This is a genomic window from Nonomuraea sp. NPDC051941 (genome assembly GCF_044593615.1).
Map to the genome: position 1 here is coordinate 171,522 of NZ_JBIUCF010000007.1, position 56,747 is coordinate 228,268.

A 56,747-nucleotide genomic window follows, 5' to 3' on the forward strand; every position below is an offset into this window, starting at 1 on the left:
CTTCCTGATCATCGAGCGGGACAACAACCAGGGCGACGCGGCCGCGCTCAAGCGCGTCTACCTGGCCGACAGCCGCGACCGCGACCACGACGGCGCCATGGACAAGACCCTGGCCGCCGACCTGCTGGACCTGGCCAACCCCAAGGGGCTCGGCGGGTTCGGCGAGACATTCCGCTTCCCGTTCCAGACCATCGAGGACGTCGTCATCCTGGACGACCGCACGCTCGGGATCCTCAACGACAACAACTTCCCGTTCTCGTCGGGACGCACGCCGGGCCAGCCGGACAACGACGAATTCATCACCGTCCGCCTGCCCTGGCGCCTGCACGCCCGCTGACGGGCGAGGGTCTTCCCGGCGGCCCGCCGGGAAGACCTTCAGGCCGAGGTCATGTGGTTTGACTGGCGGGCGAGCCAGGTGGTCGGATGCCGGCGGATCTGGTCGATGGAGGTCAGCGCGGCGCCGATGACGGCGGCGTCGGGGCCCAGCAGGGCGGGCCGGAGCGTGATGGGCGCCCAGGCGGCGGTCAGCACGCGCCGGTCGATCTCGGCTCTGGCGTTCGCGGTGAGCCAGGACGCCAGCAGGGAAAAGCTGCCGCCCAGCAGCACGGTGTCGATGTCGAGGATGTTGAGCATGTCGGCCAGCGCGATGCCCAGCGCGGTGCCGGCCGCGTCGAGGGCGGCGATGGTGGCGGGGTGGCCCGCCTCGGCCCGGCCGGTGGCGGCGGCGTCGGGGGTGGTGCCGGCCGGCGCGGGCTCGTCGCCGAGGACGGCGGACAGGCTGGCGTACGTCTGCAGGCAGCCGCGCGAGCCGCACGGGCAGGCGTTGCCGTCGGGGTAGACCGTCACGTGCCCGAGCTCGCCGCTCCAGCCCCGGGCGCCGCGCATGAGCTGCCCGTCCAGGACGATGCCGGCGCCGATGCCGAGCCCGCCGGAGACGTACACGAAGCTGTCGAGGGTGTTGTCGCTGGCGTAGAGCTCGCCGAGGGCCGCCAGATTGGCCTCGTTGTCCACAGTGATCGGCAGGTCGAGGGGATGGAGGGCGTCGCGCAGCAACGCCTGGGCGTCGACGTCGCGCCAGCCGAGCTCGGGCGCGGACTGCACGGTGCCCGCCTGCACGGGGCCGGGGACGGCGAGCGTGGCGGTCAGGACGGTCAGGTCTTCGGCGGAAGTGGCGTCGATGGCCGCCCGGGCCATGTGAGCCAGCCGCCCGAGCACGTCGGGAGCGCTCCAGCCGGAGTACGTCGCGGGGGTGAAGGCCAGGTGGCGGACGGTGCCGGTGAGGTCGACCACGCAGGCCGCCAGGCCGTCCGCGCGGATGTCGAGCCCGAGCCCGGCCGGCCCCTTCTCGGACAGCGTCAGGCCGACGCGGGGCCGACCCGCGCGTCCGTTGTGCGACAGGCCGGCCTCGGTGATGAGCTTGCCGGCCAGGAGCTCTTCGGCGATGCGGGTGATGGTGGGGCGGGTCAGCCCGGTGACCGAGGCGAGCTCGGTGCGGGAGATGGGGCCGTCGGCGGCGAGGATGTGGCGGAAGACCAGCTCGAGGTTGAGTGTGCGCAGGTTTTCCTGCCGTACGGGTTCTTCGGACTGGCGGGGCCTGCTCGGCCGGACGCGCGCGGTCATGCGGCCGACCGGGCGGTGCCGGCGAGCTCGGCGGCCGTGGCGGCGGTGACGGCACCGTCGATCACCACGGTGACGACGTGCCGGTCGATGCTCTCGCCGGGCGCCAGCACGAGCGGTTCGTCCCAGGCCGGAGACGAGCACACCCCGAGGTAGTCGCGGGCGCGGACGAACCACCTGTCCCGCGCGCCGGCCTCGTCGGCGTGGGTGAAGAGCGTCGTCCAGGGGCGGCCGTCGCGGTCGCGGCCGGTGACGGCGACCCAGTCGGCGTCCTGCCCGTGGACGCGCCGGACGTCGGCGCCGTCCGGGCTGAGCACCTGCGCGGCGCCGTCGAAGGCGGGGCCGCGCCAGAAGACGCCGCCGTAGCCGGCGCCGACCCGGCCCAGCGCCGCCGGGGTGCGCCACGGCAGCGGCCGGTCGGTGGCGTTGGTGAGCCGGGTGTGCACGCTCAGGGACCAGGCGGTCTCGTCCACCGGCCGGCAGGCGATCGAGCGCTGCTCCCGCAGCAGCGTCGCCTGGCGCGGGTCGGCCCATTCGAGGGTGTGGTGCAGCTCGGTGTTCGTGCGGCGCAGCCAGCGCTGGTGGCGCTGGGTGCCGTGGTTGTCCAGCCAGGCCGGGCCGTGACCGGCGACGAAGGTGCGCCCGCCCCAGAAGTTGCACCCGTCGAGGTCGGGGGCGGCCACGCTGATGCCGAACTGGTGGGGGTGCGAGTCGGGCGCCGCGTCGGTGACGGTGACGCCGGCGAGCGTGCGCACGGGATGGAGGTAGGGGCGCGGGGACGCCGACAGCGGCAGGTCGGGCTCCCAGACGTACTCGGCGACGTCCTGCCCGCGCAGCCTCAGCACGGCGACTCCGCGCGGCCGGTCGGTGCGCGCGGGAGGTACGCCGGGAGCGTGCATGGTCGTATCGCCGCCTCTCTGGGCCTCGACGAGGCCGAGGGTCTTTCCCCAGGGTTGAGCGTACGACACTTCCCGGTTCCCCCAGTTTCGAGATCGACGGTGTGCAGGGCGTGCCCCGGTGGGGTCACGCGGGACGGGACGCGGAGGTCAGCGGCAGCCCGAGGTCGTCGAGGCGGACGGCCTTCCCGGTGCGTAACGACTCGTTGCCCGCGACCCCGGTCAGGACGCTCGCGGCGCCGTCGAGGAACCCGGCCTGCCGGCGCAGCGGGTCGCCGGAGGCGCCGCGGAACACCTCGTCGAGCAGCATCGTGTCGCCGCCACCATGCCCGCCACTGGGCCCGCCACTGGGCCCGCCGCCGCCCTCGGGGATCGGCACCTGACGGGCGGGCTCCCAGTGCCGCTGCAGGAGGAGCCGCGCGCCCCGGCGGCGCGGCTGCTCCGGCTCGCCGTCCTGGCCGCCGTCCGCGACGCGGGCGTCCACGGCGGTGGCGGCGGCGATGGCCGCGCTGGTGGCGACGGGCTCGACGTGGGTGCGCTCGACGACGTCGAGCTCGATGCGCCCGCCGGTGCCGTTGATCGCCACGCGATATCCCTCCCAGGGACAGTGCGCGTGCAGCGTGTACGACATCGACGCGCCGCGGCGGTAGCCGACGACGACATTGAGGTTGTCCTCGATCGTGATGCCGTCGGAGAACACGTCGCGGTCGCGGATGTAGCCGTCCAGATGCTCGCCGTCCTGGTAGAGCAGCCGCAGCCGGTCGTCGGCGGCGATGTCGAGCGCGAAGGGGTCGCCCGGCCCGGCGGCGTCCCTGCTGCGCTCGGGGCGCGGCCCGAGCCCCCGCCTGCGGGCGTTGTCCGAGCCGTAGAACCGCAGGCCGCCGCGGGCGTACACGGTCTCCGGCAGGTCGGCGAGCCACCAGTTGACCAGGTCGAAGTGGTGGCTCGCCTTGTGCACCAGCAGGCCGCCGGAGACGGCCTTGTCGCGGTGCCAGCGGCGGAAGTAGTCGGCGCCGTGCACGGTGTCCAGGCACCACTCGAACGTCAGGGAGGTGATCTCGCCGATGGAGCCCTCGGCGATGAGCCGGCGCACCAGCGCGTTCCGGGGCGAGTACCGGTAGTTGTGGGTGAGGATCAGGCCCGCGGCGCCGGCGGCGAGCGCGTCGCGGATCTGCCGCAGACCGGCGACGTCCACGGTCAGCGGCTTCTCCGACACCACGTCCACGCCCTCGCGCAGCGCCTGGCCGATGTAGGCCGCGTGGGTGGCGTCGGGCGAGGTGACGACCACGACGTCCGGCCGCTCCCGGTCGAGCAGGCGGCCGAAGTCGCCGGGGTCGTAGTGCGCCATCCGCAGGTCGGGCCGGGTCTCGCCGACGAGACGGTCGTAGTACGCCATGCGCACCTCGTTGGTGTCGCAGAACGCCACCGGGTGACCGACGTCGGCGTACGGGCCGAGCAGCGCCCCCAGGTACATGCGGGCACGTGAACCGGTGCCGACGAAGGCGTAGCGGCGAGGTCGGGCCATGCGTTTCATCCCCTATTTCAGGCCCCTATTTCAGGCCGGTGGTGGCGATGCCCTTGACCAGGTACTTCTGGCCTGCGATGAAGAACCCGATCACGGGCGCGAGCGACAGGAACGACATGGCGAACATCTGCCCCCACTGCGACTGCCCCTCGGAGTCGATGAACTGCCGCAGGGCCAGCGGCACGGTGTACAGCTCGGAGTCGGTCAGGTAGATCAGCGGGCCGAAGAACTCGTTCCACACCGAGATGAACGTGAAGATCGCCGTGGTGGCGAACGCCGGCATGCACAGCGGCATGATCACCTTCCAGAAGGTGCGGAACGGCCCGCAGCCGTCGATGCGGGCGGCGTCATCGAGCTCCTTGGGCAGCGCGCGCATGAACTGCACCATCAGGAAGATGTAGAACGCGTTGGTGGCCAGGAAGTTGGGCACGAGCAGCGGGTAATAGGTGTTGAGCCAGCCCAGCTTGGCGAAGACGATGTACTGCGGCACCAGGAGCACATGGCCGGGCAGCATCATGGTGCCGAGCATCAGCGTGAAGAACAGCTTGCGGCCGGTGAACTTCAGCCGGGCGAAGCCGTACGCCGCCAGCGAGCAGGACACCAGGTTGCCGACGATGCTCAGCACGACGATCACGAACGAGTTGGCGAGGTAGACGCTGAACGGCTGCTCCAGCGCGGTCCACCCGTCCAGATAGTTGGCCGGGTTCCACTCGGAGGGCCACAGCGACAGGTCGGTGAAGATCAGCCGGTCCGGTTTGAGCGAGCTGGAGATCAGCCACGCCAGCGGGTACATCATGACCGCGCCCACCACGCAGAGCAGCACGTGCTTGGCGTACCGGGAACGGCGGGTCCGGCCCACGCGCTCGACGAAACTTTCCTCAGTTGTCATAGAAGACCCAATACTTCGCGGCCAGGAAGTTGACCGCGGTGAACGCGGCGATGATCACCAGCAGCATCCAGGCCATGGCCGAGGCGTAGCCCATGTTGAACTGCGAGAAGCCCTGCTGGTACAGGTACAGGTTGTAGAAGAGCGTGGAGTTGGCCGGCCCGCCGGTGCCGCCGCTCATGACGAATCCCTGGGTGAAGGTCTGGAACGACGAGATCAGGGACTGGATCAGGTTGAAGAAGATGATCGGGCTCAGCAGCGGCAGCGTGATCGAGCGGAACTGCCGCCACCGCGAGGCCCCGTCGATGGCGGCGGCCTCGTAGTACATGCCCGGGATCTGCCGCAGCCCGGCCAGGAAGATCACCATGGGGGAGCCGAACGTCCAGATGTGCAGGACGATGAGCGTGGTGAGAGCGTAGTCGGGGTCGGTCGTCCAGCCCGGCCCGTCGATGCCGAACCAGCCGAGGAACGCGTTCACGATGCCGTCGAGGCCGAAGATGTAGCGCCACAGCAGGACGATCGCGACGCTCCCGCCGAGCAGGGAGGGCAGGTAGAAGACCGCCCGGTAGACGGACAGGCCCCGGACGCCGCGGTTGAGCAGCATGGCCACGCCCAGCGCCGCCGCCAGCGACAGCGGCACCGACACGAACGTGTAGACGAAGGTGACCTTCAGCGACTGGTGCAGCACGGGGTCGCGGAGCATCTCCGCGAAGTTGTCCAGCCCGATCCACTTCGGCGCGTTGAGCAGGTTGTAGTCGGTGAACGCCAGATACAGCGAGGCGAAGAACGGGATGACCGTGAAGAGCATCCCGATGAACCACGGCAGCAGGAAGAGGTACCCGGCCCGGTCCTGGGGCGGCTTGGCGGGGCGCCCGCGCCGCGGCCCGGCGGACGCCTCCGCTCCGGTGACGGGCCGGTCCAGCACCGGCGCGGCCTTCGACCTGCTCACCCGCCGAGCGCCTTCCTGCCCGCGTCGAGGAACGCCGCGGCGCCCTGCTGCGGCGTCTGCCGCTTGAACTCCACTTCGGCGGCGATCGACTGCAGGCTGGAGGCGATGCTGCTCGACCCCGGCGGGTACGTGTAGGAGCGCGGCAGCTCCTCCTTCTGCAGCCCGATCAGGTAGTCGGTGGCGACCTGGTCGTCCGCCGCCAGGCTCGGCCTGACCTCGGTGGCCACCTTGGTGTTGGCGGGCACGCCGCGGGTCGTGCCGGTCGCTCTGGAGGCGTCCGGGTCGTTGATGAGGAAGTTGAGCAGCTTCAGCGCCTCGGCCGGGTGCTTGGACTTCGCGGCGACCGACCACAGGGCCGGGGTGTCGATCGACTGGCCGCGCCGCTTCTCGGTGGTCTCGCCGGGCATGCGGAGCAGGACGAGGTTGCCTCCGGCGGCGGCGTTGTAGCCCAGGAAGTTGTTGGTGGGGATGATCTGCGACGCGATCGCGCCCTTGGCCAGGTACGACTGCTCGGCGCCGCCTCCCACGTTCTCGAAGAACCCGGCCGGCGGGAACCCGCCGTCGGCCCGCATGGACTGGAACATCTCGAACCAGGCGACGAGGGTGGCCTCGCTGATGCCGAGCTTGCCGTCGGCGGAGTAGAAGTCCTCGCCGCGCTGGCGGGTGAACACGATGAGGTTGGCCAGCGTGTACGCCTCGAAGCCGGTGCCGTACACCTTCTTGCCGCTGGCCTTGCTGATCTCGCGGGCGAAGGTGGCCAGGTCCTGCCAGCTCCAGGTGTTCCCGTCCGGGATCTTCACGCCGTACTTCTCGGTCAGCGTCCTGTTGACGACGAAACCGATGCTGTTCAGGCCGGAGGCGACGCCGAAGTTCTTGTCGCCGACGGCCGCGAGCGCCCGTACGCTCTCGCTCAGCCCGGACAGGTCGACCGCGCCGGCGTGCTGGTTGAGGTCGAGCAGCGCGCCCCGGTCGGCGTACTCGCGCAGGCTGTCCATGCGCATCATCATCAGGTCCGGCGGGTTTCCGGCGGCGAAGCGCGTGGCCAGCTTGTCCTTGTACGGGCCGCTGTCCTGATACTCGGTCTTCACCGTGACGCCGGGATTCTTCTTCTTGAACACCTCCAGCGCGGCCTGCGTCTTCTGCGCCCGGGAGGCGTCGCCCCACCAGACCATGTTCAGCTGGACGCCGCCGCCGCCGGATCCGTCGCCGCCTCCGCCGAAGCCCCGGCCGCACGCCGTCAGGCCGAGACCGAGGCCGGACAGACCGGCCAACTTCACCAGATTCCTTCGGCTTAACGACATCGGGGCCATTCGAGCGGATCGAGGGGTCATCTGGGCGCGGTCCCTTCGAGAGGGCGCCGGCGAGCCGGCGACGAGACGTCCTGGGGGGTAGGGGGAAGGTCACGTTACGTCGGCATTTCGGGTTACGTCAACCCATGAAACAAATAGAGGCAACCGTTTGCACCGTCGTGAAACGACAACGGGGCGGCGGGTTGACCCCGCCGCCCCGTTGCTCGCAGGCCGTTACTTGTTGACGTGTCCGTACAGGAACACGGCGGCCTTCTTCAGCTGGGCGGCGCTCGCCCGGCCGGTGCGGTGCCGCTCCGCGGCGGCGATCGCCTGCTTCAGCGTCGTCTTCCCGGACACCTTGGCCGAGCCGTTGTAGACGCCGTGCGCGTAGTTCAGCCACGCGGCCAGCAGCTCACGGTCCAGCAGCGCCTTGGCGGCCTTGCTCTTGGTGGCCAGGGCCTTGTACGCGGTGGACAGCGTGGTGGCGTCGGTCAGCTCGGGGAAGACCTTGCTGCCGTTCTGCGCGATCGCGAGGTAGCACGACAGCGTCTGGTCGCTCAGCGAGCCCTTCCCGCGCAGCATTTCCTTGGCCCACGCCTTGGCGCTCAGCGGCTTGGTGCCCTTGCCCCGCGTGCAGTCGTCGGGGGTGGGCACCGGCACCGGCTCGGCGTCCGTGCCGGGGTCGGTCGGGCGGTTCGACGGGGTCGGCGCCGCGGTCGGGCTCGGCGACTTCGTCGCGGTGGGAGTCCCCGTGGGCGTCACGGTGGGAGTCACAGTGGGAGTCGCGGTCGGGGTCGGCGTGGGGGTCGGGGTGGCGTCCGGGGTCCACGGCATCGCCCTGGCGACGTCGATCCGCTTGGTGGTGACCGAGGTGCCGCCGCTGGTGTAGGTGATGTTCTTGCCGGTGGCCTTCAGCTTGTCGAGGAGCTGGTCCATGGACAGGTTCGGGTACGCCTGGCGCATCACGGCCAGCGCCCCGGCGACGTGCGGGGCCGCCATCGAGGTGCCGTTCATGGAGCCGTACCCGTTGCCGGGCACCGAGGAGTTGATGCCCATGCCGGGCGCGAAGAAGTCCAGCAGCGGGCCGCGGTTGCCGAACGAGGCCACCGCGTCGTTGTCGTCGGTGGCGCCGACCGCGACCGCCCGGGAGATGCAGGCCGGGCTGGAGACGCCGTCGGTGAAGCCGTTGTTGCCGGAGGCGACGACCGTGGCCACGCCGAACTGCTGCAGCCAGACGATCTCGTCCCGCAGGCCGCCGAAGTCGGGGTCGTCGTCGCAGGGCTTGGTCTGCTTCGGGCCGCCGCCCAGGCTCAGGTTGGCCGCCACGACCTTGTAGGCGGCGTGGACGCTGTCCACGTACTGCAGGGCCAGCTTCTGGTCGGAGGTGTAGCTGAGGAAGCACGGGGCGCTGGTGCCCAGCTCACGGCAGATGGGGCCGTTGAAGCGGGTGAAGACCTGGACGGGCAGGATGCCCGCTTCGGGGGCGACGCCGTCGGATGGAGCGTTCCCGGCCTTCTTGCCCGCCGCGATGCCGGCCACGTGGGTGCCGTGGGCGCACTTGTTCACCCCCTGGACCAGGCACTTGGGGGTCTTGGCGTCGGCGGAGCCGGGGCCGGTCTGGACCGGCAGGCCGTTCGGGCACAGCGACTCGGCCTGGATGGCGGGGTCGTTGTCGACGGTGGAGAAGCAGGCCTCGTTCACGATCCGCCCGGCGAAGAACGGGTGGTCGCGGTCGATGCCGGTGTCGACGATGGCGACGGTGGAGCCCTTGCCGGTCCAGCCCGTCTTGTTGGCCCAGGCGGAGCCGATCAGCTTGGTGCTGACGTCGAGCGAGGGCGCGCTCAGCTCGTCCTCGTAGATGGACTTGATCCGGTCATCGGTCTTGAGTTCGTTGAGCGTGGCCTGGTCCAGGGAGGCGACCAGGAACTCCTTGGAGCTCGTCCGGTCGATGACCTTGGTCTCTTTCGAGGCCTCCTCCGTCTTGTCGGCCACGGCCGCCAGGCTCTCGCCGCCCTTGATCTCGATGATCGCGCGGACCTGGTGGCCGCTCTTCACCTCGACGGTGAGGCTCTTCGCGACGGCGGGGTCGTCCGCGGCCGCCTGCGCGGGCGACGCGGCGGCCAGGGCGCCCGTCATCGTGGTGGCGAGCATGGAGACGCTCGCCAGCAGAGACCGTAGTCTCACTGATCCTCCGGGGGAACGGGCCCGTCTCGTCCGGACGGGGCTGCGTAAGGGGAGCGGGACAGCATCGAGTGCTCAGCCGGCTGCCGGTGTCGAACAAGATCCCCTTTGAGTGCGAGGAACAGGCTAGGAGGTTATGCGGAGGATAAGTAGGAATGAGGTGATTCCGTTATCTGGAAATCTCCGCAGGTCACATGGGTCGGAAGCCGGACGTGTGCCGCATCCGTGAGATAATGCTCTTATCGGAGCCCTCTCGGCCCCGGGCGCAGCCCGGGCGGGAGGGTTTTTTCATGCCCGCCTTCACCACGTGACCCGCGGCGGGCGTCTCCCCCTTCACCCCATCAAGGAGTGCCCCTATGGACCTCGGTCTGACCTGCCCGCGTTTCCTCTGGTCCGGTGGCGACGCCGCGATCGCCGACAAGTTCGCCGCCGTCGCCCGCGGCGCCGACCAGGCGGGGCTGCGCAGCCTCTGGGTGATGGACCACTTCTTCCAGATCCCCAACTTCGGCTCCGCGGAGGACCCGATGCTGGAGGCGTACGGCGCGCTGTCGTATGCCGCCGCCCTCACCAGCCGGGTGAGCCTGGGCGCGCTCGTGACCGGCGCCGTCTACCGCGCGCCCGGCCTGCTGATCAAGCAGGTCAGCACCCTGGACGCGCTCTCCGGCGGTCGTGCCGTCCTCGGCATCGGCGCCGGCTGGTACGAGCCCGAGGCCCGGGGTCTCGGGCTGCCCTTCCCGCCGCTGGCCGAACGGTTCGAGCGGCTCGAGGAGACCCTCCAGATCGCCAGGCAGATGTGGAGCGACCAGGACGGGCCGTACCGGGGCCGGCACTACAGCCTGGAACGTACGCTCAACGCGCCGCAGGCCGACCCGCCCATCCTCATCGGCGGCAGCGGGGAGAAGAAGACCCTCCGCCTCGTCGCCCAGTACGCCGACGCCTGCAATTTCCTGTACGGCGCCGACGTCCGGCACAAGCTCGGCGTCCTGCGCGCCCACTGCGAACGCCTGGGCCGGCCCTACGAGGACATCGAGAAGACCCTCCACATGCGCATCCCCGAGGGCGAGAGCGTCGAGCAGAGCGTCCGGCGCTGCGCCGAACTCGCCGCCCTGGGCATCGACCACGTCATCGTCGCCGTGCCCGACCCCGCCGCCGATTCGTGGCTCACCCACCTGGCCGAACTCGCCGCGCGGATATCCACCATCACGCCATTCGGTCGCAATAGGAGCAATTCCGGCTGAATAACTTTGCGCGATGCGATGAATATCTGGTCCGCGTATTGTGGAATGGTGGTCTTCTGGATACTCGTCTCATGAACGCGCAGGACGTGGCCTTGCTGACCGCGGCGATGAACCTCGGCACACTGGTCTTCGTCGGGCTCCAGACGAGGGCGCTGACGAGGCAGACCAGGCTGGTGGCGGCCAATCTCGAGTACGGCACCCATCAGCGACTCATCGATTATCTCAACGAGATCAACACCATGATCATCGATAATGACCGCGTTCGCGAGATATTCGCGGACATCGATTTCATCGGGGACAGCGTCCGGCGAAATCCGGAAATTTCCGTGCAGAACATCGCCCTCGCCTGGTCAATATTCAACCGCTACGAGGCCGCCCACACCGGCTACCGGCTGGGCGTCATCAAGGACGACGACTGGGAGATCTGGCTGCGCAGGATCAGGAAGGACCTCAAGATCCCCTTCATCCGCACGGTGTGGCTGCAGGACATGCAGAACTTCGACTACCGCAAGGACTTCCGGGACCTGATCAACGACCTCCTGTAGGCGACCCCGGCCGGCTCGACGATGGGAGCAGAACGCCACGTTTGACACCAAAACCTGACAGTCTCCTTCGCGGATTGCGATAGCTTGTGTACGGAATGATCACGAATGGAGGCCGTGACATGCCGGAGCAAGGCGGTGGCGGAGCTATGGGGATCGACGTCACCAGGCCAAGCGTCGCCCGTATGTACGACTACTACCTCGGAGGCAAGGACAACTTCGAGGTCGACCGCGACGCCGTACGGCGGGTCGAGAAGGCGATGCCCGAGATCCGTCAGCTGGCCCAGGAAAACCGGGCGTTCCTGCGCCGCGCTGTGCGGCACATGGCCCGGCAGGGGATCCGGCAGTTCATCGACATCGGCTCCGGCCTGCCCACCGTGGGCAACACCCACGAGATCGCCCAGCAGATCATCCCGGACGCCCGGGTGGTGTACGTCGACAACGACCCAGTCGTGCTGCAACACGGCCGCGCGCTCCTGGCGACCGACCACAACACCACCGTGGCCGCCGCCGACATGCGCCGCCCGGCCGACGTGCTCGGGCACCCGGAGACCGTCAAGCTCATCGACTTCAACGAGCCGGTCGGCGTCCTGATGATCGCCATGGTGCACTTCCTCACCCTGGAGGAGCGCGCCTCGGTCATGGGCCAGCTGCGCCACGCCCTGGTGTCCGGCAGCCACCTGACGGCCACCCACGTCACCGTCGACGGCCACCCGGCGGACGCGGTAGCCCAGATCGAGACGGTGTACGCGGCCACGCCGACGCCGATCTACTTCCGCGAGCACGCCGACGTGGCGAGCTTCTTCGATGGGTTCGACCTGGTGGATCCCGGTCTGGTCACCATCGACGCCTGGCACCCAGACCCGGCCGACCCGGCTCCCGCCGCCACGCGATGGCTGTACGGAGGAGTCGGCCGCAAGCCGTGAGCCGCCTCATCGAGGCTCCGCGCCGCCGGCGACCAGGCGTTTGCCGAGGCGCTGGGCCGGGGCCTCGATCAGCCGGTAGGTCATGGCGCTGAGCGGGATCAGGGCCAGGAAGTACAGCACCGGGTTCGGGATCACGTGCAGCAGGATCGGGTGCAGCAGGTAGACGGAGAAGCTGATCACGCCGAGCCGCGCCAGCCAGCGCGGGAACGCCCGCCGGCGCAGCGCGAACGCCAGTCCGAAGGCGCCGTACGCGAGCGCGATCGCGGGCGCCCAGCTGGGCTCGTCCTTGGCGAAGAGCCCGCAGCCCAGCACCACCGCCACCGCGACGGCCGCCGTACGCCAGCGGACGGCTCCCTGCTCGGCCCGGTACACCGCCGTCCCCGCGAACATCGTCGCCAAAATGATCACACCCTGCCAGGTGCCGGCCCGGCTGCCCAGGATCACCAGCCCGAGCCCGAGGAGACCGCCCGCGACCGCGGCGGCCGTACGTACCCTGCCGTGCCCGAGGGCGGTCACCGCGATGGCCGCCACGACCGCGACGGGGAGCAGCACGGCGGCCACGTCGTCCCGGCCGCCGATCATCGTCTGCGGCACCAGCAGGCCCAGGCCCACGGCCACCAGCGCCAGGACGACGGCGATCTCCGCCGACCTGCCGGCCTGCCGCACCTGGAACAGCGCGACGCTGATCAGGTAGAAGGTCATCTCGTACGAGAGCGTCCACGTCACGGTGATGACGGCCGGCAGGTTGAGCAGCTCCTGCAACATGGTCAGATTGCCGAGCGCGACCACGGGGAGAGGACGCTCGGCGAGCTGAGGTTCGAGGGGGAGCACGCCTGCCAGGGCCAGGAGCAGCACCAGGCCGCAGGCGCTGACCAGCAGGGGGAGGAGGCGGAAGGCCCGCCCGGTCCAGAAGGCCCGCACGTCGCCGCGCCGTTCCAGGGAGGCGGGGATGATGTACCCGCTGACCAGGAAGAACACGAACACGCCCCAGCTGCCGAGGTCGATCCTCCGGTCCACCTCCACCCAGAGGTCCGGGACGAAGGTCCAGCCGGCGTGGTGCATGGTGACGGCCAGCGCGGCCGGCCCCCGCAGGGCGTCCAGCCAGGCCAGCCGGGCGGGGGCCCTGAACATCTGCCGGAGTCTAGGCCATACGAGACCGCCGGGAGTCCACGTCTCAGACCAGCCGGGCCTCGTAGGCGGCGATGACCAGGTGGACGCGGCTACGCGCACCGAGCTTGGTCAGCAGGCTGCTGACGTGCGTCTTGACCGTGCTGAGGCTGACGTACAGGCTCTGCGTGATCTCCGCGTTGGACAGGCCCCGGGCCACCAGGACGAGGACGGGGAGTGGGTCAACCGGTTCCTGCCCGGTTACCCGGCGCTCCAGCTGATCGAGCAGCTGCCGGCCATCATGCCGACCTGGGCGGCTTTCACGGTGCTCGCCGGGTGGGCGGTGGTTCCGCTGCTCGCCGCCTGGTGGCGGGCGTGAATGTGCAGGATGCGGGGGTAGGGGGCGCCCGTAGTCCGAAGAAATGGGGAACGTGTATGAGCCGCATCGGGGAATGGCTGAAGAAGGCGGAGAACCTGGCCAGAGGGCATTCCAAGCAGGCCGACCAGTTGCTGGACCGGGCCGAGCGCTACGCGAAGGAGCGGACCGGCCACAAGTACGACGACCAGATCTCGAAGGGCGCGGACGCGGTGCAGGAGCGCTACGGCGGCGGTGGTCAGAAGCAGCCGCCCGTTCGGGACGAGGAGACCAGGGACCAGAGGCGCGAGGGCTGAACGGCCGGCTACCTGTCCTCGACGAAGGAGAGGTAGCGGTCGGCTGAGCGGCGGACGGCCTCCGCGCCGTCCCCGTGCACGACGCGCTTCCACCAACCCCCGTAAACCCTCTCGAACGCGTACGGCTCCAGCAGGTCCAGGGCACGGCGCACGACGTGCGGACGTTCCGGGATGTAGTTGGGGTAGCTGTACATGAAGCTCACCCAGCGCCGGTCCTGGACGACCTGGAGGATGTCACCCGAGAACAGGGCACGCTCGGACGACCAGTGCAGCACCTGGCCGCCCTCGAAGTGCACGCCCGCGTTGATCAGGGTGAGGTCCTCCGACAGCCGGTGGGTGTCGCCTTCCCAGAAGATGACCGAGTCGTCCGGTCTGGCCACCCACCGCCTGTCGGCGGCGTGGATGTACACCGGGGCGTCGAAGGCCCGGGACCATTCGATCATGGAGCCGTAGAAGTGGGGGTGGCTGATGGCGATGGCCGACACCCCGCCCAGCTCCTCGACCTCGGCGATCAGGTCGTCGTCGAGGTAGGAGACCATGTCCCAGAGCACGTTGCCCTCCGGCGTGCGCAGCAGGAGCGCGCGCTGCCCGATCGCCGTGGGCGGGGCGGTGCCGATGCCCACCACGCGCGGGCCCTCCTCCTCCACCCGGCCGCGATGGCCCTCGGCCGCCAGGCCCGCCAGCGTGGTCCACCGCTGGCCGTCCCAGCCGACGTACTGGCGCTCGTCCTCGCAGATCGGGCAGTCGGGGCGCGGCTCGGCGTACTGGACGCCGCAGGTGCGGCAAATGGGCAGGTCGGCCGGTGGCATACGGGCAGCCTAGCGCGGGCCTGTACGGTGATCGCATGGTCAGAGGGGGGTTGCTGGTCGCGGGGACCACGTCCGACGCGGGCAAGAGCGTGCTGACGGCGGGGATCTGCCGGTGGCTGGCCCGCAGGGGCGTGCGCGTCGCGCCCTTCAAGGCGCAGAACATGTCGCTCAACTCGTACGTCACCGCTCAAGGCGCCGAGATCGGCCGGGCCCAGGCGACGCAGGCGCAGGCCGCCTACCTGGAGCCGACGGTGGACATGAACCCCATCCTCCTCAAACCGGGCAGCGACCGCCGCAGCCAGGTCGTCCTCATGGGCAACCCGGTGGCGGACGTGGACGCGATGGAGTACGGCGCGCTCAAGGACCTCCTGCGCGCCACCGCGCTGGAGGCGCTCGAAAGGCTCAGAGGTCAGTACGACGTGGTCGTGTGCGAGGGCGCGGGCAGCCCCGCCGAGATCAACCTGCGCCGCGGCGACATCGCCAACATGGGTCTGGCCAGGGCCGCGAACCTGCCCGTGATCGTGGTCGGCGACATCGACAGGGGAGGGGTGTTCGCCGCGTTCTACGGCACGGTGGGCCTCTTAGACGCCGACGACCAATCGCATATTTCCGGATTTGTCGTGAACAAGTTCCGCGGCGCGCGGGAGCTCCTGGAGCCCGGCCTCGACATGCTCAGGCGGCTGACCGGGCGCGAGGTGTACGGCGTCCTGCCCTGGCTCGACGGGCTCTGGCTGGACGTCGAGGACTCGTTGGCCCTGGACAGCCGGAAGGTCGCGGTAGGCGCCCCGTACGGCAGGCAGACCCTCCGGGTGGCCGTCGTGCGGCTGCCGAGGATCTCGAACTTCACCGACCTGGACGCCCTGGCCGCCGAGCCGGGGGTCGTGGTGCGTTTCGTGACTGATCCGGTCGAGCTGGACGACGCCGACCTGGTGGTGCTGCCGGGCTCCAGAGCCACGGTGAGCGACCTGGCGTGGCTGCGGGAGCGCGGGCTGGCGGCGGCGATCGTCGACCGCGCGGGGCCCGTGCTGGGGATCTGCGGCGGGTTCCAGATGCTCGGGCGGGAGATCGTGGACGAGGTGGAGTCGGGGGCGGGTAAGGTCGAAGGGCTCGGACGGCTGCCGGTACGCGTCGAGTTCGCGAAGGAGAAGCGGCTCGGGCGGCCGGAGGGCACGGCGTACGGGCAGCCGGTCCGCGCGTACGAGATCCACCACGGGCTGGCTTCGGTCGACGGAGGCGAGCCGTTCCTCGACGGCTGCCGGGCCGGCAACGTCTGGGGCACCACCTGGCACGGCGCCCTGGAGAACGACGGCTTCCGCCGGGCCTTCCTGGCCGACGTGGCCGCGCGGGCGGGACGCGACTTCGCGCCGGCTCCCGGCACGGACTTCGCCGCGCTCCGGGAGGAGCGGCTCGACGCGCTCGGCGACCTGGTGGAACGGCACCTCGACACGGACGCGCTGCTCCGCCTCATCGAGCACGGCCCGCCGGACGTCCCGGTCCTGCCCCCGGGCGCGCCGCCGCTCGGCTAGCGGGCGCTCATCTTGTCCGGGCCACGCGCTGGGCGGCGATCCAGGCGTCGATCTGCTCCCAATGGTCGTACAGCCACCGGACCCGGTCCTCCCGCTCCGCCGGGATCTCGGCCGCGGGCACCCGCCACCACTTCGCGGTGATCTGAGCGTTGAAGGGCAGCTTGCGCCAGACGTCCCCCAGCGTGATGAGGTCGTCGAGCCCGGTGTGCGCGACGAAGATGACGTCCGCCGACGGGCACGCCTCGATGGCCGTGATGGCGCCGTTCGGGCGGGGCGGGAGCAGGTGGTCCATGCCGCGCGCCCGCTCCGCCTCCTCGGTCAGCCCCTTCTCCTCCAGCCGCCGGATGGCGAGCCGGCGGCGGCGCGGGGTGAAGTTCCCGCCCTCGGGGAAGATCACGAGAGCGTCCTGGTCGCCCATCGTGGCGGCGAGGCGGTGGATCTCCTCGATGATCCGCTTCTGTCCGGACTTGCGGGGCACGAACGCGTTCGGCAGCCGGTTGATCACGACGTCCAGCGAGGGGTCGTATTGGAGTGCGGCCTTCATGACGATGCGCGGCCGCCGGTGATAGATCGCCAAAAGGTAATAAATCAGCAAAAAGGAGTCGCCCGGGCCCGCGTGCCGGGACAGCACGATGACCGGTCGCGTCAGCCTGGCGGACTGCTCCTCGATCGTCAGGTCGGGCTCCTGGATCTCCAGCGTCAGCCGGAAGATCCGTACGGCGGCCGCGTGCACCTTGGCCAGGAACCACCTGATCAGGGCGTAGTGCCGCTCCTGACGCCGGGCCCCGCCCGCCACCCACAGCCACAGGCACGTGATCAGCACGCCCGACTCCAGCGTCAGCCACACCGTGGCGAACCAGACGAACCTCGCCCCTCTGCGCCGCGGCGGCGGCAGGCGCAGCGAGGCCGCGGCCGTGACCAGGAGCCAGAACGGCAGCGTCACCACCATGAACACGGTCACCACGATGACCAGCGGAGCCAGCACCAGCCGGCGGAGAATACGCGGTGGAAGCAACGGCGCCTCCCTGAAACGGTCTAACCCTCATCCTCCTCTGTTACGCAAATAGCGGGAAGAAGCGCTGTATGCCCGCTCGATGCAGGCGGAGATCTGCGAGATGTCGCGGTAGCGCAGCGGGGAGAGCGCCTCGGTCATCCCGGCGGGCAGCACGTGCACCTCCACGCCGGGCGGCAGGCTGGCCATGTCCTCGGCGAACCGGTGCCTGCGCGCGATCTCGAACGCCACCATGCCCACCTCCCAGAACCTCCTGGGCGGCGCCAGCGGCCGTTCGATCCGCCCGACGTGCAGGACGTAGACGCGCTTGGCGCCGAGCTGCACGGCCCGCCCCACGGGGATGCTGTGCACCAGCCCCCCGTCGTAGAAGTGCTCGCCGCCGATCACGACGGGCGGCAGCAGCCCGGGCACCGCGCACGACGCCAGCACGGCATCGACCAGCGGCCCGCCGGTGAACCAGTGCGCCGCCGCCCGCTCGACCGAGGCCGCCACGCACTGGAAGGGGACCTCCAGCTCCTCGATCCGCGAAACCCCCACGGTCCCGCTCAGAACCTCGCGCAACGGCCCGATCGGGTGCAGATGGGTGCCGGTCCTGGCCAGCGTGGACAACCGGGCCACCCACGAGCCGGCGAAGGCCGTACGTACGACGTCGGAGCGCCACAGAGTGGTCAGCCGCTCCACCGCCTCGGACGGGGCGGCGGCGATGACCACCCCGTTCAGGGCGCCCACGGACGTGCCCACGACGAGGTCGGGGCTGATGCCCGCCTCGTCGAGCGCCTGCAGCATGCCCACCTCGTGCGCGCCGAGCACGCCCCCGCCACCGAGCACGAACGCCGTTTCCACGTCACCCACCTTCTCGTTGCCGCGTCCCGGAAGCAAAGCCATCCGCACGCTGCCGGACCCGTCCGGTGACGGAGGTCCCGCGCGGCGGGACGATTCGGCCATGACAGCAGTGGTGCAGGCCGAAGGGCTGACCAAGTATTACGGCAGGCGCCGCGGCCTGGAAGATCTCACGCTGGAGATCCAGCCGGGGGAGATCTTCGGGTATCTCGGGCCGAACGGCGCAGGCAAGACGACCACGCTCCGGTTGCTGCTCGACGTGATCAGGCCCACCCGGGGCACGGTACGCGTCCTCGGCGCCGACCCGCGCGAGGCCGCGACCCGCTCCAGGATCGGCTACCTGCCGGGCGAGCTGGCGCTGGAGGGCCGCGAACGGGCCAGGGACTACCTGCGCTTCCTCGGCAGGATGCGCGGCGGCGTGCCGGACACGCGCATCGACGCCCTGGCCGAGCGCCTCGAGGCCGACCTGTCGGTGCAGATGCGCAAGCTCTCCAAGGGCAACAAGCAGAAGGTCGGGCTGATCCAGGCGTTCATGCACGAGCCGGAGTTCCTCATCCTGGACGAGCCGACGGGCGGGCTGGATCCGCTGGTGCAGCACGAGTTCCTGGCCATGGTCAGGGAGGTGCGCCAGTCCGGGCGAACCGTGCTGATGTCCTCGCACGTGCTCGCCGAGGTCGAGAACGTCTCGGACCGGGTCGGAATCGTACGGGACGGGCGCCTGGTGGCCGTGGAGGACGTGGCGGCGCTGCGCGAGAAGGCGGTGCGCCGGGTCGAGCTGCACTTCGACGCGCCCGTGCCGCGAGCGGCGTTCGAGAACCTGCCCGGCGTGCGCGACCTGCGCGTGGAGGGTGCCGGCGTGCGCTGCACGATCGACGGCCGGCCGGACGCGCTGATCAAGGCGGCGGCCGCCTTCACCGTGGTGCACATGGTGAGCGCGGAACCGGACCTGGAGGAGATCTTCCTGACCTACTACAGCGACGAGGAGCGGCACCATGATCGCTAAGAGTTTGCGCGACAACCGGCGGTCGCTCATCTGGTGGTGCCTGGGCATCAGCGCTTTCATGGGCGTCTATCTGGGCGCGTACGCCAACGTCAAGCTGAACCCCGAGACCTACGACTCCATGGCCATGGCCAAGTTCCCCGGGCCGCTCAAGGATCTGATGGGCGGGCTCGGGGACTTCGCCTCCGGCGCCGGCTACCTGCAGACGGTCGTCTACCAGCTCTTCGTCCCCATGCTGTTCATCGTGTTCGCGATGCTCCTGGCCAACCGGGCGATCGCGCAGCCGGAGGAGTCGGGCACGCTGGAGCTGGTCGTCACGCTGCCGGTGGATCGGCGGCGGCTGGTGCTGGACAGGTTCGCCGCGCTGGCGGTCGCGATGCTCGTGCTGGCCGTCGTGACGCTGCTCGCCATGTGGGCGATGAGCGAGGTCGTGGAGATGGGGGTGCCGTTCGACCGGATCCTGGCCGCGCACCTCGGGGTGCTCCTGGTCGGGCTGCTGTTCGGGACGATGGGGCTGGCGGTCGGCGCGGCCGCCGGGCGCAGGTCGATCGCCTCCGCCGTGGTCGGGGTGTGGGTGGTGGCCGGCTACGTCGTGGTCACGATCGGCCGGAACATCGACGCCATCTCCTGGCTGAAGTGGGTCTCGCCGTTCCACTACTACGCCGAGGGCCGGCCGCTCTATGAGGGGCTGCCGGTCGGGGACTACCTTGTCCTGGCGGGGGCGACGGCCGTGCTCGCGCTCACCGCGGTGCTCTCCTTCGACAGGCGTGACGTAGGAGTGTGATGGCGATCTCCGAGTTGCCCGCCGACCTGCTCGCCGATCTGCTCGGCGGGCATCGGCGGGTGCTGGCCGAGCACGCCGCGACCGGCCGCTTACCCTCCCGCGAGGCGCTCGACGCCTACCGCGCGGCGGGCAAGCGCGCCGCCACGCTGGGGGTGCCGCTGCGGGTGCTGGTGGACGGCGCGCTCGCCGCCGGCGAAGGGCTGCCGGAAGCGCTGCCCGCGCTGCGCAAGGCGGTCTCCGCGCTGATGGAGGGGTACGAGAGGGCGCAGCTCGCCGCCATCCGCGAGGAGGAGCAGGCCTGGCGGGAGTTCGTGGACGACCTGCTCCAAGGGCGGGCCGAGCGGCTGGCGGAGCGGGCCGAGCACTTCGGGCTGCGGCTGGCGGGGTCGTACGTGGTGGCCGTGGCCCGCGGCATGCGCGACGGCGACCAGGACCGCATCGAACGGGACCTGATCGCCCGGTTCGGCTCGCACAACGTGCTCGTGGCCGTGCGCGACGGGCTGCTGGTGTGCGTGGCCCCGGCGACGCTGCCGGCCGCGGTGGGAGAGTTCACCCATCACGTACGCGCCCGCTTCCCGGTCGGGTGGCGGGTCGCGGTGGGACGGCCGCAGCGCGGCCCCGGCGGCGTGGTGGCCTCCTACCGGGAGGCGGCGCAGGCCCTGGAGCTGGCCGACGGGCTGGGGCTCAGGGCCGACGTGGTCAAGGCGGCCGACCTGCTCGTCTTCCCCGTGCTGCTGCGCGACAGGGGCGCGATCGAGGACCTCGTGACCAGCGTGCTGAGCCCGCTGCTGGGGGCGCGGGGCGGGCACGAGCCGCTGCTGGAGACGCTGGAGGCCGTCTTCGCCTCGCACGGCAACCAGACGGCCGCGGCCCGGCGGCTGGGGCTCAGCCCGCGGGCGGTCACGTACCGGCTGGAGCGCATCCGCCGTCTGACCGGCTTCTCGCCGGACGACCCGACGCAGCGCTTCACCCTGGAGACCGCCGTGCTCGGGGCCCGTCTGCTGGGCTGGCCCACGAGCCCCGGCTTCGGCCTCAGTCGGTGACGGCGAGGCGGATGCCGAAGCCGACGATGACCACGCCGGTCAGGCGGTCGAGGAAGCGGCGTACGGCGGGCGTCCGCAGGAAGCCGCCCACCAGCGAAGCGAACCCGATCAGCGCCGCGCTCCACAGCAGCCCCTCGGCCACGTGCACGCCGGCCAGCACCAACCCCATGACCGCGTGCGGCGCCCCGTCCGGGATGAAATGCGGCAGCATGGCCACGTAGAACGCCCCGACCTTGGGGTTGAGCAGGTTCGTGACCAGCCCGCGCCGGAACCCGCCCCCGAACCGCACCGCCTGCTCCGGCTCGTCGTGGGGCGCGGCCTTGGCCAGGAGCATGCGCAGGCCCATCCACACCAGGTACGCCACGCCGGCCCAGCGCAGGATCTCGTAGCCGAGCCGCGAGGCGGCCAGCAGCGCCGACAGCCCGGCCGCGGTGAGCACGCCCCATGTGAGCGTGCCGAGCTGGATGCCGAGCGTCACGCCCCAGGCCGCCCGCCTGCTCGCCAGCAAGGACGTACGCAGGATCAGGGCCGTGTCGAGGCCGGGGGTGAGCGTGAGCAGTGCCACTACGGCGGCGAACGACCAGATTGATCCTGCGATGTCCATGGCGTCAGGGTATGAGGAGCAGTTTTCCTGTCGTCCGGCGGGCCGCCAGGTCCTCGTGCGCCTGGTGCGCCTCGGCCAGCGGGTAGCGGTGGGAGATGTTGATGGCGAGCTGCCCCGACTTGATCCAGCCGAACAGGTCGGAGGCGCGCCGCAGCAGCTCCTCGCGCTCGGCTATGTAGTGGACGAGCGTGGGCCTGGTCAGGAAGAGCGAGCCCTTGCGGTTGAGGATCTGGGGGTCGATCGGTGGCACCGGGCCGCTGGCGGCGCCGTACAGGGCCATGAGGCCGCGCGGCCGCAGCGCCTCGAGCCCGCCCTCGAACGTGGCCTTGCCGACGCCGTCGTACACCACGTCGATCCTGTCCCGCAGCGCCTCGGCGAAGTCGTCGTACCGCAGCACCTCGTCGGCGCCGGCCTCTCTGGCCAGCTTCTCCTTCTCGCTGGTGGAGACGGTGGTGTGGACCTTGGCGCCCTTGAGCTTGGCCAGCTGGATGAGCAGCTGCCCCATGCCGCCGGCTCCGGCGTGGACGAGCACCTCGTCGCCTTCGCGCACCTCGTGGGTGGAGTGGGTGAGGTAGTGGGCGGTCATCCCCTGCAGCATCGCCGCCGCGGCCACGTCGGCCGGGACGCCGTCGGGCACCGGCACGGCCCGGTTCGCCGGGACCACCGCCTTCTCGGCGTAGCTGCCCAGGACGTTGGCCCAGGCCACGGTGTCGCCCACGGCCACCCCTTGTACCCCAGGCCCGACGGCCGAGACCGTGCCCGCGCCCTCGGAGCCGATGGGAGTGGGCAGGTCGAGCGGGTACGCGCCGGAGCGGTGGTAGATGTCGATGAAGTTGACCCCGCTGGCCGCGACGTCGACCACGATCTCCCCCTCACCGGGGACGGGATCGGGCCGCTCGACGTATTCGAGAACCTCAGGACCGCCAGGGGCGGAGACGATGATGGCATGCATGACGCCTAGTCAACTCCGTACGTGCGGGGGAATGCCACCCGGGTCCGGCTTTGCCCCAGGTGGCGAATACGTGGCGTGCTCGGCCCTGCGCGGTGTGCGGCGTGTCGGTAAGCTAGCGCGCCGTGAGCGGTGAAACCTCCCACATCGGGCGCTACAGGTTGCTTAGCGTGCTGGGCCGGGGCGGCATGGGCACGGTCCATCTCGCCGAGGATCCGGCTGGGCAGCGGGTCGCCGTCAAAGTGATCAACCCGGAGCTGACCCAGCACGAGCAGTTCCGCATGCGGTTCCGCAGGGAGGCGGACGCCGCCCAGAGGGTGCGCAGGTTCTGCACGGCCGCGGTGATCGAGGCCGCGCTCGACGGCGACCAGCTCTATGTCGTCACCGAATACGTGCCCGGCCCGAACCTCGAGGCCGCCGTACGCCAGTCGGGCCCCCTGCGCGGCTCCAGCCTCGACGCGCTGGCCGTCGGCGTGGCCACCGCGCTGACCGCCATCCACGGCGCCGGTGTGGTGCACAGGGACCTCAAGCCGTCGAACGTGCTGCTGTCGCCCGTCGGTCCGCGCGTGATCGACTTCGGCATCGCGCGGGCGCTCGACACGCTCGGAGGCGTCACGGGCACCGGCGAGCTGGTGGGCACGCCCCGCTACATGGCTCCCGAGGTGCTGCGGGGCGAACCCGTGTCCCCGGACTGCGACGTCTTCTCGTGGGGATGCCTGGTCGCGTTCGCCGCCAGCGGCAGGGCGCCCTTCGGTGGCGACACGCTGCCCTCGATCGTCTACCAGGTGCTCAACACCGAGCCGGATCTCAGCGAGGTCGAGCCCAGCCTGCGCGAGCTGGTCGGGGCCGCGCTGCGGAAGGACCCGGCCGCGCGGCCCACCGCGCAGCAGTTGCTCGACCAGCTCGTCGGGCGGTCGGCCGGGCCCGAACAGGCGGCGCACACCGTACAGGTGGCCTGGCAGCAGGCCACGGCGCCGTACACGTCCGTCCAGCAGAAGTCCAAGGGCAACCGCGCCAAGCTGATCGCGGGCGTCGCGGCGGCGGCCGCGGCGGTGCTGGTGGCGGGCTCGGTGGCCGCGTGGGCGGTGTTCAGCCCCAGCGGGCCGCCCGACATGAGCGTTCTCTACCGTGAGGACTTCACGCAGACCTCTGGCGGCTGGAACGGCGTCTACGACCCGGACGAGACGGCCAGCTACGGCTACCGGACGGACGGGACGTACGGGCTGGACGTGGAGAAGGGGTCCGAGGAGCGGTGGGCGAAGGCGCCCATACCCTTCCTCATCGCCACGCCGACCAACACGCCCGACCCGTCGGCCACGCCCACGCCGATGTTGCCCTCGTCCGTCGTCGTCGCCGTCACCGCCGAGGTCAAGAAGTCGGTCGGGAGCGGCGAGTACGGCGTGTACTGCCACAACATGGACGATGACGACACGTACTACGAGTTCGCGCTCGACACGACCGGGAAGGCCAGGATCCGGCGGATCGTGGACGGATCGGGCGGGACGCTGGCCCAGCCGGTGCAGGTGGACGGCCTGCCCGGCAAGGCCCGGGTGGTGGCGGCGTGCGAGCAGACCGGGTCGGCGGTGCGGCTGACGATGTGGGTGAACGATCGGCGGGTGCACCAGGTGGAGGATCCGAACGGGCTCGGGAACGGGTATGTGGGGTTGTTCGCGCGTACGCCCAAGGACGAGACGTCGCTGCTGAAGACGACGTTCGACGACTTCGAACTACGCGGCCAGAAGACCCCCTGACCCTCCCGGGGCACCGGCGCGGGCTGCTCTTGCAGGCGCGGGATCGGCTCACAGAGCACCGGCATGGCCGGCGGCGAGTGCCGCACACCGGCGCGGGCGGCAGCACGGGCGGCGGTTCATAGAGCCCCGTCGCGGGTGGCAGTTCACAGAACACCGGCGCGGGCGGCGGCGAGCGCCGCGTCGGCGGCACGATCGGCGTCCCGCTCGGTGACCGGCTCATGCGCCACGAACAACCGGTAGTAAATAGGCGCGACGGCCACCCTGATCACTTCCCTGACATCCACGACGTCAGGCAGCTCACCGCGTGCGACCGCCCGCCGCACCACCTCGGCCGACTGCTCGTGCCGGGCCATGAAGAACTCGTGCAGCGCCCGCGCCGCGTCGGGATCCTGTACGGCCGCCGCCACGAACGCCGACGACACCGGCCCCAGCTCCGGGTCGTCGAAGCCGCTGCGCACCAGCTGGACGATGCCCCTCAGATCGCCCTCGATCGAGCCCGTGTCGGGAATGGGCCACGGCTCGTCCCTGGCCAGCTCCAGGGCGTCGGAGATCAGCCCCGCGACGCTGCCCCAGCGCCGATAGACGGTCGTCTTGTGCACTCCTGACCGCTCGGCCACGTTCTCCACCGTCAGGCCCCGGTATCCGTGCTCGGCCAGCTCGGCAAGGGTGGCCTCCCGTACGGCGTCCCGAACCCGGGCACTTCGCCCGCCCGGCCGCTTGTTCGACTCCAAAAACTACTCCAGTTGCATTAGCGTCTCCCGCATGGCACACTAACGCTACAACGGTTGCGATTGGAGTTCCATCCTGATCAGTCTTCGAGGGGTTTCCAAGTCATACGGCGAGCGGGCCGTCCTCGCTGAGGCGTCCATGTCCGTGAAGCCCGGCGAGCGCGTGGGCATCGTCGGCGAGAACGGCTCGGGCAAGTCCACGCTGCTGCGGCTACTGGCCGGGGTCGAGCGGCCCGACGACGGCGAGGTGACGCTGGCCGACGACACCGGCTACCTCCGGCAGACGCTCGACCTGCCGCCCGGCCACACGGTCCAGCAGGCCGTCGACGCCGCGCTGGCCGGCCTGCGCGCCATGGAGCGCCGGATCCGCGAGCTGGAGTCGGCGCTCACCGATGACGTCATGGCGGAGTACGGGGAGTTGCTGACGGCGTACGAGCTGCGCGGCGGCTACGAGGCCGACGCGCGGGTCGACAAGGCGTTCCACGGGCTGGGGCTGTTCCACGTGGGCCGCGACCGGCCGCTGTCCAGCCTGTCGGGCGGGGAGCGCGCCCGCCTCGGCCTGGCCTGCGTCCTGGCCGCCGCCCCCAGGGTCCTGCTGCTCGACGAGCCGACCAACCACCTCGACGAGTCGGCCCTGACCTGGCTCGAAGCCCGGCTGCGCGAGCACCGGGGCACGGTCGTCGTGGTCTCCCACGACCGCGTCTTCCTCGACCGGGTGGCCACGGCCGTGCTCGAGGTCGAGCACGGGGCGATCACCCGCTTCGGCGGCGGCTACACCGGCTTCCTGGCCGCCAAGGCCGCCGCCAGGGCCCGTTGGGAGCAGTCGTACGCGGCGTGGTGCGAGGAGGTGCGGCAGGTGCGCGACTACGCGGCCACGACCGCCCACCGGGTGGCCACGGGGCGGCAGATGCGTGACAACAACAAGATGGCCTACGACCGCAACGCCGGGCGGGTGCAGAGCTCGGTGGCCAGCCGGGTCCGCAACGCACACGAGCGCCTTCGCCGGCTGGAGGCCGACCCCGTCCCTCGGCCACCCGCCCCCCTCCGCTTCCACGGCACCTTCACCCCCACCCCGGCCTTCCCCGACCCCCTGAAAACCGACGAAACGAGTCCCAGCACCCCCGCTCTAGGCCCCGCCCCCAACGAAGCACCGGAGCCCACCCCGAAACGCCAGCCCGGCCCACGACACGCCTGCGACGCAGCACCGGAGCCCACCCCGAAACGCCAGCCCGGCACACAACGCACCCCTGATAAGACCCACGAGCCCACCCCAATCCATGAGCCCGCTACGGGACGCGTGGCCGGCGTGCGATGCGCCCCTGATGCAGGACGTGAGCTCGGCTTCCGACACCAGCATGCCGGAGACGAGCATGCGGTCGGGCACGACCGGGTCCAAGCTCGCGTGCTTGTGGAGCTGCGCGATGTCCGGGTCGGCGATCGGTTGCACGTCCCCTCCCTGACCATCGAAGCCGGTGACCGGCTGCTGGTCCGCGGGGCCAACGGCGCGGGCAAGTCGACGCTGCTCCAGACCCTGGCCGAGCACGCCCGGGTAAGGGTCGGCCACCTGCCGCAGGAGGTGACGTTCGACCCCGACCTGACCGTCCTGGACGCTTACGGCCACAACCACAGCTATGCGGACGAGCGGCGTGCGGCTCTGCTGAGCACAGGCCTCTTCAAGCCCCAAGCCCTCGACCAGAAGGTGGGCACGCTGTCGGTCGGGCAGCAGCGCAGACTGGCGCTGGCCCGGCTGCTGGCGCAGGAGTATGACCTCCTCCTGCTCGACGAGCCGACCAACCACCTCTCGCTGGTCCTGGCCGAGGAGATCGAGCAGGCACTCGACGACTACCGCGGCGGGCTCGTCGTGGTGTCGCACGACCGCGCCCTCATCCGGCGCTTCCGGGGGACCGAGATCACGTTGGCAGGAGGACGCATATGTTGAGCAGCAAAGGATCGACCAGTGAAGGACCGCAGATGTTGACCAGGATTGATGAGGGTGCGCCGTACGGCATCGCGACCGGGCCGGATGGGGCGCTCTGGTTCACGCTTGTCCACGAAGGGCGTGTCGGCAGGATGGTGCCGGGCCAGAAGCCGGTGATTCACCAGCTCGATCCGGCCGATGGGCAGCCGATGGTTATCACCCCGGGGCCGGACGGGGCGATGTGGTTCGCGGAGGGCAAGGGCGGCCGGGTCTCCCGGATCGCCGCCGACGGGCAGGTGACCTCCTATGAGGCGGACTCGCCGTACGGGCTCGTCGCCGGGCCAGACGGGGCCATGTGGTTCACCCAGATGCAGACCGGCCGGATCGGGCGCATCGGGCCCGGCGGGGAGCGGACGGAGTTCGAGGTGCCGGTGGAGGGCGGTATGCCCGCCTTCATCACGGTGGGGCCGGATGACGCGCTCTGGTTCACGATCAACCAGGGCAACGCCATCGGGCGGATCTCGCTGGCAGGCGAGGTGACCGTTCACCCGCTCCCCACGGAGGGTGCCGCCCCGGTGGGCATCACGCTGGGGCCGGATGACGCGCTCTGGTTCGTGGAGATCGGCGCTGGTCAGGTCGGGCGGATCGACACCGCCGGCAAGATCACCGAGTACCCATTGCCCGACCGGGTCGCACGACCGCACGCGATCGTCACCGGCCCCGACGGTGCCCTCTGGTTCACCGAGTGGGCCGCCGACCGCCTCGGCCGCATCGCCACCGACGGGACCATCGACTCGTACCCGCTCCCAACCGGACCGCAGGCGGGGGACGAAGGCGCGCGAAAGGCCGAGCCGCACGGGCTGACGGTCGGGCCGGACGGGGCGATCTGGGTGGCCCTGGAGGCGGGCGCTTTGGCCCGCTTCAGCATCGACTAACGAACCACGACCACCTCAGCGACCTCACCTACCAACCAGCCAGCCCTCACCCGGACCCAGCGCCCCGGCTCGGTGTCCGCGTCCAGGGTCTGCGTCCAGGGTCCGTGCCTGGGGTTCGCGCCCAGCGCCCCGGCTCGGTGTCCCCGCCGGGCCCGTCACAACCCGGCCCGTCACCCCAAGCCCCCGGCTCCCACGACCCGCCCCTCCGCGCCCGCCCTCAGCGCTCACCCTCATCGGCATCCCTCAGGCCCAGCCCTCAGCCCTCTGGTGGGTGGGTGTTGGTCATGAGGTGGGTGAGCGACGGCAGGCCCTTCTCCGGGGACGTCACCAGGACTCGGCACCCCGCGGCCGTGGCGGCGGCGACGCCCGTGGGGCTGTCCTCGACGGCGATGCAGCGGGAGGGGGTCGTGCCGAGCCGGAGGGCCGCCTCCAGGTACGGGTCCGGGTACGGCTTGCCGCGGGCCGTGTCCTCGTTCGCGATCACCAGATCGAACGTGTGCCCGAGCCATGGCAGCACCAGCTCCACGATGATCCGGGGAGAGGCGCTGACCAGGGCCGTCGGGATGGCGGTGGCGGCCAGCTCGGCCAGGAGCTCCGACGCCCCCGGCGTGACCTTCACGCCCTGCCCGATGAGGTCGGCGAAGGCGTCCGTGAGCTGCCCGGCCACCTCGGGCATGAGTGAGGCGTCCGTGGGCTGTCTGGCCGCCTCGGGCATGAGTGAGGCGTCCGTGAGCTGCCCGGCCACCTCGGTCATGAGTGGCGTGTCCGAAGCGGGGGTGAGGAGGTGGGCGGCCACGTCCTCGACCGTGCGGCCGAGCACGTACGGCACGTCCTCCGGCCCCAACGGCCGGCCGAGGGAGGTGGCGATGGAGACGGTGGCCTGCCACCACAGCCCTTCGGTGTCGACCAGGGTGCCGTCCATGTCGAACAGGACGGCATCCGGGCCGGCGTGCTCAGATCGCATCGGCCGCCACGACCGGGGCTGGGACGGTCACCGTGCGGGGCGCCACCAGGACGGGCCGGTCCACCAGGCGGACGGTGACGCGCGTTCCGGGTGCGAGGCGGGCCGCCTCGTGACCGGGGACGTCGGCCAGGACCTCCCCGCCCTCCACCGCCACCCGGAGGCGGACCGAGGCGCCGCGGAAGGAGGCGGCGAGCACGTGGGCGGGACCGTCCTCGACCGGGACGACCTTGACGGCCTCCGGACGGATCAGGACGTCCACGGACGGATCCGCGGGCACCTGGCCGTCGACCGGCAGGAGCTGGCCGAGCACCGTGACCTGGTCACCGGAGACCTGGCCGGCGAGGTGGTTCATGGTGCCGACGAACTCAGCCACGAAGGCGGTGGCCGGGCGGTCGTAGATCTCGGCGGGCGAGCCGACCTGTTCGAGCCGCCCGTCGCGCAGCACCGCCACCTGGTCCGCGATCGACAGGGCCTCCTCCTGGTCATGGGTCACGAAGATGGTCGTGATGCCCAGGTCGAGCTGGAGACGGCGGATCTCCTCGCGCAGCGACACGCGTACTTTCGCGTCCAGCGCCGACAGCGGCTCGTCCAGCAGCAGGACGCGCGGTTCCAGGGCGAGCGCGCGGGCCAGGGCGACGCGTTGCTGCTGGCCGCCGGAGAGCTGGTGCGGGTAGCGGTCGGCATGCGAGGGGAGGCCGACCAGTTCGAGTAGTTCGTCCGCCTTCTTCCGCCTGGTGGCCACGGGCACCTTGCGGACGCGCAGACCGAAGGCCACGTTGTCGCGGGCGTTCAGGTTGGGGAAGAGGGAGTAGGACTGGAAGACCATGCCCGCGTCCCGCTTGTTGGCCGGTACGTCCGTGATGTCCCGGCCGTCCACGAGCACCGCGCCCGAGTCCGGCCGCTCGAACCCGGCCACGCATCGCAGCGCGGTCGTCTTCCCGCAGCCCGAGGGCCCCAGCAGCGCGACGAACTCGCCGGGCGCGACGATGAGGTCGAAGCCGTCCAGCGCGACCGTCTTGCCGAACACCCGCCGCAGCGCGCGGAACTCCACCGATGCGGTCATTTGTTTCTCTCCTTACCGAACGCCGAGGACACGGCGAGCAGCAGCAGCCAGATGAGCAGGAGGCTGAGGATGGACACCGCGACCGAGAGCTGCCCCTTGGAGCCGGCGACGGTCACGATCCACACTGCGAACGGCTCGTACCCCAGCAGGCTGGCCACGGTGTACTCGCCCAGCACGAGGGCCAGCGTCAGGAACGACGCGCTGGCCAGGGCCGAGCGCAGGTTCGGGACGACCACCCTGACCAGCACGTACGGCCACGAGGCGCCCAGGTTGCGGGCCGCCTCCACCAGCGTCCGCACGTCCATCGCGCGCAGCCCCGCGTCCAGCGACCGGTACACGAACGGCAGCACCAGCACCACGTACGCCAGCACCAGCACCACGGGGAACGCCGGGTCCTGGACCGCGATCAGCGTGGCCCAGAACGGCGTCGGGGCCAGCACGTCGGTCCCGGTGCGCAGCGACGTGCCGATCCCGGCCACGAAGGTGATGGGCGGCACCACCAGGGGCAGCGTGCACAGCACCTCCATCAGCGGGCGCAGCCGCGGCGCGAAGAGCCGTACGGCCAGCATCGCGGGCAACGCCAGCAGCAGCACCAGCACGATCGTGGCGACGGCCAGGGACAGCGACAGCAGCAGCGAGCGCACGAACCCGTCGGCCGTCAGCAGCTCGCCGTAGGCCGAGAACGACACACCGGTGGTCGGGGTGTAGATCGTGTACCAGAGCGAGGCCCCGAGCGGGATCAGGAAGTAGGCCGCCGCCAGCAGGAACACCGCGCCGCGCCACACGCGAGGGCGCGAGGAGCCACCCGAGATGCGCTCCAGGCCGGTCAGTGCAGCCATCGGGAGCTCCTCTTCTGCAGCGGCAGGTAGATCGCCATCACGAGCCCGGCCACCACGACCATGTCGAGGCTGAGGGCCAGCGCGATGTTCTCGTAGCCGATCAGCACGTCGCCGGTGAGCGCGCTGGCGATCTTCAACGTGACGAGCGGGACGACGGTCCCGACCATGGCGTTGGCGGTGGCGTACGCGGAGAAGGCCGACCCGAAGAGCAGCACCACCCCGCCCAGCATCGACGGCGCCAGCACCGGCAGCGCGACGAAGCGCCAGTAGTGCCAGGCGGTGGCCCCGTTGTTGGCCGCCGCCTCGCGCCACTGCGGCCGCAGCCCGTCCAGTGCCGGCGCCATGACCAGCACCATCAGCGGGACCGAGAAGTACAGGTAGGTCACCACCAGGCCCCAGAACGTGTAGAGCGAGCCGGACGGCAGCCCGACCAGGCCGCTGACCACGCCGGAGTTGCCGAGCGTGGCGATCCAGAAGAACGCCAGCGGCACCCCGCCGAAGTTGGCCAGCACGCCGGAGGCCGTCAGCACGGCCTCGCGCAGGAACGTGAGGCGTGAGGTCACGACGGCGTACGCGAGGAACGTCCCCAGCACAGCCCCCAGCAGGGCGACCACGGCGGACAGCTTCACGCTGCCGATCATCGCGACGAGGTAGCCGCCCTGCAGGCTCTGCGACAGGTTCGCCAGGCTCGGCCGCCCCTGCGCCGTGAACGCCCCCGCCACCAGCGCGATGGCGGGGACGCCGAAGACGAGCGCGAAGAAGGCCAGCAGCGGCAGCGCCCCCAGCCAGCCCTTCGAACCGGAGCGGTTCATCCCGAGATCGCGGCGTCCCAGCCGCTGGCCAGCTTGGCCTTGGCCGCGTCCACCTGCTGGCTCGTCGGGAAGGTGGGGTTGCCCTCCACCGACGGCAGCTTCTCCGCCAGGGCCTTGTCCACGGTGCCGTCGGTGGTCATCGAGGGCAGCAGGACGGGGCGGGCGAAGCCCTTGAGGAAGAGGTTCTGGCCCTCGGCGCTGTAGAGGTACTCCTGCCACAGCCTGGCGGCCGCCGGGTGCGGGGCGTCCTTGTTGATGGCCTGGGCGTACATCTGGAAGTACTTGCCGTCGGAGGGGATGTTCACCTTCCAGTCGAGGCCCTTGGCGGCCATCTGGGGCGCGTAGGCGGAGTTGTTGTAGTCCCAGTCGATGCTGATCTGGGTCTCGCCCTTCTCGATGGTCGCGGGCGTGGTCTCCACCGGGTTGTAGTTGCCCGCGTCCTTCAGCTTCTTGAAGAAGTCGATGCCGGGCTGGATGTCATCGAACGAGCCGCCGTTGGCGAGGGCGGCGGCGTACACGCCGGCGAAGGCCGAGCCCGCCTTGGTCGGGTTGCCGTTCATCGCGACCTTGCCCTTGTACTCGGGCTTGAGCAGGTCGGCGAAGCTCGTCGGGCACGCGGCGATCTTCTTGGCGTCGCAGCCGATGGACACGTAGCCGCCGTAGTCGTTGACCCAGAGCCCGGTGCCCTCCTTCTGCCCCTCGGGGATCTTGTCGAAGGACTGCACCTTGTACGGAGCGAACAGGCTCTCGCCGGCTCCGCTGATCGCGAACGACTGGCCGAGGTCGAGCACGTCGGGGGCGCGGTCCTGGCCCTTGCGCGTCTTGACCGCGTTGATCTCGTCGGCGCTGGCCGCGTCGGGCGTCTCGCTCTCGATCTTGATGCCGTACTTGGCCTGGAACTTCTGGATGATCTCCCCGTAGTTCGCCCAGTCGGGCGGAAGGGCGATGACGTGGAGATTTCCCTCCTTCTTGGCCGCCTCGACGAGCTTGTCGAGGCCACCGAAGTCCGCCGCCGAGGTGGCAGTGGCCGCGTTCGGAGCGGAGGAGGACGCGGTGGACTGCTGGGTGCCGGGCGCGGCGCCGCACGCCGCGGTGACTACGGTAAGGGCTGCGGCAACGCCGGCCGCACGGGCGCGAGGTGTGAACACAACGCCTCCACTTCAGGGGATGTGGAAGGAACCTAAGGGAACTTGTACAAACAAGCGAGCACCAGTAAGTCGCATGAATGTTGCTCTTTCATGAATGGGAAGGGTCGCTGATGGTTGCGCGCTATGAACTGATCGCCGATGATCTTCGGAACGAGATCGTCTCCGGTGCGCTCCCGGTCGGTTCGCAGCTCCCGAGCGAGGCTGAGCTGGCCGAACGCTACCGCGCGGCCCGCGGCACCGTGCGCCAGGCGGTGGCCGTGCTCGCCGCCGAGGGCCTGCTCGGCTCCCGGCAGGGGGCCAGGCGCATCGTGCTCGGCAGGGCGCGCAGCCAGAGCTTCGCCGAGCTGCACAGCTTCGCGCAGTGGGCGCGCGCGAACGGCTACCGCTTCGGCGGCCAGGTGATCACCCAGCGCCGCCGGGCCGCGAGCGCCGCCGAGTCCGCCAGGCTCGGCCCCGGCGAGGTCCTGGAGGTGCTGCGGCTGCGCTCGCTGGAGGGCGAGCCCGTCCTGCTCGAACGCACCGTGTACGCCGAGTGGGTGGCCGCCGCCGTCGAGCGGATCCCGGCCGACTGCGAGTCCGTCACCGAGGCCCTGTACGACTCGATCGGCCTCGTGTTCGCCTACGGCGAGCACCTCATCGACGCGGTGTCCGCCGGCGCCGAGGACGCCCGCCTGCTGGGGGTGCGCCGGGGGAGCCCGCTCCTGCGCCAGCGCCGGGTCACGACCACGCACGAGGGCCGCCCGGTGGAGTCCTCGGACGACCGCTACCGGCCGGGCAGCGTGACCTTCAGCATCCGCAACTCGATCGGCGCCAACCCTCTCGTGAGACAGGCCGGCGACTTGCGTTCGGGGCGCTGAGAACATATGTTCGACATATAAGCGCCCGCCTTCCCCCGGGTGGCTCAGCATAACGACCAGAGCCGCGGGGAGAAGCGTCTTGAGCAGACTCTATGGCGATCCGATAGAGGTGTGGACCAGGGACGGGGAGCCGACCCAGTTCGTCTGGCGAGACCGGCTCTATCTCGTCCGCCGGGTCCTCGACCACTGGGTGGTCGCGCGCGAGTGGTGGAAGACCAGCGAGGGTGATCCCGGTGAACGCAAGTTCTGGCGGGTGGAGGCCAGCCCGGGGCGCGAGGTGGGCTCGTACGAGTTGCGTTACGACACCGCCGGCAACGCCTGGCTGCTGCTGAGGGCGTGGGACTGATGGCGGCGCCGTTCCCGCACCTCAGCGTGTGCTCCGCGTACTCCATGCGCTTCGGCACGGCCTTCCCGCGGGCGCTGGTGAGCCGGGCGGTCGAGCACGGGATGGACATCCTCGCGCTGACCGACCGCGACGGGCTCTACGGCGCGATCAAGCACGCCCACGCGTGCGCGGAGGCCCGGATCTCCGCGGTCTTCGGCGTCAACCTGGCGCTCGACGCCCTGCCCCCGCTGCCGGGGTTCGGGGTGCCCGGGCTGGACCTGCCCGGCCGCCGCCGCGCGCCCGGGCCGAAGACCGGGCCGGACGCGGAGGACCGCGTCACGGTGCTGGCCCGCGCCAAGGGCTGGTCCCGCCTGTGCCGCCTGGTCACGTCCGCGCATTACGCGGGCGAGCGCGGCACGCCCAAGGTGACCCGAGAGCTGATCGGGGAGTGGGCCGGCGGGCGCGATGACGGACACGGCGGCGACCACGGGTTCGGCGCCGAGGACGGCCTCGTGGTGCTGCTCGGCCCCAGGTCCGACGTGGGCCGCGCGGTGGCCGAGCGGCGCGACGAGCACGCCAGGATGCTGCTGGGCCTGTGGCGGGCCGTGGTGCCGGGCGTGGTGATCGAGCTGGTCGACCAGTACGGCTACCGCGACGCCACCACGGCCGTGCGCATGCTCGGGCTGGCCGAGTCCATGGGCGTTCCGGCCGTGCTGACCAACGCGGTGCGCTACCTCGACCCGGTCGACCACCAGGTCGGCGACGTGCTCGACGCGGCCCGCCAGCTCGTCCCGCTGCACCCCCGCCACCTCGACCGCACCACCTCCCACGCCTACCTCAAGGGCACCAAGGAGATGCGGCAGGTGGCCAACAAGGTCTGCGGGGCGGACCAGGAACGGGTGTCGCGGCTGCTGTTCACGACCAGGCGGCTGGCCGAGGCGTGCTCGATGGATCCGGAGGAGCTGCTCGCGCTGCGCAGCGACCCGCCCAACCTGCACCTGCCCGAGATCGGCCGCGACCCGGTGCCGCTGCTGCGCCACCGGGTGGAGGACGGGCTGATCTCGCGCGGCCTCGACCGCTCGGGCGACGCCAGGCGGCGCCTCCGGGACGAGATGGCCATCATCGAGCGCAAGCGCCTGTCCGGATATTTCATCGCCGTGGCCGGCATCACGGACATGATCCGCGGCATGGGCATCCGCTGCGCCATCCGCGGCTCGGGCGCGGGCAGCCTGGTCAACTACCTCATCGGCATCGGCGAGGTGAACCCCCTCGACCATGCCCTGCTCATGGAGCGCTTCCTGTCGGAGGGCCGCGTCGGGCTGCCCGACATCGACGTGGACGTGGAGTCGGCCCGCCGCCTCGACTGCTACAAGGCCATCTTCGAGCGGTACGGCGAGGCCCGCGTGGCCTGCGTGTCCATGATGGAGACCTACCGGGCGCGCAGCGCCATCCGCGACGTCGCCGGGGCGATGGGCCTGCCGCCGCACGAGATCGACGCCATCGCCAAGGCGTTCCCGCACATCAGGGCCAAGCAGATCACCGCGTCCCTGCACGACCTGCCCGAGCTGCGCGACAGCCGGCTCGGCGAGGCGGGGCTCGACCGGGTGTTCCGGCTGGCGGAGCGGCTCGACGGGCTGCCCAGGCACATCGCGATGCACCCGTGCGGCGTGCTGATCGGCAACGCGGGCCTGCACGACAGGACACCGGTGGAGCGCAGCCTGCTGGACTTCCCGATGTCGCAGTTCGACAAGGACGACGTGGAGGAGGCCGGGCTGCTCAAGCTCGACGTGCTGGGCGTGCGGATGCAGTCCGCGATGGCGTACGCGCTGAGCGAGATCAAGCGGGTGGACGACGTCGTGGTCGCGCTGGACACCCAGCGCGGCGAGGACACCGGCATCCAGTACGTGCCGCACGACGACCAGGACACCTACGACATGATCTGCGCCAGCCGCACCCTCGGCTGCTTCCAGATCGAGTCGCCGGGGCAGCGCGAGCTGGTCGCCAAGCTGGAGCCGCGCACCCTCCACGACCTGATCGTGGACATCTCGCTGTTCAGGCCGGGCCCGGTCAACTCCGACATGGTCACCCCCTATCTGGAGGCCAGGCACGGGTGGCGGCGGCCGTACTACCCGCACGAGAGGCTGCGGGAGGCGCTGAAGGAGACGCACGGCGTCGTGGTGTTCCACGAGCAGGTGCTCAGGATCATCGAGGTGATGACGGGGCGGGACCTGTCGTTCGCCGAGAAGCTGCGGCGCACATTGGACACGTCCGAGGGGCGGGAGCGGGTGCGCAAGACGTTCGTGCCCATGGCCAAGGCCAACGGGTTCGACGACACGGCCGTCGAGCGGGCCTGGCAGGTGCTGGACGCGTTCGGGGCCTTCGGGTTCTGCAAGGCGCACGCGGCGGCGTTCGCGCTGCCCACGTACCAGTCGGCCTGGCTCAAGCGGCACCACGCGGCGGCGTTCTTCGCCGGGGTGCTCACGCACGAGCCGGGCATGTACCCGCCGCGCGTCATCATCGACGAGGCCCGGCAGTGCGGGGTCAAGATCCTGCCGCTCGACATCAACAAGTCGGGCAAGGACTGGCGGGTGGAGCGGCTGGGGCTGCGGGTGCGTCCCGCCGCGCTGGAGGGCGCCTCCTCCCCGGTGCGCAGGGAGTTCAAGGTCGGGGAGATCGGCAAGGGGTACGCGTTGCGGGTGCCGTTCTCGGCGGTCAAGGGGGTGAGCGAGGCCGAGGTCGAACGCATGGTCGCCGGGCAGCCGTACACGTCGCTGGCCGACTTCTGGGACCGCGCCCGGCCCTCGCGGCCGACCATCGAGCGGATCGTCCAGGTCGGCGGGCTGGACGCGCTCCACGACCTGCACCCGGGCGGGCCCCGCTGGCGTCCGGGCGTGCTGACCCGGCGCGACCTGGTCGCCCAGGTGGGGGCCCTCGAACGGGCCTCGTCGATCGGCGTGCGGTCGGGCCCGCGCGCCTCCCGGCGTTACACCGCGCGACCCGCCCGCGTGGAGGAACCGCCGTCGGTGCAGCTCCCGCTGGGCTTCACCGAGCACCTGCCGCCGGGGGAGCTGCCGGAGATGACGGAGACGGAGATGGTCGAGGCCGAGCTGGAGATCCTGGGCATCGACATCAGCCGCCACGTCATCAGCTTCCACGACGAGCTGCTCGACGCGCTCGGAGTGGTACGTTCCAGAGATCTCCTGAAGCAGCGCAACGGGGCGGAGGTGCTGGTCGCGGGGGTCAAGGTGGCGACCCAGACGCCGGCGGTACGCTCGGGGCAGCGGGTCATCTTCACCACGCTCGACGACTCGACGGGGCCGATCGACCTGACGTTCTTCGAGTCGGTGCAGGGGCGGTGCGCGGCCACGGTGTTCGGCTCGTGGCTCATGCTGGCCAGGGGGGTGCTCAGGCGCACGGGGACGCGGGCGGTGTCGATGCGCGCGGTGGACTGCTGGAACCTCGTGGACCTCGAACGGCTCTGGCGCGCGGAGGGCATCGGGGCGGTCCGCGCCCTTCTCTCCCAGGCGCCGGAGCAGGTCGCGGGGGTCGGCGGTCGCAAGATCGAGTACGCCAACGGCTTCCGTCTCTCGCCCTACTCCGACCTCGGCCCGGCCGTCGCCAACCCGCCCCGGCAGCTCTGGCACGCCAGCCCGGGCAGCTCCGGCCCCACAGCGGCCTGACCCCTGCCCACCGGCCGCGCCACCGGGGTACGGCGGCGCGGGTGGGTCAGTCCGGGCGGGGGGCCGGGTCGGCGGTGACCGAGCGGAGCAGGGGCCGGCTCAGGGCGCCTGCGGCGATCACGCCGCCGAAGCCGACGGCGACGCAGCCCGCCAGCGTGACCACGCCCACCACGTTCATCGCACCGATCATGAACGGCACCGCGCAGAACGCCCCGACCAGGATCGCCCCGCCGCCCATCACCGTCAGCGGGATGAGCGTCTCCGCGCGCCGTGCCCGGTCGAGGACCTCCAGCGGCGTCCCCGCCAGCCGCATCAGCCCGTATGTCTGCCGCCGGTCCAGCACCGACGACGCCGCCGTGATGCCCGAGCTGGCGATGGCGACCAGGAACGACACCGACAGCACCACGATCGTGCCCACCCGGACGTCGGCCAGGAGCTGCAGGCCGAACCGCCGGTCGTCGTCCCCCGTCGTGGGGGTGCGCCCGGGGACGAGCCCGGCGAGCGCGGTGCGGGCGCGGTCGATCGTGGCCGGGTCGGCGGAGCTGCCCAGGGCGGCGGCCACGACCCGATCGGAGGAGCGCCCCGTGACCTTCACCGTCGCGGTGATCCCGGCCGCCCGCAGCCGGTCGCGGGCCTGGCCGGCGACGGCCGTCGCCTGGGCGGCGGGCGCGGAGACCCGCAGTTGCGGGGGCTCCTGGTCGCCGGCGAACGCGCCCGGGCTGAGCAGCCCGAGGAAGCCCGCCACGAAGCCGGTCAGGGCGACGCCGCTCACCGTACGCCAGGCGGAGCGCGGATCGTCGACCAGCCGGCGGCCCGCCAGCAGCCGGGCGGGCGCCCGGGCGCTCTTGGCGGTGACGCGGCCGATGACGCCGACCACCCACGGGCCGGCCAGGTTGATGCACAGGAACGCCAGCCCGAGCGCCACCGCCACGATCGCGATGCTGGTACCCCTGGTCAGCAGCGGGAACACGGCCAGCACGGCCAGCAGGGCGACGACCCGGACGAACTTCATGCCGGGCGGCGTCTCGCGCTTGGCCACCCCGAGCGGGCTCACCACGACCCGCCGCAGTCCCGCGACCGCGGACAGGCCCACCAGCAGCGGCACCGCGACCAGCATCGCGGCCAGGATCAGCGGGGAGGGGAACAGGTCGGAGACGAACCACGCACCGCCCCCGATCGGGATGCGGGCCAGCAGCGGCGCGGCGACCGCGTAACCGACGGCGCCGAGCAGCGCGCCCGCCAGCGCGACGATCACGGCCTCGGCCACGGTCATCCGGATCACCTGGCCCGGCGTCGCGCCCACCAGCCTCAGCGCGGCCAGCCGCTGGTCGCGCCGGGCGACCGTGAGCCTGGCCGCCGCGCCGCCGAACACCAGCAGCGGCACCACCATGAGCACGCTCGCGACGAGCGTGAGCGCGCGGTAGGCCTCGGAGTCCTCCGACGGCGTGCCCGCGAGGTCGGCCACCCGGGCCGGGCCCTTGCCGATGATCCAGTCGTCGCTGCGCGCGGCCGTCATCGCGGGCGCGTCCGGCTCGTGGCCGACGACCGCGACCAGCTCGCCGGGGTGGACCAGCGCCTCGTCGCCCAGTACGCCCTTCGGATCGGGGTAACGCTTGGCGAGCTGATCGGCCGGCAGCGTCTTGGCCAGCTCGGCCAGCGCCGGGGACAGCCACACCTCGCCCGGCGCGGGGAAGCGCGGCATTCCGGGCGGCGCGGGCGCCCCGGCCTTGAGCGCGGCCAGGTCGATGACGGTGATCGCCTGGTCGCCGACGAAGTCGAAGCGGGCCGCCTCGACGGCGACCGCGTTCCCCTTGGCGGGAACCGGGTTGCGCCAGGCGCCGCGGTCACCTCTGGCCTCGAAGGCGAAGTTCGCGGCCACGGCGAACAGCAGCAGCGCCGTGGACACGGCGACGGCGCCCAGCGTGAGCCAGGTGCCCAGCATCCCCTTGCGGCCACCGCCCTTGAGCAGCCGCCAGGTCAGGTCGAGGTTCACGCGCGTGCCCCGCTCGTCGTGAGGAGCTGCCCGTCGCGGACCTCGACCGTGCGGTCGCACCAGCCGGCCACGTTCGGGTCGTGGGTGACGACGATCAGGGAGGCGCCGTTGTGCCTGGTCGCCTCGACGAGCAGCCGCATCGTGTCCTGCCCGGTCTGCTGGTCGAGCGCCCCCGTGGGCTCGTCCGCGAACACCACGGCCGGCTTGGTGACCAGCGCCCTGGCGATGGCCACCCGCTGGGCCTGCCCGCCGGACAGCTCACCGGGCCGCCGGGCCTCCAGGGAGTGCAGGCCGAGGGGCGCGAACCACTCGCGCGCCTGGCGTACCGCCTGGGTCCTCGGCACCCCGCCCAGCATGAGCGGGAGGGCCACGTTCTCCTCGGCGGGCAGCTCGGGCAGGAGCTGGCCGAACTGGAAGACGAAGCCGAAGCGGGTGCGGCGCAGCGCGCTGCGCTCCCGCTCGCCCATCGCGTCGATGCGCTGTCCGAGCAGGTGCACCTCCCCGGCGTCCGGCTTCATGATCCCGGCCAGGCAGTGCAGCAGCGTCGACTTGCCGGAACCGCTCGGCCCCATGATCGCCACGGCTTCGCCCGCCCGTACCGTGATGTCCACGCCGCCCAGGGCGACCGTCTGCCCGAACCGCTTGGTCAGGGTTCGTCCAACAAGTACGTCGTTCATGCCGTCAAGAATCTCGGCGGGCGGGGGTGCGGCGGATCGGCCGTGCGACCATTTCCGCCTCGGCCGAACGGCCGATCCTTAGAGTTGGGGCCGTGACTATTCGGGTTCTCATCGCCGACGACCAACAACTGGTACGAACCGGCTTCCAGATGATTTTGGACGCTCAACCGGACATGGAGGTCGTCGCCGCCGTGGCCGACGGCGCGGAGGCGGTGTCGGAGGCCAGGCGGCTCAGGCCGGACGTGTGCCTGCTCGACATCCGGATGCCGAAGCTCGACGGGATCGAGGTGACCCGGGCGCTGGCCGGGCCGGGCGTGGAGAACCCGCTGCGGGTGGTCATCGTCACCACGTTCGACCTGGACGAGTACGTGTACGGAGCCCTCCGCTCCGGCGCGACCGGCTTCCTGCTCAAGGACAGCGGGCCCACCCTGCTGATCGAGGCGGTCAGGGCGGCCGCGGCGGGCGACGCGCTGGTGTCGCCGTCGGTGACGGTACGGCTGCTGCAGCACCTGGCCCAGCCCAGGCGGACCGTGCCCCCCATGAACGACCCGCTGACCGATCGGGAGCTGGACGTCGTGCGCCTGATAGCCCGGGGCCGGACCAACCAGGAGGTGGCCGCGGAGCTGTTCGTGTCGCTCTCGACGGTCAAGACGCACCTGGGCAGCATCTTCGCCAAGCTCGGTGTCAGAAATCGAGTCGAAATCGCAGCTTGGGCGTGGGAATCCGGCGTGGTGAGCTGATTAACAGCGGGGCTCCCGGGATACAAGTGAATCAGAACCTCAGCGCATGGCCCGGGGGGAGAACAACGTGCGCTATGACCAGACAACACCGACGAGAGCCGCCTCTGCCGTATATGTGACGCTTGCCGCCCAGGTTCTCTCCCTCGGCGCCCTTGTGATCTTCGAACACTCCCGCGGGCGCCACCTCGCCGTCCAGCTCGCCGCGTTCGGCGGCCGTCCGCAGGGAGCCGACGCCGAGGCCGTGGTGGGCGCGGTGACGGCGTTCGCGGTGCTGATGATGCTGGTGGCGGGCACCTCGATCGCGGCGGCGGCCGCTTACGTGACGTGGTTGGTACGTGCCAGGCAGGCCAACGACCGCTCGGCCGTCTCCGGCCCCGTGGCGGCCGCCTGGCTGGTCCCCGGCTACAACCTGGTGGCGCCCGTCGTGCTGGTGGACGAGGTGTGGCGTGGCACCAGGCCGCCCGCGGGCCACCGGGTGAGGTGGCTGGCGCTGCTGACCGGGTGGTGGCTGAGCTGGCTGGCCATGCTCGCACTGATCACGATCCGGCTTCCCCTCGACTCCTCCGCCGGCGACCTGACGGGCGTGGGCCTGCCGGAGCTGGCCTGCTCGGCGCTGGCCGCTCTGCTGTGCGCGGGGACCGTACGCGAGCTGACGCGCCTCCAGCGGGCCGCCCGCGTGCCCCGTGCCGCCGAGCCCGGCACGGTTCACGCGTTCTCGTCCCAGCAGCCCCAACCGGCGCCGGGTTCGACTCCGATCGGCCGTACGGGTTAGCCCGGGCGCGAGGTCAGCCGAGCACCAGGTCGCGGATGAGCTTCAGCGAGGGCTCGTCGCGCGGGCCCATGACCAGGAGGCTCGTGACCGGGCTCTTGTGCCAGAGCTCCAGGCGTTCCTTGATCCGTCCGGGCGGCCCGACGAGCGAGATGCCGTCGGCCAGCTCGTCCGGGATCGCCCGGAACGCCTCGTCCTTGCGGCCCGCCAGGTAGAGCGCCTGGATGTGCTCGGCGGCCTCGGCGTACCCCATGCGGCCGATGATGTCGGCGTGGAAGTTGCGCTGCCGGGCGCCCATGCCGCCGATGTACAGCGTGAGCATCATCTTCACGCCGTCCAGCGCCGCCCGAACGTCGTCCGAGATGACCACCATCACCATCGCGGCCACGTCGAAGCCCGGGGGAGCGCCGGCGAGCGACTCGCCGTACATCTCCTCGATCTTGGAGGGGAACGCGAACAGCGGCAGCCAGCCCTGGGCCACCTCGGCGGCCAGGGCGACGTTCTTGGGGCCCTCGGCACCGAGATAGACGGGGATGTCCGCGCGGAGCGGATGCGTGATGAGCTTGAGGGGTTTGCCCAGGCCGTCCGCCAGGGGGAGCGGGTAGTGCGGGCCGTCGCTGGTGACCGGCTCCTCGCGGCGCCACACCTTACGCATGATCTCGACGTACTCGCGCGTCCTGGCCAGGGGCCTGGCGAACGGCTGGCCGTACCAGCCCTCGACGACCTGCGGGCCCGAGGCGCCCACGCCGAGCAGCAGCCGGCCGCCGGTGAGGTGGTCGAGGGTCATGGCGGTCATGGCCGTCGTGACGGGCGGTCTGGCGGAGATCTGGGCGATCGAGGTGCCCAGCTTGATGCGGCTCGTACGCGCTCCGTACCAGGCCAGGGGCGTGAAGACGTCGCTGCCGTACGCCTCGGCGGTCCACACCGAGTCGTAGCCGAGCCGCTCGGCCGCCAGCACGGATTCGGTCGCGTCGTCGGCGTTGCGCTGCCAGTAGCCCAGGTTCAGGCCGAGCTTCATATGACACCTCCGGAATTAAGTTCTATTACGGCTGTGACAGCCGTGAGTGTCAATGGCGGATATTCCGGGGTATTCAGACCCTGTGGTCAACGCTCTGTGTCGACTCGTGTGCTTGCTGCTACTACTGCTGGCGGCAGGGCCCGCGATGGCCGAGGTCGAGTCCCGGCCGAACATCGTGTTCGTGATGGCCGACGACCTCGAATCCGGGACGTTGCCGTACTTTCCCAATATCACCCGGCAACTCGTGCAGCAGGGCACCTCGTTCGACCGGTACTTCGTGACGAACTCCTGGTGCTGCCCGTCGAGATCGTCGATCTTGCGCTCCCAGTACGTCCACAGTCATGGTGTGTGGACGAACACGCCGCCGGAGGGCGGGTTCGACCGCTTTCATACCAGTGATCTGGAACGTTCTACGGTAGGAACCTGGATGAAGCAGGCCGGATACCGCACGGCGCTGATGGGCAAATACCTCAACCACTACCCGGGCGGGTCGGCCGAGGAGACGTTCGTGCCGCCCGGCTGGGACGAGTGGGACGTGCCGACCCGGCGCCTCTACGAGGAGTACGACTACCGGCTCAACGAGAACGGCTCCCTGAACGACTACGGCTTGTCCGAGCAGGCCTACCTGTCGGACGTGCTGGCCGGCAAGGCCCGCGAGTTCATCGCCGGCTCCAAGGGCGAGCCGTTCTTCCTGTACCTGACGCCGATCGGCCCGCACAACCCGGCCAACCCCGCCGTCCGGCACGCGAACGCGTTCCCGGGCGCGATCGCGCCGCGTACGCCGTCGTTCAACCAGGAGGACGTGAGCGCGGAGCCGGAGTGGCTGCGTGAGCGGCCCGGCCTCGACCAGGCGACCGTCGACCAGGTGGACGAGCGCTACCGCGCCAGGATGCGGTCCATGCTCGGCGTGGACGACCTCGTCGGGGCCGTGGTGGACGAGCTCCGGCGGACCGGTCAGCTGGACAACACCTACATCTTCTTCACGTCGGACAACGGCTTCCACCTGGGCACGCACCGGCTCAAGCAGGGCAAGACCACCCCGTTCGAGGAGGCCATCAAGGTCCCGCTCGTCGTGCGCGGCCCCGGCATCAAGGCGGGCGCCACGGTCAGCCAGCTGAGCTCGTCGGTCGACCTGGCGCCGACGTTCGCCGAGCTGGGCGGGGCCGCGGTGCCGCCGTTCGCGGAGGGCCGGTCGCTGGTGCCGCTGCTGAAGGGCAAGCCGCCGGCGGTGTGGCGGCGGAACGTGCTGGTCGAGTTCGCCAGGCCGCTGGACCCGTCGTCGGCCGCGCAGACGCCGGTGCCCCCGTATCGCGCTTTGCGTACGGATCAGTACAAGTACGTCCGGTACGCGACGGGGGAGAGCCAGCTCTACGACCTGCGCGCGGACCCGTACGAGCTGCGCAACCTGGCCGCGACCGCCGATCCCGCGCTGCTCGAAGGATTGCGGCAACGGCTGGACGCGATGGCGGTCTGCTCGGGCGCCACGTGCCGGCAGGCCGACCTCCGTCAGTGATCGAACAGTGAGGGGTAGGCGTGCGCCAGGTGGTCGGAGACGGCCAGGGTGGCCTCGTCCGCGTCGCCCCGGTCGATGGCGTCGAGGATGCGTACGTGGTCGGCGCGCAGGATCGAGGTGTCGCCCAGGCGCTGCACCGCTTCGACCGAGTATCTCCGCATCGAGTCGCGTAGCGAGCGCATGATGGCGGCGATGAGCCGGTTGCCCGACGCGTCCGCGATCGCGCAGTGGAAGGCGGTGTCGTGCTCCACGAACTCCTCGGCGCTCTTCGCCCGGTCCATCCCGGAAAGGGCGGCGGCGAGCGCGGAGGTGTCGGCCCGCGCGGCGGCGGCGTGGGCGGCGGCCCACTGCTCGATCATGTGCCGGGTGTCGATGACCTCGCGCATCTCCAGGCTGGCCAGGCCGAGGTGCAGCCTGAGCAGGTCGGTCAGCGCCGTGTCGGGACGCGAGGTGAGCACGGCCCCCGCGTCCGGCCCCCGGCCCGCCTGCGAGGACACCACGCCGAGGGTCTCCAGCACGCGCATGGCCTCGCGCACCGACGAGCGGCTGACGCCGAGTTGCTCGGCCAGGTGGCGCTCGGCGGGCAACCGGTCGCCCACGGTGAGGCCGTCCTCGGCGATGCGCCGCTCGATCTGTGCGAGAACGTCCTCGAACGTCCGCGTTCGCTTGACGGGACGCCAGCCGCTGTCGTCCAAGGGACCCCCTCATGGTGGCCGGAAGGATGTGGTTCGGTATGGTCTGACCATACTGTGGTTGGGCCAACCCAACAAGAAACCTGCTCGTTGGCCTGCCGCCCCACCGCCGTGCATGGTTGAGGCCGTTGCGGCAGTCCACTTAGCAGGTTTCTCATTGGCCCTGGAAGGAGAGCCGTGCGAGTCGCCCTGTTCATCACGTGCGTGAACGACACGCTCTTCCCCGGCACCGGCAAGGCCGTCGTGTCGCTCCTGCGCAGGCTCGGGTGCGACGTGGACTTCCCCGCCGCCCAGACGTGCTGCGGCCAGATGCACGTCAACACCGGCTACCGCGAGGAGGGCGTGCGGCTGGCCCGCCACTTCACCGAGGTGTTCGCCGAGTACGACGCCGTGGTGGCGCCGTCGGGGTCGTGCGCGGCCATGGTGCGCGAGCAGTACCCGAAGCTGGCCAGGCCGGGCAGCAGGGGGGCGGCGGCCATCGCGGAGGTGGCGCCGAAGGTGTACGAGCTGTCCGAGTTCCTGCTGGACGTCCTGAAGGTCGACGACGTAGGCGCATATTTCCCGCACCGGGTGACATATCACCCGACATGCCACTCGCTCCGCGGCCTCCACCTGGGCGACCGGCCCACCAGGCTGCTGCGTAACGTCCGCGGCCTGGAGCTGGTCCCGCTGCCGGGAGCCGAGGAGTGCTGCGGCTTCGGCGGCACGTTCGCGGTCAAGAACCCGGCCGTCTCCGCGGCCATGGGCGCCGACAAGACCCGCAACATCCTGGACACGGGCGCCGAGGTGCTCTGCGCGGCGGACAACTCGTGCCTGATGCACATCGGCGGCACGCTGAGCCGCCAGAAGACCGGCGTCAGGACGATGCACCTGGCCGAGATCCTCGCATCGACGGAGGAGCACCAGTGAGCGCGACTTTCCTCGGAATGCCCGGCAATTTCCCGAAAAATGCGGCTAAAGCCGTACAGGACTCGCAGCTCCGCTACAACCTTCGCAAAGCCACGCACACGATCCGCGGCAAGCGCGCGAACGTCGTCGGCGAGCTCCCGGACTGGCAGGAGCTCCGCGCGGCCGGCAAGGCGATCAAGGACCACACCCTCCGCAACCTCGACCGCTACCTGGTCCAGCTCGAGGCGGCCGTGACCCGGGCGGGCGGCACCGTCCACTGGGCCAGGGACGCCGCCGAGGCCAACGCCATCGTCGCGAGCCTGGTCAAGGCCACCGGCGAGACCGAGGTGGTCAAGGTCAAGTCGATGGCCACCCAGGAGATCGAGCTCAACCAGGCGCTGGCCGCGCAGGGCATCACCGCGTACGAGACGGACCTGGCCGAGCTGATCGTCCAGCTCGGCGACGACTTCCCCAGCCACATCCTGGTCCCGGCCATCCACCGCAACCGGTCGGAGATCCGCGAGATCTTCCTGGAGAAGATGCCCAAGGTCCCGCCGAACCTGACCGACGACCCACCCGCGCTGGCCGAGGCGGCCCGGCTCCACCTGCGCGAACGCTTCCTCAAGAGCAAGGTCGCGATCTCCGGCGCCAACTTCATGATCGCCGAGACCGGCACGCTCGTGGTGCTGGAGTCGGAGGGCAACGGCCGGATGTGCCTGACGCTCCCGGAGACGCTCATCAGCGTCGTCGGGATCGAGAAGCTCCTGCCCTCCTGGCGGGATCTGGAGGTGTTCCTCCAGCTCCTGCCGAGAAGCTCCACAGGCGAGCGGATGAATCCCTACACGAGCATGTGGACGGGCGCCGTCGAGGGCCAGGACTTCCACCTGGTGCTGCTGGACAACGGCCGCACGGACGTGCTTGCCGACGAGGTGGGCCGCCAGGCGCTGCGCTGCATCCGCTGCTCGGCCTGCCTGAACGTGTGCCCGGTGTACGAGCGCGCGGGCGGCCACGCGTACGGCTCGGTCTACCCGGGCCCGATCGGCGCGATCCTCACCCCGCAGCTGCGCGGCATGTCCTCGGACCTGGACGCCTCCCTGCCGTACGCCTCCAGCCTGTGCGGCGCCTGCTACGAGGTCTGCCCGGTCGCCATCGACATCCCCGAGGTCCTGGTCGACCTGCGCGCCAAGGCCCCGCACGCGGCGGCCGAGCGGGCCGGGATGAAGGTCGCGGGCTGGATCCTCAACGACCACGAACGCCTGGCCAAGGCGCAAAGGGCGGCGACCCGCCTGCGCGGGCTCGTACCGAAGCGCCTGCCGGGGCCGATGGCGGCCTGGACGGACACCAGGGACATCCCCGAGATTCCGGAAGAATCCTTCAGAGACTGGTGGGAGCGGAATGAGCGCGCGTGAGGAGATCCTCGCCAGGATCGGCAAGGCTGTGGCCGGGGCGGCGGACGTCGAGATCCCCCGCCACTACCGCACGGAGCCGCAGGTCGAGGACATCGTGGGGCTGTTCGCCGAGCGGGTGGACGACTACCGGGCCATCGTGCACGTGCTCCCCGCCGCCGAGGTGCCCGCCAAGATCGACGAAGCCGTCGCGGGACGCCGCATGATCGTCCCCGACGGCTTCGACCGGGAAGGCGGCTGGGCCGACCTCGACACGGCCGACGGCGTGATCACGTCCTGCGCCGTGGCCATCGCCGAGACCGGCACGATCGTGCTCGACCACGGCCCCGGCCAGGGCACGCGCGCCCAGACGCTGGTCCCCGACTACCACCTGTGCGTGGTGCGGGCCGACCAGATCGTGGCCGGGGTGCCCGAGGCGATCGCCAGGCTCGACCCGGCGCGCCCGCTGACCTGGATCAGCGGCCCCTCGGCCACCAGCGACATCGAGCTCAACCGGGTCGAGGGCGTGCACGGACCCAGGACCCTCGAGGTGATCATCAGTACCTGAGCACGGCCGCCACGTCGGAGACGCCGTCGCAGAACCACAGCTCCGCATCCGTCATCGCGGCGGCCCTGGCCAGGGCGGAGTCCGCGCGTTCCTGGACGGGCTCGCCGACACCCCAGCGCCGCAGCTCCTGCGGATCGGTGGCCAGCTGGGTGCCGCCCGTGCCGATCCAGATCTCCCGCGGCAGCTCGCCGGGCAGGAGGATCGCCTGTACGCGGCCCTCACGCAGCGCGTGCGCCACGCGGGCCACCCCGGTGGGCCCGGACGTCTCCTGGTGCCGCCCCAGCAGCTCGGCGCGCTTGCGGTCGAGCCACTGGTCGAGCGCCCGCTCCACGTCCTCCTCGAACTGCCCGTGGTCGGCGCGGCTGCCGTGCTCGACCATCATCACCCGGTCCGCGGACCTGGTGTTGAGGTGGTGCAGCAAGTACGAGCGCGACTTCGGCTCGCCGGCGACCAGGATGAGCTCCGGGCCGATGCGGCGTACCTGCTCGTCGATCTCGTGCGCGACGGCGACGGCGTTCTTCTCCCAGGTCTCGTCCACCCACCGCTCGTACCGCTTCTGCGACCAGCCGCCCTGCGCGGTCTTCTGCAGCGGCCAGTCCTCCGCCTCCACGACGGCCCTGCGCGGCGACCCGCCGCCGAACACCGTCAGCTCGGCCCCCGCGTGGTCCACGATGACCCGGATGTGCGGGACGTTCTCGCCGCGGTACATGAGCATGGGCGTGACGTGCGGCAGCGGGGACCACCGGCCCAGCTCTCCCGGTGGTTTCGGGAGGGAGTCGGTCAGCACCAGGTCGCCGTGGGCGGCGAACATCGCCTCCCCGGCCACGAGCCGCTGGACCTCCTCGTCCAGGGCCTCCAGGGTGGCCTTGTCGGCCCCGTCCTTCTCGAGCGGGTCCCGTACGCCGCGCCAGTGGGCCTCACGTTCCTGCCCGGTGTACGCGCCCAGATAGACGGATGCGTACGGGCCTTGCCGCTCGTACAGCGGGCGGATGAAGTCGAGCCGCACCGTTCACCACCTCCGCTTCTCCACACTCCTCTCAATTGCGCCCCTACCCCCGCTTTCAGGGGCAAACATCGCGAGTGTGTACCCTGCCGACGTGTTCGACGCTGACGTGAGCATCGCCACGGAACGGCTGACACTGCGGCCGTTCAGCCTCAAGGACTCCGCCAGGATCCGCTCCATCGTGCGGTCCGGCGCCCGGTTCCTTCCGCCCGGAGCCCCCGAGAAGACCTCCGGCATCCCCCGGTGGCTGTCGATCGGGGTCCACGAGCTGCGCCGCTCGGGGCAGGGCCTGCATCTGGCCATGGTCGACGCCGAGGGCGTCATCGTGGGCGCGATCAGCCTGTTCAAGACCTCGTGGACCGCGGGGACGACCGAGGTCGGGTACGGCGTCCACCCCCTCTACCGGGGTCGCGGCTTCGCCACCGAGGCCGTGCGCGGGCTGGTGAACTGGGCGTTCGGGACCGTCGGGCTGCGCCGGGTCGACCTGACCGCCAAGCTGGACAACCTCGCCTCGCTCCGCGTGGCGCTGAAATCCGGCTTCACCTGGGAGGGTCTGCTGCGCGACGCGGTGCTGGACGAGGACGGGCCGCACGACCTGGTCATCTTCGGCCTGCTGGCCTACGACCGCCGCCGGCAGGCCGACGCCCTGCCCAGGACGGAGCTGCGTACCCAGCGGCTGCTGCTGCGCCAGCCGGCCGCCGAGGACGCACCCGACCTGGCGGCCACCGTCGCCGATCCGGTCACCCAGGCCATGACGGGTTATCCGCGCGACTACACGCAGGAGCACGCGCGGGCGTCCGTCGGCACGGCCGAACGAATACGGATGAGGGGCGCGGGCATCACCTGGACGGTCGTGGAGCGGGACACCGAGCGGTTCGCCGTGAATGTGGACCTGAGGGACGTCGACTGGGCCCACAGGTCGGCCGAGATCGGCTACATGACCGCGCCGTGGGCCCGCGGCAACGGGTACGCGGGCGAGGCCGTGGTGGCGATCGCGCGCTGGCTGTTCGAGCGGCAGGGCTTCAGAAGGCTGCAGTTGCGCGCCCTCGCGACGAACACGGCCTCCCAGCGGGTGGCGGAGAAGGCGGGCTTCGTCCGCGAAGGCGTCGCCAGGTCCTCGCTGGGCGGCCAGGACGTGATCGTCTACAGCCTCATCCCGTCCGACCTGGCCTGAGGGCACACCGGACTGACCTTCGTACCCTTTGTGAAACCCGATCGCAGCCGTCACCCTTGAGGTGAGGACGGTGAGGCGTGATGATCACGGTGGTCGGGTGGGACGGGCACGAGTTCTCGGCCAAGGCGGTGGACAAGCTGCGCGAGGCGAAGCTCGTCGTGGGCCCCGACGCCGTGCTCGGGCAGCTCAGGCTCTCCGCGCCGACCGCGGCCGACGACGCGCTGCTCGAAGTTCTGGACGATCACCTCGAACACGGAGAAGGTCCCGCGGTCGTGGTCGCCGAGGGCGATCCCGGATTCTTCGGTGTCGTCCGCACGTTGCGGGCCCATGGCCTCAAACCGGAGGTGGTGCCGGCGATCTCGCTGATCACCCGCGCCTTCGCCCGTGCCGGGCTCAACTGGGAGGACGCGCTGGTCGTGGCCCCGTCCGGCCCGGGCCAGATCGACCGGGTCGTGAACGCCTGCCGGGCCCATCCCAAGGTGGCGCTGCTGGTCGCGCCCGGCGTCGGTCCCGGCGAGATCGCCAGGGAGCTGGCGCCGACCACGCCCCGCGCGCTGATCGTCTGCGAGGACCTCGGCGGTCCGGACGAGCGGGTCACGCACAGCCGCATGGGCGAGGCCACCACGAGGCCGTGGAAGGACCCCGACGTGGTCCTCGTCATCGACCCGCTGCACCAGCCCAAGGAGCCGGGCTGGCTGGCGGGCGCGCAGCCGGGCCCGGCCGAGTGGGCGCTGCCGTTCGAGGGGGCGCTGCCGCCGGAGGTGCGGGCGTTCATCCTGGCCAAGCTGGGCCCGCGGCTCGGCGACCTGGTCTGGGACGTGGGCGCGGGCGAGGGCGAGATCGCCGTCGAGTGCGCGCGGATGGGCGCCGCCGTCGTCGCCGTGGAGCGCGCGGAGGAGTCCTGCGCCCGGCTGCGCGCCAACGTGCTCAAGCACGGCGTCAAAGTGGCTCTGACCAGGGGCCAGGCGCCGCCGGCGCTGGAGCCGCTGCCCGACCCCGACGCCGTCTACGTGGGCGGCGGCGGCCCCGACGTCGTGGTGGCCTGCGCCGCCCGCGGCCCGCGGACGCTGGTGTGCTCGCTCAGGAAGGTCGAGCAGGTCACGTCCGTGCTCCAACGGCTGCGCGAGCACGGCTACCGTGGCGAGGGCACCCAGATCCTGGCATCTAGACTGACGCTCGACCCCGACGGCTCCCACCGTCTGACCGCCTCCGACCCCGTGTTCGTCGTGCATGCGACCCCCGCGCACACAGCGTGACCTGTTCCCTACCGGGGCGCATCGGTTATCCTCGCCTGTCTTTGTCTAACGCACCGGAGATTCCCTCACAATGAAGCCGCCGCTCCTGCTGATCGGGCAGGGCTCACAAGATGACGCCTACGCCGCGGAGTTCGGCAGGTTCGTACACCGGCTGCGTTGCCGGCTGGACCAGACGGGCGCCGACGTGTCCGGTGGCTACCTGGAACGTGCCTCTCCGCGGCTGAGCGACTCCGTCGCCTCCCTCGTCGCCAAGGGGCACCACCGGCTCGTGGCGCTGCCGATGAGCCTCAGCAGGATGAGCGAGGAGTTCCCGGCCGCGATGGAGCTGGAGCAGAAGCGGCATCCGACGCTCATGTACGACTACGGCCGTCCCCTCGGCCCCGACCCGCGCGTGCTGGGGCTGCTGGCCGAGCGGCTGAACGAGGCCGCCGCCGAGATCTCCAAGCCGCGCGCCCTGGAGCTCGTGGGAGCCAGACCCCGGCTCCGCGCGGTCGACTCCCTGCCCGTCGAGGACCACCCCGTGCACATCGAGCCCGGCGAGACGGCGGTCGTGCTGGTCGGCGAGGGCTCGACGGACGCGACCGCCAACGCCGAGATCCACCGGGTCTCCCGGCTGTTCTGGGAGACGTACGCCTACGACTTCATGACCGTCGAGACCGCGTTCGTGTCGGTCACCCCGCCCGGGGTGCCCGGCGGGCTCGAGCGCTGCCGCCGTCTCGGGGCCAAGCGCGTGATCGTGGTGCCGTACCTGCTGTTCGCGGGTGGCATGCTGGAGCGCGTGTGGGCCCAGGCGCTGGCGTACGGCGCGGGACACCCCGATCTCGACATCCGGTGCGCCGAGGTGATCGGCGACTGTGAGACCCTGGCCGACGTCGTGATCGACCGATATGAGGAAGCGCTCCAACTCGTCCCGTAAGTGGAGGTTTGCCGTGCTCGCTGAGACGCTCGCCGCGATCCGTCCCGCGGATCCTCGAGCCATCGCCGAGGCCCGCGCGTACCAGGACCGCCTCACCAAGCCCCGCGGTTCGCTGGGCGCGCTCGAGGAGATCGCGGTACGCCTCGCGGGCGCCGCGGGTGCCACCCCGCCGCCCATGCCCGAGCCCGCGGCGCTGGCCATCTTCGCCGCCGACCACGGCGTGCACGCGCGTGGCGTCACCCCGTGGCCGCAGGAGGTCACGGTGCAGATGGTGGCCAACTTCCTGTCCGGCGGCGCGGTCGCCAACGCCTTCGCCGCCCAGGCAGGCGTGTCCGTGACGGTCGTGGACGTGGGCGTCGCCGCCGACCTGCCCGACGCGCCCAACCTGGTCAACCACAAGATCGCGTACGGCACCGCCGACCTGTCCGAGGGCCCCGCGATGAGCGTCGACCAGGCGGTCAGGGCGCTGGAGGCCGGGATCGGCGTGGCCCGCGACCTGGTGGCGTCGGGAGCCCGGTGCCTGATCACCGGCGACATGGGCATCGCGAACACCACCGCCTCCGCCGCCCTGATCGCCGTCTTCGCCGGCCGTGACCCGGCCGAGGTGACCGGCAGGGGCACGGGGATCGACGACGAGACGTTCGACCGCAAGGTGGGCATCGTCCGCGAGGCCCTGCGCACGAACGGCCTGTCGGGAGCCCTGGCCACGCCCAGCGACGCGCTGCGCGCCCTGGCGGCGGTCGGCGGGTTCGAGCACGCGGCCATCGCGGGCTTCATCCTGGGCGGCGCCGCCGCCCGCGTGCCGGTGATCCTCGACGGCGTGATCGCCGGTGCCGCCGCCCTCGTGACCGCCGCGCTGGACCCGGCCGCGCTCGACCACTGTATCGCCGGCCACCGCTCGGCCGAGCCCGGCCACGCCGCCGCGCTCGCCCACCTCGGGCTGCGCCCGCTGGTGGACCTGGAGCTGCGGCTGGGGGAGGGCACGGGCGGCCTGCTGGCGTATCCGGTGGTCTGCGCGGCCGTACGCGTGATGCATGACGTGGCGACGTTCGATTCGGCGGGAGTGACCGAAAAGACCGTGTGATGATGGAGGCACTGGAGGTGAGCGGTGTCCCGTTACGGCCCCATGTACGGTCCTGACATCACGTTCCTGGGCGTGGACCGGTGCGACGTCAACGATCCGGCCTCCTACGAGGACGCCGACGTGGTGATCGTCGGCGCCCCCTTCGACGGAGGCACCAGCAACCGCCCCGGCGCCAGGTTCGGCCCGATGGCGCTGCGCCAGGCCTGCTACCTGCCGCACGACGGCTCCAGGCCCAGCCTGGCGCTGCGCGTGGACGCCCTGCGCGACCTGCGGGTGCTGGACGCCGGTGACGTCGAGTGCTACTCGGGCGACGTCGAGGGCTCGCTGGCCGCGATCGAGGAGGCGGTGCACCGCGTGGCCGCCTCCGGGGCGATCCCGCTGGTGCTCGGGGGCGACCACACGGTGGCGCTGCCGGACGCCCGCGGCACCGCGAGGGCGTACGCGCCCGGCCGTACGTCGATGATCCACTTCGACGCGCACGCCGACACCGGGAACATCGCGTTCGGCCACCTCTACGGCCACGGCCAGCCGATGCGGCGGCTCATCGAGTCGGAGGCCATCCGGGGCGACAGGTTCCTGCAGATCGGGCTGCGCGGCTACTGGCCCGAGCCGGAGACGCTGAGCTGGATGGCCGCTCAGAACATGCGTTCGTACGAGATGACGGAGATCGTGGCCCGTGGGCTGGAAGAGTGCCTGACGGAGTCGTTCGCGATCGCGCTCGACGAATGCGACCAGATCTTCCTGTCCGTCGACATCGACGTCTGCGACCCCGGCCACGCTCCCGGCACCGGCACGCCCGAGCCCGGGGGACTGACCGCCAGGCAGTTGCTCGATGCCGTTCGCCGCATCTGTTACGAACTGCCCGTGGCCGGAATGGAGGTGGTCGAGGTGGCGCCGCCGTACGACCACGCGGACATCACCGCCTACCTGGGAAACCGGGTTATCCTTGAAGCGCTTTCAGCGATGGCCAGACGCCGGAAGGATGCTCAGGGCGGGCCTCGCTGGGACCCGCGGCAGCCCCTTCTCGACGGTCGTTGACCCGTGCGCAGCAAATGACGCTTCCGGAGCCGGTAGGTTTACGTCCTAACACAGAACCATCGCGAACGGGAGATTCCCCCCATGGGCCCCTACCTCCTCGGCCTGCGGCTTTCCGGCCGCCGGGTCCTCGTCGTGGGCGGCGGGCGCGTCGCACAGCGGCGGGTTCCCGCGCTGCTAGAGGCCGGTGCGGAGGTCACGATCGTGTCGCCGAGTGTGACGCCGGCGCTCGACGACCTGATCGCCGCCGGCAGGGTCACCTGGCACGACCGGCCGTACGAGGTCGGCGACTGCGACGGTGCCTGGCTCGTACAGGCCTGCACCGACGACAGATCCGTCAACACGGCGATCGCCGCCGAGGCGGAGGCCAAACGCGTGTGGTGCGTGCGGGCCGACGACAAGGACGCCTCGGCCGCCTGGACGCCCGCCACCGGGCGCGTCGACGAGATCAACGTCGCCGTCACCGCGGGCGGTGACCCGCGCAGGGCCGCCGGCATCAGAGACGCGGTCGTGGAAGCTCTGCGCGACGGCACGGTCGACGCCCGGCGCAACCGCACCAAACCGGTCGGCGTGGCGCTCGTCGGCGGCGGACCCGGCGATCCCGGCCTCATCACCGTGCGGGGGCGGCAGCTCCTCGCGCAGGCCGACGTGGTGGTCGCCGACCGGCTCGCGCCCCGGGCCCTGCTCGACGAGCTGGCCCCCGACGTCGAGCTGATCGACGCCGCCAAGGTCCCCTACGGCCGCTCGCTCTCCCAGGAGACCATCAACGAGCTGCTCGTGGATCGAGCCAGACAGGGCAAGTTCGTGGTCCGGCTCAAGGGCGGCGACCCGTTCGTGTTCGGGCGCGGCGGCGAGGAGATGATCGCCTGCGCCCGGTCCGGCATCCCCGTGCTGGTGGTCCCCGGCATCACCAGCGCCGTGGCGGTGCCCGGCTCGGCCGGGGTGCCGGTGACGCATCGGGGCGTCAGCCAGGAGTTCCACGTGATCTCCGTGCACGTCGCGCCCGACGACCCCAAGTCCACCGTCGACTGGCCCGCCCTGGCCCGTTCCCAGGGCACGCTGGTGCTGATGATGGCCGTCGAGCGGCTGGCGAAGGTGGCAGAAGCGCTCATCCGAGACGGACGTCCCCCGGAGACTCCCGCAATGGTGGTACAGGACGGTACCCTTCCGACCCAGCGGGCGGTCACCGCTTCCCTTTCCACCGTGGCCGACCGCGTGTCCGCGGCTGGGATCCGGCCGCCGGCGATCGTCATCGTCGGCGACGTCGTGAGGGTCGGCCAGGAGGTCGAGATGGTTCGAGCGGAGCGCTTGCCGTGAACACGGCCATGGATGATGGGCGGCAGGAGTCACCGGGAGAGCAGACGTTGAGCTTTCGCCCGGTGGGTGACGAGGACCTGACAGAGGTCCAGGGCGACGACGCCTTCGATGCCTTCGGCACGAAGAAGGCGCGGAAGAAGCCCGCGGCTCCCGAGCCATCGGCTCCGGGGGAGCGGGAGGCTGCCGCGCCTTCCACGGGGCCACCGGCGCCGGAGGAGCCCGCGGAGGCGGTTACGGCTGACGACGACGTGCCTGAGGAGGCCGGCGATCCCGTGGAGCGGCCTTCCCTCTTCGTGAAGCCCGCCGCGCTCGGCGGTCCAGGGCCTCGCAAGGCGCCGCCCGTACCCCCATCTGACGGGGAGGAGGCGCGCGGCGAGCAGCCGCCCTTCGATGCCTTCGCCACGGAGGACCCGTCCAAGGAGCCCGAGGCGTCGTCGATGGACGGGCCGGCGACACTCGACGAGCAGACTCAGGACGACGTGGCGACGGAGGACGACGAGCCTCAGGACGCCGAGCCGGGCGATGAGCAGCCTCACGGCGTAGAGACGGCCTCCGGAGAGCCTCAGGACGTGGAGTCGGCCTCCGGGGAGCCTCAGGGCGCGCAGGCGGCCGATGAGGAGTCGCAGGCCGAGCCGGCGATCGACGAGCCTTCTCAGGCCGACGAGCATTCTCAGGCCGACGGGGCTTATGGCGACGAGCTACCGCAGCCCGAGCCGGCGGATGGCGACGAGCCGGAGGCCGAGCGGCAGCCCCGCGACGGCGATGAGCTTCGTGATCACGAAGAGCCGCAGGACGGCGACGAACCCCGTGACGGCGCGGAGCCGCAGGAGGGCCAGGAGCCGGCGAGGGGCGAGAAGCCCGGAGGCGGCGCGGCGACCGAGGAGAAGTCGGGCCGCGGCGAGGCGCTGCCCGCCGAGGCCGCCAAGGTGCTCACGGCGGCCCTCGGCACACTCCGGGAGAGCGTCGCGGATCTGCGCTTCGGCCTCGACCTTCCCGGCGCGGACGAGGCCAGGCAGACGCAGGCCGAGCTGCTGGCCCAGCTGGAGGGCTACGTGCTCCCCCGGGTCAGGACCAGCGCCGCCCCGGCCCTGATCGTGGTCGCGGGCTCCACCGGCGCAGGCAAGTCCACCCTGGTCAACACGCTGGCCGAGAAGAACGTCTCGCGCACCGGCGTACGCCGCCCGACCACCGGCACCCCCGTGCTGGTCTGCCACCCGGAGGACCGGAAGTGGTTCGCGGAGGGGGAGCTGCTCGCCAGCCTCCAGCGGCTCGACAAGCCCGCCCCGGAAGCCGGGACGCGGAGC

53 protein-coding genes (2 of these 53 cut by a window edge) are annotated in these 56,747 nt (G+C 71.2%); 28 read left to right on the forward strand and 25 right to left on the reverse strand.

The window, feature by feature from the left end:
* On the forward strand, positions 1-337 hold the 3' end of the coding sequence (locus tag ACIHFD_RS15045) for an esterase-like activity of phytase family protein (RefSeq protein ID WP_397367364.1). The gene continues 857 nt to the left of window position 1, outside the view; 337 of the gene's 1,194 nt are visible here — the last part of the coding sequence; its start codon lies off the left edge, out of view; its stop codon occupies positions 335-337.
* A gap of 38 nt (positions 338-375) precedes the next feature.
* Here ACIHFD_RS15045 and ACIHFD_RS15050 read toward each other — a convergent pair whose 3' ends face one another.
* The 7 genes from ACIHFD_RS15050 to ACIHFD_RS15080 form a co-directional block, all read right to left on the reverse strand.
* Positions 376-1,620 (reverse strand): ROK family protein, encoded by a 1,245-nt coding sequence (locus ACIHFD_RS15050; protein WP_397367365.1) that lies wholly within the window; start codon positions 1,618-1,620, stop codon positions 376-378.
* Positions 1,617-2,462, reverse strand: a complete 846-nt coding sequence (locus ACIHFD_RS15055) for a PmoA family protein (protein WP_355200123.1) — start codon at positions 2,460-2,462, stop codon at positions 1,617-1,619. Before ACIHFD_RS15055 ends, ACIHFD_RS15050 begins: the two co-directional genes overlap by 4 nt.
* A 178-nt stretch (positions 2,463-2,640) precedes the next feature.
* Positions 2,641-4,038 carry a Gfo/Idh/MocA family protein gene (locus ACIHFD_RS15060; RefSeq protein WP_397367366.1) on the reverse strand — a complete coding sequence of 466 codons (1,398 nt, stop codon included), beginning with the start codon at positions 4,036-4,038 and terminating at the stop codon, positions 2,641-2,643.
* A 25-nt stretch (positions 4,039-4,063) separates the two neighbouring features.
* Positions 4,064-4,927 (reverse strand): carbohydrate ABC transporter permease, encoded by an 864-nt coding sequence (locus ACIHFD_RS15065; RefSeq protein ID WP_397367367.1) that lies wholly within the window; start codon positions 4,925-4,927, stop codon positions 4,064-4,066.
* A complete protein-coding gene (locus ACIHFD_RS15070) occupies positions 4,917-5,873 on the reverse strand; it encodes a carbohydrate ABC transporter permease (RefSeq protein WP_397367368.1) in 957 nt (318 codons plus the stop codon). The genes ACIHFD_RS15065 and ACIHFD_RS15070 overlap by 11 nt, the downstream gene beginning before the upstream one ends.
* On the reverse strand, positions 5,870-7,150 hold the full coding sequence (locus ACIHFD_RS15075) for an ABC transporter substrate-binding protein (RefSeq protein WP_397367369.1): 1,281 nt from the start codon (positions 7,148-7,150) through the stop codon (positions 5,870-5,872). Before ACIHFD_RS15075 ends, ACIHFD_RS15070 begins: the two co-directional genes overlap by 4 nt.
* A gap of 246 nt (positions 7,151-7,396) precedes the next feature.
* Positions 7,397-9,346 carry a S8 family peptidase gene (locus ACIHFD_RS15080; protein ID WP_397367370.1) on the reverse strand — a complete coding sequence of 650 codons (1,950 nt, stop codon included), beginning with the start codon at positions 9,344-9,346 and terminating at the stop codon, positions 7,397-7,399.
* Positions 9,347-9,699: 353 nt separating this feature from the next.
* Between ACIHFD_RS15080 and ACIHFD_RS15085 the strand changes: the two genes are divergently transcribed.
* The 3 genes from ACIHFD_RS15085 to ACIHFD_RS15095 all read left to right on the forward strand — a co-directional run bounded on the left by ACIHFD_RS15085 (position 9,700) and on the right by ACIHFD_RS15095 (position 12,049).
* A complete protein-coding gene (locus ACIHFD_RS15085; protein ID WP_397367371.1) occupies positions 9,700-10,581 on the forward strand; it encodes an LLM class F420-dependent oxidoreductase in 882 nt (293 codons plus the stop codon).
* 71 nt (positions 10,582-10,652) lie between these two features.
* Complete coding sequence (locus ACIHFD_RS15090) at positions 10,653-11,126, forward strand: hypothetical protein (protein WP_397367372.1); 474 nt, start codon at positions 10,653-10,655, stop codon at positions 11,124-11,126.
* Between the two features lie 119 nt (positions 11,127-11,245).
* Positions 11,246-12,049 carry an SAM-dependent methyltransferase gene (locus ACIHFD_RS15095; RefSeq protein WP_397367373.1) on the forward strand — a complete coding sequence of 268 codons (804 nt, stop codon included), beginning with the start codon at positions 11,246-11,248 and terminating at the stop codon, positions 12,047-12,049.
* A gap of 6 nt (positions 12,050-12,055) precedes the next feature.
* Here ACIHFD_RS15095 and ACIHFD_RS15100 read toward each other — a convergent pair whose 3' ends face one another.
* Positions 12,056-13,180 (reverse strand): acyltransferase family protein, encoded by a 1,125-nt coding sequence (locus ACIHFD_RS15100; RefSeq protein ID WP_397367374.1) that lies wholly within the window; start codon positions 13,178-13,180, stop codon positions 12,056-12,058.
* Between the two features lie 43 nt (positions 13,181-13,223).
* Entirely contained in the window at positions 13,224-13,376 is a 153-nt protein-coding gene (locus ACIHFD_RS15105; protein WP_397367375.1) for a response regulator transcription factor, read from the reverse strand.
* Positions 13,377-13,591: 215 nt separating this feature from the next.
* Between ACIHFD_RS15105 and ACIHFD_RS15110 the strand changes: the two genes are divergently transcribed.
* Complete coding sequence (locus ACIHFD_RS15110) at positions 13,592-13,828, forward strand: antitoxin (RefSeq protein ID WP_350731678.1); 237 nt, start codon at positions 13,592-13,594, stop codon at positions 13,826-13,828.
* Positions 13,829-13,836: 8 nt separating this feature from the next.
* Here the strand turns inward: ACIHFD_RS15110 and ACIHFD_RS15115 are convergent, their stop codons facing one another.
* Positions 13,837-14,637 (reverse strand): MBL fold metallo-hydrolase, encoded by an 801-nt coding sequence (locus ACIHFD_RS15115; protein WP_350731677.1) that lies wholly within the window; start codon positions 14,635-14,637, stop codon positions 13,837-13,839.
* 35 nt (positions 14,638-14,672) lie between these two features.
* Between ACIHFD_RS15115 and ACIHFD_RS15120 the strand changes: the two genes are divergently transcribed.
* Positions 14,673-16,163, forward strand: coding sequence for a cobyric acid synthase (locus ACIHFD_RS15120; protein ID WP_397367376.1), 1,491 nt, complete (start codon positions 14,673-14,675; stop codon positions 16,161-16,163).
* A 7-nt stretch (positions 16,164-16,170) separates the two neighbouring features.
* On the opposite strand, the gene ACIHFD_RS15125 is transcribed toward ACIHFD_RS15120, so the two are convergent.
* On the reverse strand, positions 16,171-17,178 hold the full coding sequence (locus tag ACIHFD_RS15125; protein WP_397367377.1) for a 1-acyl-sn-glycerol-3-phosphate acyltransferase: 1,008 nt from the start codon (positions 17,176-17,178) through the stop codon (positions 16,171-16,173).
* Positions 17,179-17,205: 27 nt separating this feature from the next.
* Positions 17,206-18,018 (reverse strand): patatin-like phospholipase family protein, encoded by an 813-nt coding sequence (locus ACIHFD_RS15130; protein WP_350731671.1) that lies wholly within the window; start codon positions 18,016-18,018, stop codon positions 17,206-17,208.
* A 100-nt stretch (positions 18,019-18,118) separates the two neighbouring features.
* Between ACIHFD_RS15130 and ACIHFD_RS15135 the strand changes: the two genes are divergently transcribed.
* From ACIHFD_RS15135 to ACIHFD_RS15145, 3 genes are read left to right on the forward strand one after another with little or no spacing between them, the layout of a single operon-like run.
* Positions 18,119-19,018 (forward strand): ABC transporter ATP-binding protein, encoded by a 900-nt coding sequence (locus ACIHFD_RS15135; RefSeq protein WP_363980887.1) that lies wholly within the window; start codon positions 18,119-18,121, stop codon positions 19,016-19,018.
* On the forward strand, positions 19,008-19,799 hold the full coding sequence (locus tag ACIHFD_RS15140; RefSeq protein ID WP_363980884.1) for an ABC transporter permease subunit: 792 nt from the start codon (positions 19,008-19,010) through the stop codon (positions 19,797-19,799). Before ACIHFD_RS15135 ends, ACIHFD_RS15140 begins: the two co-directional genes overlap by 11 nt.
* A complete protein-coding gene (locus tag ACIHFD_RS15145; protein WP_397367378.1) occupies positions 19,799-20,842 on the forward strand; it encodes a PucR family transcriptional regulator in 1,044 nt (347 codons plus the stop codon). Before ACIHFD_RS15140 ends, ACIHFD_RS15145 begins: the two co-directional genes overlap by 1 nt.
* Here the strand turns inward: ACIHFD_RS15145 and ACIHFD_RS15150 are convergent.
* Positions 20,832-21,446, reverse strand: a complete 615-nt coding sequence (locus ACIHFD_RS15150; RefSeq protein WP_355373738.1) for a LysE family translocator — start codon at positions 21,444-21,446, stop codon at positions 20,832-20,834. The genes ACIHFD_RS15145 and ACIHFD_RS15150 overlap by 11 nt on opposite strands.
* A 4-nt stretch (positions 21,447-21,450) precedes the next feature.
* Entirely contained in the window at positions 21,451-22,398 is a 948-nt protein-coding gene (locus ACIHFD_RS15155) for a quinone oxidoreductase family protein (protein ID WP_397367379.1), read from the reverse strand.
* 122 nt (positions 22,399-22,520) lie between these two features.
* Here ACIHFD_RS15155 and ACIHFD_RS15160 point away from each other — a divergent pair, with 122 nt between their 5' ends.
* Positions 22,521-24,146: a serine/threonine-protein kinase gene (locus tag ACIHFD_RS15160; RefSeq protein WP_397367380.1), complete on the forward strand. Its 1,626-nt coding sequence runs from the start codon at positions 22,521-22,523 to the stop codon at positions 24,144-24,146.
* A 143-nt stretch (positions 24,147-24,289) separates the two neighbouring features.
* Here ACIHFD_RS15160 and ACIHFD_RS15165 read toward each other — a convergent pair whose 3' ends face one another.
* A complete protein-coding gene (locus tag ACIHFD_RS15165; protein ID WP_397367381.1) occupies positions 24,290-24,877 on the reverse strand; it encodes a TetR/AcrR family transcriptional regulator in 588 nt (195 codons plus the stop codon).
* 136 nt (positions 24,878-25,013) lie between these two features.
* Here ACIHFD_RS15165 and ACIHFD_RS15170 point away from each other — a divergent pair, with 136 nt between their 5' ends.
* Together ACIHFD_RS15170 and ACIHFD_RS15175 are read left to right on the forward strand one after the other, a co-directional pair.
* Positions 25,014-26,813, forward strand: coding sequence for an ATP-binding cassette domain-containing protein (locus ACIHFD_RS15170; protein ID WP_397367382.1), 1,800 nt, complete (start codon positions 25,014-25,016; stop codon positions 26,811-26,813).
* A 32-nt stretch (positions 26,814-26,845) separates the two neighbouring features.
* A complete protein-coding gene (locus ACIHFD_RS15175) occupies positions 26,846-27,727 on the forward strand; it encodes a virginiamycin B lyase (RefSeq protein WP_397367383.1) in 882 nt (293 codons plus the stop codon).
* A gap of 256 nt (positions 27,728-27,983) precedes the next feature.
* Here the strand turns inward: ACIHFD_RS15175 and ACIHFD_RS15180 are convergent, their stop codons facing one another.
* The 5 genes from ACIHFD_RS15180 to ACIHFD_RS15200 are packed head-to-tail and all read right to left on the reverse strand — an operon-like array spanning position 27,984 to position 32,553.
* Positions 27,984-28,691, reverse strand: coding sequence for an HAD family hydrolase (locus ACIHFD_RS15180; RefSeq protein ID WP_397367384.1), 708 nt, complete (start codon positions 28,689-28,691; stop codon positions 27,984-27,986).
* On the reverse strand, positions 28,681-29,754 hold the full coding sequence (locus ACIHFD_RS15185) for an ABC transporter ATP-binding protein (protein WP_350731653.1): 1,074 nt from the start codon (positions 29,752-29,754) through the stop codon (positions 28,681-28,683). Before ACIHFD_RS15185 ends, ACIHFD_RS15180 begins: the two co-directional genes overlap by 11 nt.
* On the reverse strand, positions 29,751-30,593 hold the full coding sequence (locus tag ACIHFD_RS15190; RefSeq protein ID WP_363980860.1) for an ABC transporter permease subunit: 843 nt from the start codon (positions 30,591-30,593) through the stop codon (positions 29,751-29,753). Before ACIHFD_RS15190 ends, ACIHFD_RS15185 begins: the two co-directional genes overlap by 4 nt.
* Positions 30,581-31,405 (reverse strand): ABC transporter permease, encoded by an 825-nt coding sequence (locus ACIHFD_RS15195; RefSeq protein WP_397367386.1) that lies wholly within the window; start codon positions 31,403-31,405, stop codon positions 30,581-30,583. Before ACIHFD_RS15195 ends, ACIHFD_RS15190 begins: the two co-directional genes overlap by 13 nt.
* Positions 31,402-32,553 (reverse strand): ABC transporter substrate-binding protein, encoded by a 1,152-nt coding sequence (locus ACIHFD_RS15200; protein WP_397367387.1) that lies wholly within the window; start codon positions 32,551-32,553, stop codon positions 31,402-31,404. The genes ACIHFD_RS15195 and ACIHFD_RS15200 overlap by 4 nt, the downstream gene beginning before the upstream one ends.
* 110 nt (positions 32,554-32,663) lie before the next feature.
* Between ACIHFD_RS15200 and ACIHFD_RS15205 the strand changes: the two genes are divergently transcribed.
* The 3 genes from ACIHFD_RS15205 to ACIHFD_RS15215 all read left to right on the forward strand — a co-directional run bounded on the left by ACIHFD_RS15205 (position 32,664) and on the right by ACIHFD_RS15215 (position 37,415).
* Positions 32,664-33,410: a GntR family transcriptional regulator gene (locus tag ACIHFD_RS15205; protein ID WP_397367388.1), complete on the forward strand. Its 747-nt coding sequence runs from the start codon at positions 32,664-32,666 to the stop codon at positions 33,408-33,410.
* Positions 33,411-33,489: 79 nt separating this feature from the next.
* Entirely contained in the window at positions 33,490-33,756 is a 267-nt protein-coding gene (locus ACIHFD_RS15210) for a DUF6504 family protein (RefSeq protein ID WP_185067348.1), read from the forward strand.
* Positions 33,756-37,415 (forward strand): DNA polymerase III subunit alpha, encoded by a 3,660-nt coding sequence (locus tag ACIHFD_RS15215; protein WP_397367389.1) that lies wholly within the window; start codon positions 33,756-33,758, stop codon positions 37,413-37,415. The genes ACIHFD_RS15210 and ACIHFD_RS15215 overlap by 1 nt, the downstream gene beginning before the upstream one ends.
* A gap of 46 nt (positions 37,416-37,461) precedes the next feature.
* Here the strand turns inward: ACIHFD_RS15215 and ACIHFD_RS15220 are convergent, their stop codons facing one another.
* Both ACIHFD_RS15220 and ACIHFD_RS15225 read right to left on the reverse strand, forming a co-directional pair.
* Positions 37,462-39,408: an FtsX-like permease family protein gene (locus ACIHFD_RS15220; RefSeq protein WP_397367390.1), complete on the reverse strand. Its 1,947-nt coding sequence runs from the start codon at positions 39,406-39,408 to the stop codon at positions 37,462-37,464.
* On the reverse strand, positions 39,405-40,085 hold the full coding sequence (locus ACIHFD_RS15225; RefSeq protein WP_397367391.1) for an ABC transporter ATP-binding protein: 681 nt from the start codon (positions 40,083-40,085) through the stop codon (positions 39,405-39,407). Before ACIHFD_RS15225 ends, ACIHFD_RS15220 begins: the two co-directional genes overlap by 4 nt.
* A gap of 92 nt (positions 40,086-40,177) precedes the next feature.
* On the opposite strand from ACIHFD_RS15225, the gene ACIHFD_RS15230 reads away from it, so the two are divergent.
* Both ACIHFD_RS15230 and ACIHFD_RS15235 read left to right on the forward strand, forming a co-directional pair.
* A complete protein-coding gene (locus ACIHFD_RS15230) occupies positions 40,178-40,825 on the forward strand; it encodes a response regulator (protein ID WP_192786983.1) in 648 nt (215 codons plus the stop codon).
* Positions 40,826-40,940: 115 nt separating this feature from the next.
* Positions 40,941-41,597 carry a DUF4328 domain-containing protein gene (locus ACIHFD_RS15235; protein ID WP_397367393.1) on the forward strand — a complete coding sequence of 219 codons (657 nt, stop codon included), beginning with the start codon at positions 40,941-40,943 and terminating at the stop codon, positions 41,595-41,597.
* A gap of 13 nt (positions 41,598-41,610) precedes the next feature.
* Here the strand turns inward: ACIHFD_RS15235 and ACIHFD_RS15240 are convergent, their stop codons facing one another.
* Positions 41,611-42,612, reverse strand: coding sequence for an LLM class F420-dependent oxidoreductase (locus ACIHFD_RS15240; RefSeq protein WP_350731637.1), 1,002 nt, complete (start codon positions 42,610-42,612; stop codon positions 41,611-41,613).
* A gap of 106 nt (positions 42,613-42,718) precedes the next feature.
* Between ACIHFD_RS15240 and ACIHFD_RS15245 the strand changes: the two genes are divergently transcribed.
* Positions 42,719-44,125, forward strand: coding sequence for a sulfatase (locus ACIHFD_RS15245; RefSeq protein WP_397367394.1), 1,407 nt, complete (start codon positions 42,719-42,721; stop codon positions 44,123-44,125).
* Here ACIHFD_RS15245 and ACIHFD_RS15250 read toward each other — a convergent pair.
* The gene (locus ACIHFD_RS15250) at positions 44,119-44,820 is read right to left on the reverse strand and encodes a FadR/GntR family transcriptional regulator (protein ID WP_397367395.1); all 702 of its coding nucleotides are present in this window, start codon (positions 44,818-44,820) and stop codon (positions 44,119-44,121) included. The two genes, ACIHFD_RS15245 and ACIHFD_RS15250, sit on opposite strands and share 7 nt — an antisense overlap.
* 174 nt (positions 44,821-44,994) lie before the next feature.
* Here ACIHFD_RS15250 and ACIHFD_RS15255 point away from each other — a divergent pair, with 174 nt between their 5' ends.
* Genes ACIHFD_RS15255 through ACIHFD_RS15265 form a run of 3 tightly spaced genes read left to right on the forward strand, consistent with a single transcriptional unit; the run spans position 44,995 to position 47,658 of the window.
* Positions 44,995-45,726 carry a (Fe-S)-binding protein gene (locus ACIHFD_RS15255; RefSeq protein ID WP_397367396.1) on the forward strand — a complete coding sequence of 244 codons (732 nt, stop codon included), beginning with the start codon at positions 44,995-44,997 and terminating at the stop codon, positions 45,724-45,726.
* A complete protein-coding gene (locus ACIHFD_RS15260) occupies positions 45,723-47,114 on the forward strand; it encodes a lactate utilization protein B (RefSeq protein ID WP_397367397.1) in 1,392 nt (463 codons plus the stop codon). The genes ACIHFD_RS15255 and ACIHFD_RS15260 overlap by 4 nt, the downstream gene beginning before the upstream one ends.
* Positions 47,101-47,658 (forward strand): lactate utilization protein C, encoded by a 558-nt coding sequence (locus ACIHFD_RS15265; protein WP_397367398.1) that lies wholly within the window; start codon positions 47,101-47,103, stop codon positions 47,656-47,658. Before ACIHFD_RS15260 ends, ACIHFD_RS15265 begins: the two co-directional genes overlap by 14 nt.
* Here ACIHFD_RS15265 and ACIHFD_RS15270 read toward each other — a convergent pair.
* A complete protein-coding gene (locus tag ACIHFD_RS15270) occupies positions 47,648-48,664 on the reverse strand; it encodes a Vms1/Ankzf1 family peptidyl-tRNA hydrolase (RefSeq protein ID WP_397367399.1) in 1,017 nt (338 codons plus the stop codon). The genes ACIHFD_RS15265 and ACIHFD_RS15270 overlap by 11 nt on opposite strands.
* 91 nt (positions 48,665-48,755) lie before the next feature.
* Here ACIHFD_RS15270 and ACIHFD_RS15275 point away from each other — a divergent pair, with 91 nt between their 5' ends.
* The 7 genes from ACIHFD_RS15275 to ACIHFD_RS15305 all read left to right on the forward strand — a co-directional run.
* On the forward strand, positions 48,756-49,835 hold the full coding sequence (locus tag ACIHFD_RS15275; RefSeq protein WP_397367400.1) for a GNAT family N-acetyltransferase: 1,080 nt from the start codon (positions 48,756-48,758) through the stop codon (positions 49,833-49,835).
* A gap of 80 nt (positions 49,836-49,915) precedes the next feature.
* On the forward strand, positions 49,916-51,091 hold the full coding sequence (gene cbiE, locus ACIHFD_RS15280) for a precorrin-6y C5,15-methyltransferase (decarboxylating) subunit CbiE (RefSeq protein WP_397367475.1): 1,176 nt from the start codon (positions 49,916-49,918) through the stop codon (positions 51,089-51,091).
* Positions 51,092-51,161: 70 nt separating this feature from the next.
* Complete coding sequence (locus tag ACIHFD_RS15285; protein ID WP_355200155.1) at positions 51,162-52,007, forward strand: sirohydrochlorin chelatase; 846 nt, start codon at positions 51,162-51,164, stop codon at positions 52,005-52,007.
* A 13-nt stretch (positions 52,008-52,020) separates the two neighbouring features.
* Positions 52,021-53,091 (forward strand): nicotinate-nucleotide--dimethylbenzimidazole phosphoribosyltransferase, encoded by a 1,071-nt coding sequence (gene cobT / locus ACIHFD_RS15290; protein WP_397367401.1) that lies wholly within the window; start codon positions 52,021-52,023, stop codon positions 53,089-53,091.
* Between the two features lie 24 nt (positions 53,092-53,115).
* Positions 53,116-54,129: an agmatinase gene (gene speB / locus ACIHFD_RS15295; RefSeq protein ID WP_397367403.1), complete on the forward strand. Its 1,014-nt coding sequence runs from the start codon at positions 53,116-53,118 to the stop codon at positions 54,127-54,129.
* Between the two features lie 81 nt (positions 54,130-54,210).
* Positions 54,211-55,443: a uroporphyrinogen-III C-methyltransferase gene (cobA, locus tag ACIHFD_RS15300; RefSeq protein WP_350731616.1), complete on the forward strand. Its 1,233-nt coding sequence runs from the start codon at positions 54,211-54,213 to the stop codon at positions 55,441-55,443.
* A gap of 62 nt (positions 55,444-55,505) precedes the next feature.
* Positions 55,506-56,747: the start of a dynamin family protein gene (locus ACIHFD_RS15305; protein WP_397367404.1), read on the forward strand. The gene runs 1,242 nt beyond the window's last position; the window shows 1,242 of its 2,484 coding nt (coding positions 1-1,242); its start codon is at positions 55,506-55,508; its stop codon lies beyond the right edge, outside the window.

Coding starts and splice junctions, on each gene's coding strand:
- ACIHFD_RS15145 (WP_397367378.1), top strand. CDS start 19,799: ATGGCGATCTCCGAGTTGCCCGCCGACCTGCTCGCCGATCTGCTCGGC.
- ACIHFD_RS15120 (WP_397367376.1), top strand. CDS start 14,673: ATGGTCAGAGGGGGGTTGCTGGTCGCGGGGACCACGTCCGACGCGGGC.
- ACIHFD_RS15065 (WP_397367367.1), bottom strand. CDS start 4,927: ATGACAACTGAGGAAAGTTTCGTCGAGCGCGTGGGCCGGACCCGCCGT.
- ACIHFD_RS15285 (WP_355200155.1), top strand. CDS start 51,162: ATGAAGCCGCCGCTCCTGCTGATCGGGCAGGGCTCACAAGATGACGCC.
- cobA (WP_350731616.1), top strand. CDS start 54,211: ATGGGCCCCTACCTCCTCGGCCTGCGGCTTTCCGGCCGCCGGGTCCTC.
- ACIHFD_RS15170 (WP_397367382.1), top strand. CDS start 25,014: ATGTCCGTGAAGCCCGGCGAGCGCGTGGGCATCGTCGGCGAGAACGGC.
- ACIHFD_RS15190 (WP_363980860.1), bottom strand. CDS start 30,593: ATGGCTGCACTGACCGGCCTGGAGCGCATCTCGGGTGGCTCCTCGCGC.
- ACIHFD_RS15110 (WP_350731678.1), top strand. CDS start 13,592: ATGAGCCGCATCGGGGAATGGCTGAAGAAGGCGGAGAACCTGGCCAGA.
- ACIHFD_RS15215 (WP_397367389.1), top strand. CDS start 33,756: ATGGCGGCGCCGTTCCCGCACCTCAGCGTGTGCTCCGCGTACTCCATG.
- ACIHFD_RS15085 (WP_397367371.1), top strand. CDS start 9,700: ATGGACCTCGGTCTGACCTGCCCGCGTTTCCTCTGGTCCGGTGGCGAC.
- ACIHFD_RS15150 (WP_355373738.1), bottom strand. CDS start 21,446: ATGGACATCGCAGGATCAATCTGGTCGTTCGCCGCCGTAGTGGCACTG.
- ACIHFD_RS15135 (WP_363980887.1), top strand. CDS start 18,119: ATGACAGCAGTGGTGCAGGCCGAAGGGCTGACCAAGTATTACGGCAGG.
- ACIHFD_RS15180 (WP_397367384.1), bottom strand. CDS start 28,691: ATGCGATCTGAGCACGCCGGCCCGGATGCCGTCCTGTTCGACATGGAC.
- ACIHFD_RS15050 (WP_397367365.1), bottom strand. CDS start 1,620: ATGACCGCGCGCGTCCGGCCGAGCAGGCCCCGCCAGTCCGAAGAACCC.
- ACIHFD_RS15090 (WP_397367372.1), top strand. CDS start 10,653: ATGAACGCGCAGGACGTGGCCTTGCTGACCGCGGCGATGAACCTCGGC.
- ACIHFD_RS15225 (WP_397367391.1), bottom strand. CDS start 40,085: ATGAACGACGTACTTGTTGGACGAACCCTGACCAAGCGGTTCGGGCAG.
- cbiE (WP_397367475.1), top strand. CDS start 49,916: ATGATCACGGTGGTCGGGTGGGACGGGCACGAGTTCTCGGCCAAGGCG.
- ACIHFD_RS15205 (WP_397367388.1), top strand. CDS start 32,664: ATGGTTGCGCGCTATGAACTGATCGCCGATGATCTTCGGAACGAGATC.
- ACIHFD_RS15100 (WP_397367374.1), bottom strand. CDS start 13,180: ATGTTCAGGGCCCCCGCCCGGCTGGCCTGGCTGGACGCCCTGCGGGGG.
- ACIHFD_RS15095 (WP_397367373.1), top strand. CDS start 11,246: ATGCCGGAGCAAGGCGGTGGCGGAGCTATGGGGATCGACGTCACCAGG.
- ACIHFD_RS15195 (WP_397367386.1), bottom strand. CDS start 31,405: ATGAACCGCTCCGGTTCGAAGGGCTGGCTGGGGGCGCTGCCGCTGCTG.
- ACIHFD_RS15240 (WP_350731637.1), bottom strand. CDS start 42,612: ATGAAGCTCGGCCTGAACCTGGGCTACTGGCAGCGCAACGCCGACGAC.
- ACIHFD_RS15115 (WP_350731677.1), bottom strand. CDS start 14,637: ATGCCACCGGCCGACCTGCCCATTTGCCGCACCTGCGGCGTCCAGTAC.
- ACIHFD_RS15265 (WP_397367398.1), top strand. CDS start 47,101: ATGAGCGCGCGTGAGGAGATCCTCGCCAGGATCGGCAAGGCTGTGGCC.
- ACIHFD_RS15140 (WP_363980884.1), top strand. CDS start 19,008: ATGATCGCTAAGAGTTTGCGCGACAACCGGCGGTCGCTCATCTGGTGG.
- ACIHFD_RS15185 (WP_350731653.1), bottom strand. CDS start 29,754: ATGACCGCATCGGTGGAGTTCCGCGCGCTGCGGCGGGTGTTCGGCAAG.
- ACIHFD_RS15060 (WP_397367366.1), bottom strand. CDS start 4,038: ATGGCCCGACCTCGCCGCTACGCCTTCGTCGGCACCGGTTCACGTGCC.
- ACIHFD_RS15155 (WP_397367379.1), bottom strand. CDS start 22,398: ATGCATGCCATCATCGTCTCCGCCCCTGGCGGTCCTGAGGTTCTCGAA.
- ACIHFD_RS15175 (WP_397367383.1), top strand. CDS start 26,846: ATGTTGACCAGGATTGATGAGGGTGCGCCGTACGGCATCGCGACCGGG.